The organism is Actinomadura sp. 9N215 (assembly GCF_044326345.1).
Taxonomy (GTDB): Bacteria; Actinomycetota; Actinomycetes; order Streptosporangiales; family Streptosporangiaceae; genus Spirillospora.
On record NZ_JBIRBA010000016.1, the window covers coordinates 169,405 to 227,075 of the forward strand.

Genomic DNA, 57,671 nt, shown 5'->3' on the forward strand with positions numbered 1-57,671 from the left:
CATCTGCGGGGCGACCCGTCCGCCGCGCGGCGGCTCTTCGGCCGGGCGCTGCGCATGGCCGTGGAGCAGGGCCACGTGGGTGCGGTCACGTTCGCCGAGATCGGTCTCGGGCTGGCGGCGTGCGCCGAGGGACGGCTCGACGACGCCGAAGACCGCCTCGAACCTCTGCTCAGGGCCGCGTCGCCGGAGGAGTTCCCGCCGCTGTACCTGCCGCTGGTGCAGAGCGCGCTCGGCCAGGTCGCGGTCGCCCGCGGCGACGCGTCCGCCGCCCTCGTCTACCAGCGCGACGCCCTGACCGTGGCGCTCCGGCTGGAGGCGCCCCGGGACACGGCTGCGGCGCTGGAGGGGCTGGCCTGCGCGCTGGCGCTGTCCGGACGGCCCCGCGACGCGGCCGAGGCGCTCGGCAGGGCGGCGTCCGTAAGGGAGTCGACCGGCGTCCGCGCCGGGCATGGCGAGCAGGCCGAGGCCGACCGTGCCGAGGAGCGCGCCCGGAGCGCGCTCGGCGCCGAGGCGTTCGCGGCGGCGTTCGAGGCGGGGGCGGCGCTGGAGCCCGCGGAGATCCTGCGGCGCGCCGAGGCCGTCCCGCCGGAGGGGCCCTCGATCTGGGTCCGTAATAGGTAATTTGTCCTTATTGCGAGTGCGTTGCGAAACGGCACAGAATCATCACGACCCCTTGTGGCGCCCGCGGCCTTGAATGATCATGAGCGGTCGTGAGGCGACGGGGGCTGGTACTCAGGCGGATGGCGGGCGACAGGACGCTCATCCTGGCCGCGTGCGCGACCGCGCTGTTCGCCACCACCGTCCTCGCCGCGCTCGTCGGCTACACCGGATCCGTCACCCGCGAAGGGCTCCGCCGCACCCTCGCCGACGCGACGTTCGAGTCGGTCGGCATCACCGTCGGCACCCACGTCCCCGCGGGCGGGCTCGACAAGGTGCGAGGCCAGGTCGACCAGGCGCTCAAGCGGATGTACGGGGAGGACGTCCCGCTCGCGGTCTCGGTCGGCGTCCGCAGCGACTCCTACACCCTGCCCGGGCAGGAGAAGAGCGAGCACCCCGAGCTGACCGCGTTCGGCACCTACACCGGGATCGAGAAGCACGCGCGGCTGACGCGCGGACGCTGGCCGGGCGCCGACCCCGCCGCCGCGCGCGAAGGCGAGGTGCAGGCGGCCCTGCCCGGCGCCGCCGCCCGCGCCATGCGCACCGGGGTGGACGACGTCCTCACCGTTCGCGGCCGGGTCGACAAGGAGTCGGTCGTCAGGGTCCGCGTCGTCGGGCTGTTCGACGTCCCCGACCCGGAGAGCTACTTCTGGCAGGGCGACCGGCTCATCACGACCGGCGTCGAGAAGCTCGACTACACGACGTACGGGCCGTTCGTGGTGCCGCCCGCGGTGTTCGCGGCCCGCTTCACCGGGACCGGCGCGGACGCCCGCTTCACGGTCCTGCCCGACCTGCGCGGCGTCGGGTCCGGCGAGCTCGGGCCCCTCGGCGACCGCGTCGCGAAGGCGGAGGAGACGTTCAAGGAGGCCGGCGGCGGGGCGCAGTTCTCCGTGGTGACCGGGCTGCCTGAACTCACCGCGCAACTCGACGACGCCATTCTCGTGGCGCGCTCCACGATGCTGATCCCGGTGATCCAGCTGATCCTGCTGGCCGGGGTCGCGTGGCTGCTCGTCGCCCGGCTGCTGGCCGACCACCGGCGCGGCGAGGTCGCGCTGCTGCGGACCCGGGGCATGGGCATGCGGCAGCTCGCCCGCCTCGGCCTCGCCGAAGGGCTGCTGATCGTCCTCCCGGCCGCGGTGCTCGGCCCGCTGCTGGCGCCGCCCCTGCTGCGGCTCGCCGCGCACGCCCCGACCGTCCGCGACTCCGGGCTGCGGCTGGACGCCGGGCCCGCGGCCCCGCTCTGGATCGTGTCGGTCGCGACCGCGCTGATCTGCGCGGTCGCCCTGACGGTCCCCACGATGCGCGGCGCGAACCGCACCTTCGTCGAGGCGCAGGCCGGGATCGGCCGGACCGGCAGGCTGCGCGGATCAGGCGCCGACCTGGCGCTCCTCCTCGTCGCCGGGCTCGCCGTCTGGCAGCTCACCCGGTACGGGGCGGACGGCACCGGCGGCGGGGGCGGCACGTCCGGGATCGACCCGCTCATCGTGTCCGGACCGGCGCTCGCGCTGCTCGCCGGCGGGGTGCTGCTGCTCCGGCTGGTGCCGGTGACGTCCCGGATCGCCGAACGCGCCGCGACGAAGGGGCGCGGGCTCGTCCCCGCCCTCGGCACCCGGCAGGTCGGACGGCGCCGCCTCCGGTACGCGGGGCCCGTCCTGCTGCTCGTCATGGCGATGGCGGTCGGGGTCCTGTCGGTGACGACGATGGCGACCTGGCGCCGCTCGCAGACCGACCAGGCCGACTTCCAGGCCGCCGCCGACCTGCGCGTCACCCGCGCGACCGGCCCGCAGGCCCCGGCGGTTCTCGGGCAGGGCGGACGCGTCGCGGCGCTGCCCGGCGTCACCGCGGCGACCGCGGTGCTGCGCACCGACGCCGACCTCGGCAACGCCCCCGCGACGCTGCTCGCCGCCGACACCGGGACGCTCGGCCCGATCCTGCGCGTCCAGCCCGGCCTCCGGGACGACCTGCGGCTGGACGAGCTCGCCAAGGCACGTCCCGCCGCTCCGGCCCTGACCGTCCCGGGCAAGCCCGGACGGCTCCTGTTCGACGTCCGGCTCAGCCGCGCCGGGCCGGTGCCCCCCAACCAGCTGAACTACAAGCCGCCTGCGAACCACCCCTACAAGGTGGCGGTGACCATCGGGGACGCGCACGGGCTGGCCCAGCGGGCCACCCTGCCCGGCATCGTCGCGGACGGCCGCGCGCACACCCTCGCGCTGGACGCCGCCGCCTTGGCCGGGCCGGGCGGCGCCCTGACCTACCCGCTGTCGGTCCGGGGCGTCCACTACTCCTACGACGACAACCCCTTCTCCGGGCAGCTCGACCTGGAACTCCTGCACGTGCGGGGCGACGGCACCGGGGACGCGGCGCCGACCGCCGGAGCCCGCTGGGACGCGTTCGTCCAGCCGCAGGAGGCGATGCCGATAGCGACCGCGGACGCCGCGAAGGGCGCGCTGACGAAGCTCGCCATCCCGCCGCCTCCGTCGTGGGCCGGGGACGCGACCTTCTCCGGCGCCATCGGGAGCGTCCACGCCATGCTCATCACGGGGACGGCGCCGCCGTCCAGGGGCAGGGCCGCCGGGACGAACACCGACCTCCAGCCGCTCGTGCCTGGCGTCATCACCGAGGAGACGGCGCGCCGCGCCAACGTCGGCGTCGGCGGCACGGTCACCGTCAGCACGGTCGACGGAGAGCAGCCGGTGAAGGTGCTCGGGATCGCGCCCGCGCTGCCGAGCGTCCCGCCCGGCGAGCCCGGCGTCCTCGTCGACCTGCCGACGCTGACCGGCGCCCGGCTCACCGCGAACGGCACCGCCCCGGCGAGCATCGCGCCCGGCGAATGGTGGACGTCCGTGCGCGACGGCCGCACCGCCCCGGCCGCGCGGGCGCTGACCGGCCACGCCGCCTGGGGGGAGATCGCCGCGGACCGCGCCGAGCTGCGCTCCCGCCTCCGCGACGCCCCGCTCGGCGCGGCGCTCCAGGGCGCGCTGGTGCTCGGCTTCGCCGCCGCGCTCGCGTTCGCCGTCATCGCGTTCGTCGTGAACGCGGCGGTGACGGCGGGCGAGCGGACCCGCGAGTTCGCCGTGCTGCGGGCGCTCGGCGTCCATCCCCGGCAGGTCACCGGGGTCCTCGCGATCGAGCAGGCGTACCTGGTCGTGATCGGCCTGCTCGGCGGGACGCTCCTCGGCCTGGTCGTGGCGCGGCTGGTCGTCCCGCACGTCGTGCTGAGCGTGCAGGCCGCCGAGCCGTACCCGCCCGCCGAACTGGTCGTCCACTGGCCCGTGGTGCTGGGCATGGTCGCGGGGGTGGCGGCGGTGCTCGGCCTGGTCCTGCCGCCGGTGATCCGGATGCTGCGCCGCCGCAACCTCGGCGCCGGGCTGCGCGTAGGGGAGGAACGATGAGGGGGCTTGTGCGTGCGCAGTGGGCGCCGGTCGTCGCCCTCGCCGTGCTGACGGTGGTGTCCGCGCTGCTCGCCGTCGTCCTCCCGGCCCGGATGGCCGCCGGTTACGACCGGAGCGCGGCGGCCGCCGCCGGATCGGGCGCCGACGTCCGGGTCGAGGGCAGGGCGGCGGACCTCGCGGCGACGACGGCCGTGCCGAGCGAGGACGGGCTGATCTCCCACGGCCTCACCTGGCAGCAGCTGATGCCGTCGTCGCTGCGCGCGGTGACCGGGCAGCCGGAGGCGTCCGCCACCGGCGACCGCATGGTCGTCGACGGGCAGTTCATCCGGCCGCGGCTCCTCTACCTCGGCTGGGACGTCGGCGCCTGGGGACGCGTCCGGGTCGTCGCGGGCGCGCCCGCGCACAACTTCGACCTGAAGCCGGGCGAGGACCTGCGCGTCATGGTCTCCAAGAAGTACGCCGACCAGCTCGGCTACAAGGTCGGCGACCGCATCACGGCGGGCGGCGCGCCCGAGGGCACCACGCTGCGCGTCCAGATCACCGGCCTGTACGCGCCGGTGAACGCCGCCGACCCGTACTGGACGCCGCGCGCCAGAATCCTGCACTCGACGAGCGAGTCGGTCGGCGGGGCCGAGGGGCTGAAGGCCGACGCTGGCACGGCGCTGATCGACGGTGCCGGGTACGCCAGGCTCGCGCGGACGCCGGGCTGGTACTTCACCTTCAGCTGGCGGTTCCCGGTCCGCCCGGAAGCGATCAAGGCGGGCGACGCGCGCGCGACGGCCGGCGAGATGGACGCCTTCCGCTCCGCGGTCCGAGGCCGCACCGGCATCTTCCCGTGCTCCGTCGTCGCCGCGCTGGACGACCGGCTGAACGCGTTCGCCGACCGGCTCCGCACCGCCGAGTCCGTCCTCGGGCTGGCGCTCGGCGGGCTCGCCGCCGTCGCCGCCGGGGTGCTGCTGCTGGCCGCCGGGCTCCTCGGCGAACGGCTCAGACCCGTCCTCTGGACGATGCGGGCGCGCGGCGCGTCGCTGCGGCAGCTCGCCGTGCCCGCCGCCGGGCTGACGGCGCTCGCCGTCGTCCCGTCCGCCGCCCTCGGATACGCCGCCGGACGCCTGCTGGACGCCGGGCCGCCGCAACCCAGCTCGATCTACGCGGTCGCGGCGCCGGTCGTCGCCGTCCTCGTCGTGTCGATCGTCATGGTGCTGCGGGAGCGGTACGCGGGCGTGGGGTCGTCGTCGGGCCGCCGGGACGACCTGGTCTCGGCGCGGCCGTCCCGGCGGCGGTTCGTCCTGGACGCGATGCTCGTCGCGCTCGCCGTGATCGGCGCAGTGCTGCTGCGGCAGCGCGGGGAGACCGCGGGCACCGACCCGCTGATCGCCGCCGTCCCGGTGCTGCTCGGCGCCGCGCTCGCCGTGCTGGTCCTGCGCGTCTACCCGTACCTGCTGCGCGGCGCCGGGCCGTTCCTGCGGCGGCGCCGGGGCGCGGTCGCCTTCATCGGCGTCGCCCGCGCCTCCCGGCAGAGCCTCGTCGGCGCGCTGCCGCTCGTCGTCCTGCTGCTCGCCGCCACCGTGGCGGGCTTCACCGCGACCGTGGACACCGCGCTGCGAAACGGGCAGGAACGCGCGTCCTGGGCCGAGGTCGGCGCCGAAGCCCGCATCGAGGCCGGGCCGATGGACGACGCGCGCCTCCACCGGATCCGCGGCGTCCCCGGCGTGACCGGCGCCGTGCGCGCCCGCGTCATCACGGAGGTGACGACCCAGTCGAACACGGCGCCCATGACGGTGGTCGGCGTGGACCTCGCCGCCTACCGCGACCTGGCGCCCGCCGTGCCGGGCGTTCCGAGGTCGTCCGGGGCACTGGCGTCGCCGCTCGCCGTCCGCACCATGGGCCCCGGCGGCGTGACGCTCAGCCGCGCTGGCATGGACCCGATCCGCGTCGAGTCGCCCGGCGTGATCGAGCACTTCCCCGGGCAGCCGCGGGGGAGCGCGTTCGTCATCGTCCCGTACAAGGCCATCGCGGGCTCGACCGGCTTCCCGTCGCAGGTCTTCGTGTCCGGGAGCGGCCTGGACGCCGAACGGCTCAGCGCCGCCGCCCCCGGACGCGGCGTCCAGATCCGCCAGGACGTGCTGCGCTCCATGACCGGCACGCCGCTGGTGTCCGTCGTCCGCGACACGTTCCGGGACGGCTCGATCATCGGCGGCGCCTTCGGGCTCCTCGCCGTCCTGCTCGTCCTCGTCGTCGGGGCCCGCGCCCGCGGCCGCACCGTCGCGCACCTGCGGGCCCTCGGCCTCAGCAGGCGGCAGAGCCGCGGCCTCGCCCTCGTCGAGATCGCGCCCGTGCTGCTGTGCGCGGTCGGCGCGGGCTGGGTGCTGGGCCTGCTGCTGCCCGAGATCACCGGCCCTGCCGTCGACCTCGGGCCCTACACCGGCGGCTACGCCGTCACCGCCCATGTCCCGAGCCTGCCCGCGCTGCTCGGGCTGCTCGGGACGCTGCTGCTGGCGGCGGCCGCCGCGGTCGCCGTGGACCGCGCCTTCGACGCCCGCCCCGGAACCGTCCTGAGAACGGGGGACTCATGAGTACCGACGCACCCGACCTCGCCGAGTTGGAGCGGCGCGCCGCCGAGCGCGGCCCCGTCTACGGCGAGGGCGCGCACATCGTGTGCGACAACCTCGTCCGCATCTACAAGACCGACGGGATCGAGGTCGTCGCGCTCCAGGGGCTCGACCTGCTCGTCGATCCGGGCGAGCTCGTCGCGATCGTCGGGGCGTCGGGCAGCGGGAAGTCCACGCTGCTGAACATCCTGTCCGGGCTCGACGTGCCGACCGCCGGGGTCGCCCGCGTCGCCGGGTCGGACCTGCTGACGATGGCGTCCAAGGAGCGGCTGCGGTTCCGGCGCGAGCAGGTCGGGTTCGTCTGGCAGCAGACGTCCCGCAACCTGCTCCCGTACCTGACGGCCGCGCAGAACGTCGAGCTGCCGATGCGGTTCGCCGGACGGTCCCGCCGCGAGCGCGCCACCCGCGCCGCGGAACTGCTCGGCATGCTCGGCGTCGGCGACTGCGCGAGCCGCCGCCCGCAGGAGTTGTCCGGCGGGCAGCAGCAGCGCATCGCCATCGCCGTGGCCGTCGCGAACGAGCCCCACGTCGTCCTCGCCGACGAGCCGACCGGCGAGCTCGACACCGCAACCGCCGCCGAGGTCTTCGCCGCGCTCCGCCGCGTCAACGAGGAGCTCGGCACCACCGCCGTCGTCGTCACCCACGACCCGCAGGTGTCCGAGCGCGTGGACCGCACGATCGGCATCCGCGACGGCCGCACCAGCAGCGAGGTCCGCCGCCGCTCCGCGGACGACGGCACCCGCACCGCCGAGGAGTACGCCGTGCTCGACCGCGTCGGACGCGTCCAGCTCCCCAAGGGGTTCACCGCGGCCCTGGACATGCGCGACCGCGTCCGGCTGAACCTGGAGACCGACCACGTCGGCGTCTGGCCCGACCGGAGGGAGAGCGATGAGTGAGCCGATGGTGGTCGTGGAGGCGCTCACCCGCACCTTCCGGACCGGGGACGTGGAGGTCCAGGCGCTGCGCGGCGCGTCCTTCACCGTGGCCGCCGGCGAGCTCGTCGCGATCAAGGGCCGGTCCGGCTCGGGGAAGACGACCCTGCTCAACCTCATCGGCGGCCTGGAGACCCCGGACGGCGGCGCCGTCCGCGTGAACGGCGGCGACGTCGGCGCCCTCGGCGAGGACGAGCTCCTCGCCCTGCGCCGCGACCACATCGGGTACATCTTCCAGTCGCACGGGCTGATCCCCGTCCTGTCGGCCGCGGAGAACGTCGAGATCCCGCTGCGCCTCGTCCGCACGCCCCCGGCGGAACGCGACGAGCGCGTCCGCGTCCTGCTGGGCCTCGTCGGCCTGGCCGACCACGCCGCCCAGCGCCCGTACGAGCTGTCCGGCGGCCAGCGTCAGCGCGTCGCCATCGCCCGCGCCCTCGCCAACCGCCCCCGCCTGCTCCTCGCCGACGAGCCCACCGGCCAGCTCGACTCCGAGACCGCCTCGGCGATCATGCCGCTGCTGCGCGCCGTCGTCTCCAGCGAGGGCGTCACCGTCATCGTCGCCACCCACGACGAGGCCCTCCTCGCCGAGGCCGACCGCGTCCTCAACCTGGAAGACGGCATCACCACCGAAACCCCCGTCCCCACCCCCGGCTGACGCCGGTTGCTCCCTCGCCGTCGGGGGAATCGGTATCGGGATGGGAGGGGCGTATGGCGACCGTCGTGCTGGTGGGGACGCTCGATACCAAGGGCGCGGAGTACGCGTGGCTGCGCGACCGGGTGCGGGAGCTGGGCTGCGACGTGGTGCTCGTCGACGCCGGAACCGGGCCGCCGCAGACGGACGCCGACGTCTCCGCCGAAGAGGTCGCGCGGGCCGGCGGGGCGTCGCTGGCGGCGCTGCGCGAGGCGGGCGATCGGGGTGCGGCGGTCACGGTCATGGGGGAGGGCGCGGCGGTCGTGCTCGCCCGGCTGGAGCGGGTGGACGCCGTGCTCGCGGTCGGCGGCAGCGGCGGGTCGTCGATCGCGGCGCGGGCCGTCCGGGATCTGCCGATCGGGCTGCCCAAGCTGATCGTGTCCACCATGGCGTCCGGGGACGTGACGCCCTACGTGGGCGCCAAGGACGTGACGATGATGTACAGCGTCGTCGACATCGCGGGCGTGAACAGGGTGTCGCGGCTGATCCTCGGGAACGCGGCGGCAGCGGCGGCCGGGATGGCGAAGGCGCACGTGCCGCCCGCGGCGGGGGAGCGTCCGCTCGTGGGGGCGTCGATGTTCGGCGTCACGACCCCGGCGGTGGACGCGGCGCGGGAGCGCCTGGACGAGCTCGGCTACGAGGTCCTGGTCTTCCACGCGACCGGCGCCGGAGGCCGGGCCCTTGAGGGCCTTGTGGAGAGCGGGCTGCTCACCGGTGTCCTCGACCTGACCACGACCGAGCTGGCGGACGACCTCGTCGGCGGCGTCCTCTCGGCGGGACCCGACCGCCTCACGGCGGCAGGACGGCATGGCGTGCCGCAGGTCGTCGCGCCCGGAGCGCTCGACATGGTCAACTTCGGGCCGCGCGACACCGTCCCCGAGCGGTTCGCGGGGCGCAACCTCTACGTCCACAACCCGACCGTCACCCTCATGCGGACGACGCCGGACGAGATGGCGGAACTGGGCCGCAGGGTGGCGGCGAAACTCGCGGCCGCGACCGGCCCGACCGTCCTGTTCCTGCCGCTCGGGGGCGTGTCGGCGCTGGACGCGCCCGGGCTGCCCTTCCATGATCCAGAAGCGGACGAGGTGTGCTTCGCGGCCCTGCGGGACGCCGTGGAAACGGAACGTCTCGACCTGAACATCAACGATCCGGAGTTCGGCCGCGCGATGGCCGACCGGCTGCACCGGCTCATCTCGGGGAGGTCCGAATGAACTCGGGGAGGTCCGCATGAACCGTCACGACGTCCTCGTGAGGCTGCGCACGGCCGTCGCGGAGGGCAGGCCCGTCATCGGCGCGGGGGCGGGCACGGGGCTGTCCGCCAAGTGCGCCGAGGGCGGCGGCGTCGACCTGATCATCATCTACAACTCGGGCCGGTACCGGATGGCGGGACGCGGATCGCTCGCCGGCCTCCTGCCCTACGGGGACGCGAACCAGATCGTCGTGGAGATGGCGTCCGAAGTCCTGCCGGTCGTCAGGGACACCCCCGTCCTGGCCGGAGTGTGCGGCACCGACCCCTTCCGCCTGATGCCGGTCTTCCTCGACCAGCTCAAGGCCATGGGTTTCACGGGCGTGCAGAACTTCCCGACGGTCGGCCTCTACGACGGCGTGTTCCGGCAGAACCTCGAAGAGACCGGCATGGGCTACGACCTGGAGATCGAGATGGTGCGGCTCGCGCACGAGCGCGACCTCGTCACCGCCCCGTACGTCTTCGACGAGGACCAGGCGCGGGCGATGGCGGAGGCGGGCGCGGACGTCCTCGTCCCGCACGTCGGGCTCACCACCAAGGGCAGCATCGGCGCGGGCACCGCCCTCACGCTCGACGAGGCCGTCGCCCGGGTGCAGGCCATGCGGGACGCGGCGGCCGCCGTACGTCCCGACGTGCTGGTCCTCTGCCACGGCGGCCCCATCGCCGAGCCGGACGACGCCGCCTACGTCCTGTCCCGCACCGACGGCGTCGTGGGCTTCTTCGGCGCCTCCTCCGTCGAACGGCTGCCGACCGAGCGGGCCATCACACAGCAGGTGGCCGCCTTCAAGAACCTGGAGATCTGATGCTGGTCAATCCCGGTGACGTGACGACGATGGCCTTCGACTGGGGCTCGATCAAGTGGCTCGTCACACCGTCCGGCGTGGCGGGCGCGAGCAGCACCCTGGGCGAGGTGATCGTCAACCCCGGCAGGGGCCACGCGCGGCACAACCACCCCACCGCCGAGGAGGTCATCTACGTGATCTCCGGCGAGGCCATGCAGATGGTGGACGACGGCGACCCGTTCCCCGTCCGCGAGGGCGACGCCGTGCACATCCCGAAGGGCGTCTGGCATTCCACGTACAACACGGCCTGGCGCCCGCTCCGCCTGATCGTCACCTACACCCCCGGCGGCGAGGAAAAGGCCCTGGAAGCCGCCCCCGACCTCCGCCTCCACGACCCAGGCACCGTCCCGGAATGGCACCAGGCCTAACGTTCGACGCGCGGCCGCAAGCCCCGAAGACCCGACCTCCAAGGCGACGGAGATGCTAAGAATGGTCGTTGCCGAATGAGGAGGAAATCGTGAGCACACAGCTCAGGCTGTACAGCGTCAGTCTCGCGACGCTTGACGACTTCGTCCGGCCGACGAATACCTGGCTCGCCGAAGAGGCGCGGGCGCGCGCCTCCGCCATTGACGCGGAGGGGTACGTCAACGCCTCACGGACGGTCGCCGAGGCGGTGGAGGACATCCTCCACGACCGCCCGAAGGACCCGGACGCCGGAAACGCCTACGGCCACGCCTGGGAGATCGTGATCGACCAGCTCGAATCGAAGCGGTTCGATTTCGGGCCGATGAGGCTGGGCGCCCAGTTCCTGGACGAAGCCAGTCAGGAACTGCGGGACCTCGGCGTCCCCGGCGACCTCACCCCGCTCGGCTTCATGTACCAGTCCCCGTTCACCGGCACGCCCTACCCCTCGGACCTCCCGGCCATCGGCCACCTGCCCGGAAAGCAGACCGCCGGCCTCCTCACGTCCTACCAGGCGATCACGGAACGCCTGAGGAACCCCGACCACGCGGCCCTGGCGCGCACCATCATCACCGCGGCCGAAGAAGTCGTGCACTTCAACGAATTCGCCGACGGAATGGAAGACGACATCCCCTACTGCGACCTGGTCACCTTCTACTCCTGAACCCCCGCCCGGAGGCCGCTGGGGGTTTCGGGCCCATGCCTTGCGGGTGGTGGCTTGCTCCTCGACGATTAGCGTCATGTCTCCAGACGAGCCCGCGGATATCGACATCACCCGCCCGCACCCCGCCCGCATGTGGAACTACTGGATCGGCGGGAAGGACCACTACCCGATCGACCGGGAGGTCGGCGAGCAGGTCGCGGAGGCGTTCCCGGGGGTGGGCGACGTCGCCCGGCACTCCCGCGCCTGCCTGAGCCGCATGGTCCGCCATCTGGTCGCGGAGGAGGGGATCCGGCAGTTCGTCGACATCGGCACCGGGCTCCCGACGCACGAGAACACGCACGACGTCGCGCAGCGGATCGCCCCGGAATGCCGGGTCGTGTACGTCGACAACGATCCGCTCGTCCTCGTCCATGCCAGGGCGCTGCTGACCAGCCGTCCTGAAGGGGCGACCGACTACGTCGAGTGCGACGTCCGGGACCCGGACCGGATCCTCGCGGAGGCCGCCCGTACCGTCGACTTCGACCGGCCCATCGGGCTCATCATGTTCGGGATCATGGGCAATGTCGTCGACGACGACGAGGCGTACAAGATCGTCCGGCGGCTCGTCGGGGCCCTGCCCTCGGGCAGCTTCATGGCGCTCAACGACGGCACCGGCGTCATCGACGGGGCGGGCCGCGACGAGGGGAACCGGATCGCCGTGGAGCGGGGCTCCACCCCGTACATCACGCGGACGCCCGAGCAGATCGCCGCCTTCCTCACCGGTCTCGACGTGCTGGAGCCCGGTGTCGTCACCACGTCCCGGTGGCGGGCCGAGCCGACCCCGTTCGGTGAGGCGCCCGAGGTGGACGCCACCTGCGGGCTCGGCCGCAAACCCTGACCGAACCGTGAAGCCTGGCTATTGCACGCGGCGCAGGACCATGCGGACGGTGCCGTCGCGGTCGGTGGTCTCGTCCGCGAGGTGGAAGCCCTGGTCGGCGAGGGTCCGGGTCGTCAGGTGGTAGGCGTGCCTGGCGGTGACCCTGCCCAGCCACGCCTCGTTGTACTTCCGGCGGTCGTACTCGCTGATCGCTGCGATGAAATGGCCGTCGGAGCCGCGCACGAAACCGATGTCGTTGGACGCGCGGCCGACGTGCCTCCGCCGGACGATGACGTGCGCGACGTCCACCCGCCGGTCGCCGCGGTACCCGTACAGCGGCTGCGCCTGGTCGTGGACCTCGACGTCGTCGAAGCCCACGTCGGCGAGCGCGGCGCACAGGGCGTCGGAGTCGGTGATCTTCGTGGCGAGGGTGGTGAAGTGGGACATCTGCTCCTCCGTAACGTGGTCAGCCATCGCGAGGGTCGTAAGGCTCCGGGAGGTCGTAGGGCTCCGGGAGGTCGTCCAGGGATTCCAGGGGTTCCAGCGGGACGACGAAGCGCTGCTCCGCCTCGAACGCCTCCGCGAACGACGCGGACTGGGCGCGGCCCTCCCGCAGCCAGGCCCGCAGCGCGGCGATCGTCTCGCGCTGCGACACCGACAGCGGCACCTGCCGGTCCAGCGCGGCGAGGACGTCGGCGGTGCGGAACTCGCGGTCCTGGTTGAAGCCGACGTACATCGCGTCCACGATGGCCTGTTCGAGCTCGGCGCCGACGTAGCCCTCCGCGCGCCTCGCCAGCTCCGCGACGTCGTAGTCGCCCGGGAGCCGGTTGCGTTTGCGCAGGTGGACGGCCAGGATCTCGGCGCGTTCCTCGGCGGTCGGCAGGTCCAGGAAGAAGATCTCGTCGAACCGGCCCTTGCGCAGCACCTCGGGCGGCAGGCTGCTGACGTCGTTGGCGGTGCCGACGACGAAGCACGGCGTGGTCTTCTCCTGCATCCAGGTCAGGATCGTCCCGAACACGCGGGTGCTGGTGCCGGAGTCGCCGCCGCCGTGCGCGAGCGCCTTCTCCATCTCGTCGATCCACACGACGCACGGCGCGACGGTCTCGGCGAGGCGGAGGGCCTGGCGGGTGCGCTCCTCGGCCTCGCCGACGAGGGAGCCGAACAGGGCGCCGACGTCGAGGCGGAGCAGCGGCAGCCGCCACAGCCCGCCGATCATCTTCGCGGTCAGGCTCTTGCCGGTGCCCGGGATCCCGATCAGCGCGATGCCCTTCGGCGCCGGGAGCCCGTAGTCGCGGGCCTCCTGGGTGAAGGCGCGCTCGCGGAGCCGGAGCCAGTCCTTCAGGACGTCGAGGCCGCCGACGTCGTCCGGCGTCTCGTGCACCGGATGGAACTCCAGCGCCTCGCTGGCCCGGATGACCTCCTTCTTGTCCCGGACGACCGCCTCGATGTGCCGGTCGTCGAGCGCGTTGTCCCGGACGATCGCCTTCGCGTACGCGCGGCGCGCCTGCGCGGCCGTCATGCCGAGCGCGGCCTGGCCGAGCTTCTCCTGCCCGGCGGGGGTGAGGTCGACCTTGATGCCGGGTGTCTTCGTCAGGCCGGTCAGGACCTCGTCCAGCTGGTCGGCGTCCGGGAGCGGCAGCTCCACGATGACGGCCTCGTCCTTCAGCTCGTCGGGGACGACCCGGGTCGGCGCGGTCACGATGACGGACTTGCGGGTGAACTTCAGCCGCTGCACCGCGCTGCGGAGTTTGCGTTTGACCTGCGGGTTCGTCCAGCAGTCGTGGAAGTCCTTGAGGACGAACGCCATGTCGCCGTCCAGCTTCTCCACCTGCTCGATCACCGCCAGCGGGTCCCGCGCCGACGGCTTCGACCCGATCTCGCCGGTGAGGGTCTCGAAGCCGTCCGCCAGGTCCCAGGCCAGGCAGGGGCGGCGGCTTCGCGCGCACACTTCGGCGATCGCGCGGAGCGCCCGCTCCTCCTCCACGGTGACGATCACCACCAGCGTGTACCTGGCCCGCAGGAAGAGGTCGAGTTCGGCGTCAATGCCCATGCGCACGGTCTCCTTCATGGTCGATCTCGATGTCGGTCGGGGCGGCCGGTTCCGCGTCGGCGTCGCCCACCTCCACGTCGTGGCGGTGCCGCCACCGCGCGAGCGCCGCGATCAGCCGCGCCCAGTCCCGCTCTTCGGGCGCCCGGTCCGCGCAGGCGGCCTCCAGGCGTTCCGCGGCGGACGGGTCGAGCCGCGCCGCCGGGACACCGCACGCCGCGGTCAGGTCCGGATGCCACAGCCGCCAGAGCCGCATGCCGCCCCGGCGGTCCCCACCGGCCAGCACCCCGCTGTCGGGCGTCACCGCGAAGGACGTCACCCGGGTGCCGTGTTCGTTGAGGACGCCGAGCGGTTCGCCGGACGGCAGCCGCCAGAGCCGGACCGTCCCGTTTCTGCCGCGTCCGGCCAGCATCGAGCCGTCGGGGGCGACGGCCAGGGACGTCACCCGGGTGCCGTGCTCGTTGAGGACGCCGAGCGGGTCGCCGGACGGCAGGCGCCACAGCCTGACCGTCGCGTCCTTGCCCGCGCTGGCGAGCATGGTTCCGTCCGGGGTCACCGCAAGGTCCTGCACCCGGCCCTGATGACCGGACAGGACGCCCGCGTCCTCAAGGGACGGCAGCCGCCACAGGCGGACGGTCCCGTCCTGGAAGGCGATCGCGGCGAGCGTCCCGTCCGGGGTGGCGACCACGCAGCGCATCCTGCGCGTGTCGCCGCTTCGCGCGGCGGTCTCCGCACCGGTCGCCAGATCGTAGGCCCGGACGATCCTGTCGAAGTCGACGACGTGGCCGGCCACCGCGATGATCTCGGCCGCCATGTACGCCGTCCTCCCGGACAGCCGGATCTGCCGGGCACCGTCCCACGGCGACCGGAACACGTACAGCATTTCGCCGTCCACGCGGACGATCAGTTCGCCGTTCGGTGTCGCGCTCATGCCGTGGTAGGTCTCGTTGGACCCGGTGCCCATGGTGTCCCCTTGGACTGGAATCTCCAGCGAGGCCACTGGCTCGCCGGAGGGCAGCCGCCACAAATGCACCTTGTCCATACCTCTGGCCGCCAGCAGGTTCCCGCTCGGGAAGAGCATGAACTCGGACCCCCAGCTGCCGGACAGGACGCGCGCGTTGTCGCCGGCGGGCAGGTCCCAGACCTGGACGCCCGTCTGGTAGCGGGCGCCGATGAGGGACGCACCGTCCGGTGTCACGGCGAGCCAGTTCAACGGTCCCTTGTATCTGGCGAGCATCGTCGGCGCGTCGGCGAGCCCTTCGCCGGGTTCTCCACGGCAGTCCGTCGCCAAGGCGGCCAGCTCCTCGAACGCGGCGCGCTCCGCGTGGTCGCGCGGCCGCCATTCCCGCTCGGACAGGACGCGGAGCATCCGCGCCGCCCACGGCGCCGGGGCGTCCTGGGCGAGCCGCCACAGCCGCGCCCACTGTTCCCGCACGGTCAGCGTCTCGACCGCGGCCTCCCACTCGCGCCTCGACATGAGCCGTTCCGGGCCCCGTGCGCTGACGATCGCGGCCACCCATTCCATCCGCGCCGACTCGCGGGCCCGGTCGGCCAGCCGCGCGCGCAGCCCCTCGTCGGCCGCCACGTGTGCCGCGGCGAGCATGGAGCCGTCGAAGTCCAGCTCGGCGTACTCCTCGAAGTCGCCGGCCAGGAACAGGAGCAGCGCCTGGTCGGCCGGGGACGAATGCCGGTACCCGGCGGCGCGCACGAGGTCCGCGAGCCGGTCGCCGCCGTCCGCGATCATGACCTCGCAGACGGCGTCGACGCAGGCCGGGTCGTCCAGGCCGGTCAGCGCGCCGGTCGCGATCGCGGCGGTGCGCTCGTCCCGTCCGGCGGCGAGCGCGACGGCGAGCGCGCGCACCGCCTCCGGCGTCCGGATCACGGCCAGACGGCGTGCCGCCCGCCTGCGCCCCCAGCGACGGGCTCCCTCCAGCCTGGCGATCAGGTCGCCGACGTCGCTCACGGCGAGTCCAGCTCAACGTCGGACGGCTCCGGTGCCGTCACCGTGTCCTCCAACTCGACGTCGTGCCGGCGATGTCGGCGGACGAGCGCGCAGATCAGCGCCGCCCATGTCCGGTCGGGGTGGTCGCCGACAAGGTCCGCGAGCCGCTCGGCGGTCGTTTGGTCCAGGTCGGCGACCGGTGTTCGCAGCAGCGCCCGCAGCGCCGGATGGCGCAACCGCCACAGCCGGACGAACCGCTCGCGCCCCGCGCAGGCGAGCAGGGTGCCGTCCGGGCTGAACACGAGCCTGCCGACGCCACCTGGGTGGCCGGACCGGATCCCGGCCGGGTCGCCCGAGGGGAGATGCCACAGCCGTATCGTTCCGTCCCGGTCGCCGGTGGCCAGCAGTGCGCCGTCCGCGCTGACCGCCAGCGTGCACACGCGGGCCTCATGCCCGGTGAGCGTCCCCGCGGGTTCGCCGGACGGCAGCCGCCACAACCGCACCGATCCGTGCCGGTCGCCGCTGACGAGCATCCTGCCGTCCGGCGTGACCGCGAGCTGCTCCACCGGGTTCTCATGGCCGGTGAGGACGCCCGCGGGCTCGATGGACGGCAGCCGCCACAACCGGACGGTCCCGTCGTGACCGGCACTGGCGAGCAGGTCGCCGCGGGGCGTCACCGCCAGGTCGGTGACGTATCTGCCCTGGCGGTTCGGGAGATAGGAATCAGTCACCGAATCCGGTCTCAATATCACCACCCGGCCGGATACCTCGCAGCAGAAGGCGAGACCACCGCCCGCCCCGGTGACGGCGATGGGGGCACGGTAAGAGGGATTGCAGAGGAGTTCGCTGCGGTGATCGTCCCAGGGATGACGCCAGATGATCAGGTAGTGGTGAGCGTTGCTCACCAGGATCCGCCCGTCCGGTGTCATCGCGAGCCTTGACGCGTAGACCGAGACGTTCGGGTTGGACAGCGTCGCCGGGTCCGCCGGCTCGCCGGACGGCAGCTTCCACAGCCGCACCGATACCGAGCCGCAGGTCACCAGCAGGTCCCCGGAAGGGGAGACCATCAGATCGCGGACCCCGTAGGGATGGTCGATCGTGCCGGCGGGCGCCCCCGACGGCAGGTGCCACAGCCGCACATCGCCCTTGCGCCCGCTGCTCACCAGCAGGCGCCCGTCCGGAGTGACGGCCAGGGCGGTGACGGCCCTCGTGTGCGCGGCCAGCTCGACGGAGTCGCCGGTGATGACGCCGGTCGCGGAGGCGTCGGTGCAGACCCGCGCCAGCGCGACCAGGTCGCCGAACGCCGCTCGCTCGTCGTCGGCGGACGGGCGCCACTCCCGGTCGTCCAGCTCGCGGAGGATGCGCGCGCTCCACGGTGGCGGCGCCTGCGTCACCAGCCGCCACAGGTCGTCGTGGCGGCCGGACGCGGTCAGGATCCCGATCGCGGCCTCCCACTCCGGATCGGACATCGCGCCGCCCCGCGCCCCCGCGATCGACGCCACCCACTCCACCCGCGCGGACTCGCGGGCCCGCGCGGCCAGCCGCGCCCGCAGCCCGTCGCCGGCGACGTTCCGCGCGGCGGTCAGCAGCGCGCCGTCGAAGTCGAGCTCGGCGTAGTCGTCGAACCGCCCGGTGAGGAACAGCACCAGCGCGCGCCGCTCCGGGCGGGACGGCAGGAATCCCGCGTCCCTGACCAGCGCGGCCAGCTCCTCGCCACCGGTCTCGATCAGGACGTCGCACACCGCGTCGACGTTCGCCGGATCGTCCAGCCCGGTGAGCGCGTCCCGGACGGTCGCGCGCACGCGCCGGTCCGGGTCAGCGGCGAGACGGGCCAGCGCTTGCGCCTCACCGGGCGAGCCCTCGGACGCCAGCCGCCGCGCCAGCCGCCGCGCCTTCCCACGACGGCCCATGCCGCGCCAGAACGTCGTCACCGGCCCCTCACTCGTCGCGCGGCGGGTCGATGCCGGTGATCGCGAGGGTGCCGTCCGCGCGGATGATGACCTCCGCGTCCGGGACGGCGTCGAGGTCGGCGAGCGTGTAGCGGTCCGTGAACAGGTGCACGGTCTTGTTGGACGACCCGCGCAGCCCATGCCCGAGATGCAGGTCCCGCTCGTAGCGTCCGGCGAGCAGCACGTCCACGCGCTCGCGCAGCGCCGCCGCGCCCGGCATCCGGACGATCTCGTCCCAGCCGTAGCCGGTGAGCACCAGCACCGAAAGGGACGTCTCCGCCCGGATCCGCGCCAGCAGCCGCAGCAGCGGCCTGAACTGCTGCAGCGGCTCGCCGCCGCTGATCGTCACGCCCTCGATCCGCCCGCCGAGCACGGCGATGTGCGCGAACAGCTCGTCCACGCCGACCTCGTGGCCGCCGCGGGCGTGCGTCTCGGGGTTGAAGCAGCCGGGACAGCCCAGCGTGCAGCCCTGCAGCCACACCACCGCGCGGACGCCGGGGCCGTTGGCCTCGCTGTACGGCTCGAAGGCGTGGATCCGCAGCGGCCGCGGCGGGCGCGGCGGCTCCGGCGGGTGCGCCGGCTCGGGCGGGTGCGCCGGCTCGGGCGGGTGCGCCGGCTCCGGCGGGTGCGCCGACTCGGGCGGCTCGGGCGGCTGGGACGGCCGTGGTGCGCGGGTCATGCGCCCGGCTTCCGCCGGACCCGGCTCTCGGTCCGCCGCTCCAGCACCTCCCGCGCCTCGGGGGTCAGCTCCCGCTCGACCACCTCGCCGCCCAGCGCGTCCTCCAGGCCCTCGGTCAGGTCCAGGCAGCCCGCCCCCGGTACGCCGCGGACCTCGACCCGCGTCGTCCCGTCCGGATCGATGGTCACCTCGATTTCGTGGAGTTCCATCCTCGCTCCTCACGTCAGCTTCACGACCGGGTAGTCCCGGTGCGTCACCCGTCCCGTCACCAGGTCGTGCGCGGTCAGCAGCAGCCGCTTGTTGCCGTCGACGCCGAACTCCATCCGGAATCGCGCCTCGCCCGCGGCGGCCGCCGGGTCGGCCGTCAGGAACATCGGGTTGCCCTCGTTGATCCAGAACCGGCTGCGGCCGTCCTCCTCGTCGGGCGACACCGTCCGGACCCGCCAGGCGCCGGACGGGTCGCACACCAGCTCGGTGTCCGCCGCCGCGCCGCGGCGTCCCCCGCCCAGCTCGTAGATCGCGATGCCGAGCTCGCGCTGCCCGTCGTGGGTGGCGCGGACCGTCATCGTGTCGACCGGCTCGGTCGTCGGGTAGGCGGTCCCGGCGCGGACGCAGACCCGGTACTCGTAGCGTCCGGCCGCGCGGTCGTACCAGCGGACCGCGTAGTCGTGCTGGACGTGGTCGTAGAAGTCCGTCCCGGCGGCATACGCGGCGGCGCCCCGCGCGACGGCGTCCAGCGGGCGGTCGCTGAGCACGCGGTCGCGTCCGAAGATGCGCTCCAGGGTCCGGCGCACCGACGGGATCAGGCTGCTCCCGCCGACCATCAGCACGGCGGCCAGGTCGTCCTCGTCGTAGCCGCGGTTCGCTGCCGCCCGCAGCGCGCGGCGCACCACCCGGTCGATGCGGGAGAACAGCTCCCGCTTGTCGAGCAGCTCCTCGAAGCCGACCGTCCGCGAGCCGTCGCCGCCGTCGCCGGAGCGGACGAGGTCGACGCCGAGCACCGCGCCGGTCCCGGGGTCCAGGACGCTGATCTCCGCGTGGTCCCGCGCCGGGTCCGACAGCGCCTCCTTGGCGCGCTCGCACTCGACCAGCAGGGCGCGGCTGATCCGGCGGACCTCGGCGTCGCCGTCGGCGCGGCCGCCGCGGGCCAGCAGCTCCTCGAAGATCCACTGGTCGATGGTGGCGCCGCCGAGCTCGTCGCCCGCCTTGCCGAGCACGCGGCACGCGCGCCCGGACGTGGCGCGGTCGTCCTCGTCCTGCACCCGGACGACCGCCGCCTGCACCGTGCCGCCGCCGAAGTCGAACATCAGGTAGACGTTGCCGGGCTGGATGTGCGCGCCGTACCCGAGCGCCGCCGCGGACGGCTCGTCGATCAGCCGGAACCGGGGCAGCCCGGCCGCCTCGGCCGCCTCCGCCAGCCAGTCCTCGTAGTGCTCGAACGACTCGACCGGCGCGGTCAGCGCGACCTCCTCGCCCTCGGCCGCCGCCTCCAGCGCCGCGAACCCGAGGACGGCCGACAGGTAGTCCCGCCCGGCGGCGAAATGCGTCAGGCGCCGCTCGCCGCCCGCCGCGACCTTCATCGGGCTGCGGTTCGCGATGTAGCGCTTCATCCAGCGGAAGGTGCCTTCGGCGTCGTACAGGTTCGCGGCCAGCACCTGGTCGCCGATGAGGCGGCGGCGCTCGTCCGCCGTGTAGTGGATGACGGACGGCACCACCGGCACCTTGTCGTCGCCGTTGCCGAAGAACCGCCCATAGTCGGGGATGTGCAGCGACGCCGCCTGCCCGGTCGCCTCGTCCCAGGCGGCGACGACCGTGTTGCTGGTCCCGAAGTCGATTCCCAGCCGCCCCGCCATCAGCCCGTCCCCTCCTGTTCTGCTTCTGCCGTTTCGGCTTCGACGCCCGCCTTGCGCACGATCCGGCCCTCGTACAGCAGGCCCGGCACGCGCACCACGACGGGCCGTCCCGCCGCGACCGTCCCCGTCGCCGCGGCGCTCAGCGGGTCGTGCCGGGACGGGTCGAACGGCTCCACCGCGCCGGGCTCGCCGACCGCGTCCACCCCGGCCTCGCGCAGGCCGCGCACCAGGCGGTTCGCGACGTCGAGCACGTCGCCGGCCCGTACCTCCGCAGTGCCGGTGCGGTGGAGGTGGGCCTGCGTCATGAGCTGCGCGAGCGGGGTGCTGATCGCCGCGACAAGCTGCTCCATGTCCGCCCGCGAGCGCTGCCGCGCGTCCCGTCCCGCGGTGTCGCGGGCGCGGGCCAGCTCGGTGCGCGTCCGCTCCGCCGCCCGCTCGCAGGCGGCCAGATCCAGGCGCGCCTCCCGAAGTTCGCGCCGGAGCCGCAGGACGTCCTCGCCGGATTCGCCGCCCGCGCTTTCGCCGGACGCGGTGCGCGACCTGACCCGCCACCAGCGCAGCGGTCCCCGCCGGGGACGTGGGCGTTCGCCCGGCACGCCGTCTTGTCCGCGTTCGTCGGTCACGTCGCGATTACACTGCCGTCTCGCCGGGACCGGTCCCGGAGCACTCTCCGCGACTATCGTGCGACTGATCGGAGACGGGAGGGGGACGGCGGTGCGACCGCTCCAGCGTGCCGACCCCGACCGGGTGGGCCCGTACCGGCTGCTCGGCCGGCTCGGCGCGGGCGGGATGGGCGTCGTGTACCTCGGCAGGTCGCCGAGCGGACGGACCGTCGCGATCAAGGTGATCCAGCGGAGGTTCGCGGGCGAGCCCCGGTTCGCCGCCCGGTTCCGCCGGGAGGCCGCCGCCGCCCGCCGGGTGACCGGCGTGTTCACCGCGCCCGTCCTGGACGCCGACCCGGACGCGCCGACCCCGTGGCTCGCCACCGCCTACCTTCCCGGGCTGTCGCTGCGCGAGGCCGTGTCGCGGTTCGGGCCGCTGCCGCCGTCCGCCGTCCGGCCGCTCGCCGCCGGGCTGGCCGAGGCGCTCGGCGAGATCCACCGCGCGGGCGTGGTCCACCGCGATCTGAAACCGGGCAACGTGATGCTCACCGCCGACGGCCCCCGGGTGATCGACTTCGGCATCTCCCGGCCGGACGACGCCGTGACCATCACCCGCGCGAACGCGCCCGTCGGCACCCCCGGGTTCATGGCGCCCGAGCAGCTCCGCGCCGAGAAGGCCGACCCGGCCGCCGACGTCTTCGTCCTCGGCGCGACGCTCGCGTACGCCGCGACGGGGAAGGAGCCGTTCGGGGACGGGCCGCTGGAGACCCGCGACCTCCGCGTCCTGAACGGGCAGGCCGACCTCGGCGGCATCACCGAGCCCTGGCTGCTCGACCTGATCGGGGCGTGCCTGCGGCTCGAACCCGGGCGCCGTCCGTCGGCCGCGGGCGTCCTCGACCTGCTCGGACCGCCGGACGACGGCGCGCCGTCCCTGCTCGGCACCCGCTGGCTGCCCGCGGCGATCGCGGAGGAGATCGACCGCCGCACCGCCGAGGCCGCCCCGCTGTCGAAGCCTCCGCCGCCCCCGGCCGCCCAGGACCCCGCGCTCAACAGCGTGGCGACCACCGACACCGGCCCAGTCAAAGGCCCAGGCGACGGCCCGGGCGACGGCCCGAAGACGCAGCCGCCGCCCCTAGGGACCGGACGGCGGGCCGTCCTCATCGGCGCCGGCGCCGGCCTGCTGACCATGAGCGGCCTCGGCACGCTCATCTGGCGCCTGACCAGGGCAGACGAGCGCGACCCGAGCCGCGCCCCTGGCGCGGCGCGCAACTCAGGCGCCCCGCCGACGCCCCAGGGCCCGCCGCCCGACGGCATCGCACGATGGAAGCGGCACGTCAGCAAGAAGGACAGGTACCTGGAGGTCGCCGCCGGCGGCGGGATGGTCCTGGCGAACGGCGACGACGGCAACGAGATCCTGCACGCCCTCGACCCCCGCACCGGCAAGATCAAATGGACGCGCGACGGCGGCATGCAGGCCACTCCCCAAGGCGCCGTCACCTACCTGAGCCAGGCCGAGGGCCGGCAGCTCTGCGCGGTCCGCACCGCGACCGGCAGGACGCTGTGGACGTACGACGTCTCCTTCGAGGAGGACGGCCCCACCGACGAGCTGGCGATCACCGACTCGGTCATCGTCTTCGGCCTCGACGAGCTCACCGCGGTGAGCCGGTCCACCGGACGGCGGCGCTGGCGGTCGAAGCTCCCCGGCCGGTACGGGGTCTCCGGGGTGGGCGACCTCCTGATCGTCCTGGCGCGGGACGCCCTGGTCGGCCTGGACGCCGCGTCCGGCAAGACCAGGTGGAGGCACCCGGTCGACTACCCCGACTTCCAGGTCGTCGGCGACGGCATGGTCTACGCCGTCGACCGGTTCGGAACGTTGCACGCGGTTCGCGTCGACACCGGCGCGCCCGCCTGGCGGCGGCCGAACGTCGGCGGCTGGGGCAGCCAGGCGGGCGGCGGACGCTGCTACGTCGAGGCGGGCGACGGCGAGATCCTCGCCCTGGACAGCGCGACCGGCAGGCAGCTGTGGTCGCGCGCGCTGCTCGGCCGGGTGACCGACGACCCGCGCGGCCAGGCGACCGCGCTCGGCCTCGCCGGGCCCACGCTGTACGTCTCCTGCACCGACGGCGTCCTGTACGCGCTGAGCGTCGCCGACGGCCGCGTCCAATGGACGTACGACGGCGACGAACCCAACCGCACCCGGCCCGTGACCGCGGACGGACTCGTCTTCATCGCCACGGCGAACGGCGACGTCCGGGCCGTCGCGCCACCGCCCGCCACACCGCGCACCGACGGAGGACCACGTGCGACCCCTTGAGCCGGACGACCCGCGCTCGGTCGAGACCGATGGACGCCGCTACCGCGTCCTCGCCCGCGTCGGATCGGGCGGGATGGGCGTCGTCTACCTCGGCCGCTCCGCCGCCGGACGCGCCGTCGCGATCAAGATGGTGCACCCAGAGTTCGCCGCGGACGACGAGTTCCGCGACCGGTTCCGGCGCGAGGCCGCCGTCGCGCGGCGGGTCGGCGGCGGGTTCACCGCCGCCGTCATCGACGCCGACCCGGAGGCGGAGCTCCCGTGGCTGGTGACCGAGTACCTGCCGTCGGTGTCGGTGCGCGACGCCGTCCGGTCGTCCGGGCCGCTCGCGGCGGACGCGGTGTGGGAGCTCGCCGCCGGGATCGCGGAGGCGCTCGTCTCGATCCACGAGGCGGGCGTCGTGCACCGGGACCTGAGCCCCGCGAACGTCCTGCTGACCGCGGACGGCCCGCGCGTCATCGACTTCGGCATCGCCCGCGCGATCGAGGCGTCGTCGGTGTCGCGCCCCGGGACGCGGGCCGGGGCCGCCGGGTTCATGTCGCCGGAGCAGGCGGCGGGGGAGCCGATCGGCGCGACCAGCGACGTCTTCTCGCTCGGGTCGACGCTGGTGTTCGCCGCCACCGGCCGGGAGCCGTTCGGCGACGGCGTATGGCATGTGAAGCTGCGCCGCGTCCAGTCCGAGGCGGCGGACCTGGACGGTATCGACGACGCCGGCCTGCGCGCGCTGATCGAGTCCTGCCTGGAGCGCGACCCCGACCGCCGCCCGACCGCCGCGGACCTCGCCGCCCGCCTGGCCGGACGCGCCTCCGGCCTCGCCGCCGGTTCGGGGGAGGACGCTGGTTCGGGGGAGGAGGGCGGGGTCGCGTCGCTGCCGCCGTCCGTGGCCGCCGAGATCGCCAGGCGCCGGTCGGCCGCGGCGAACCCGCCCGTCCCGCGTCCCCTGCTCGAACCGCCCGCGCCCGCCGACCCCACGGTGCCCGCCGATCCCACGGTGCCCGCCGATCCCACGGCGCCCGCCGCGTCACCAGGCTCCGTCGCGCCGTCGGGGCCCGTCATGCCACCAGGGTTCGCCGCCTCGACCGGGCCCGCCATATCGTCCCCGTTCGCGGCACCCGGCACCATGCCCTCGCGCCTGCCGGGGACGCCGACGAACCCGGGCGGGCTGGGACGGTTCAGCGGGCTGCTGGTCGGCGCCGCGGCCGTCGTCGCGCTGCTCGTCAGCATCGCGCTCCCGGCGGTCCTCTGGTCCGTCATGCGAGAGGACGGGGGCGGCGCGAAGGCCGCGCCGTCGACGTCCGGGCCCTCGTCCGCCGCCTCCGCCTCGGCGGCCGCGTCGGCCTCCGCCTCGCCGACCCCGACGGGGACGCGCGGCGAGATCACCTTCAACGTCGAGGGCAGCGGCACCGTCTCCTCGCTGACCTACATGGTCAACGAGAGGACCACGAAGCTGGAGGACGTGAAACTGCCGTGGCGGAAGACCGTCCCGATGCCCCTCTGGCCTCCGCGGATCACCTGGAAGCTGGCGTACCGCGCCCCGTCCGGCGGCAGCAGCTTCACCGTCGAAGTGGACGGCAACAACCTCATGGGCGGCCAGGGGAGCGTGGGCACCAACCTGGGCGCGGAAGGCGTCTACTGAGACCTGCCACGCCGCGCGCGGGACCCCTCCCGCTTTGCCGGGTTACGCTGATCGCGGGTGCGCACGCAGAAGGGAAACGGGTCGCATGTCGACGATGATGCGGAAGCCGCCGGGCAAGGTCGACATCCTTCCGGAGGAGATCGGGAGCCTGGCCACCGGCCTGCCCCCGGCCGAGCCCGGGACGCTGTTCGTCAAGGGCACGAACGGGGGGATGCGGGTGTCCCCCGACGCGAGGTTCAACGTCGTGTTCGGACGGTGCGCGCCGGACGTGCACGTCTGCGTCGGCGGGGACGACACGCGCGTCAGCCGCCAGCACGGCATCATCACCCGCGAGCACTCGCGCTGGGTGCTCTACAACGTCGGCAAGCTGGCCATCCGGTTCCCCGGGGCGCGGCTGGTGCTCGGCGGGCACCGCGCGGAGCTGCCGGTCATGTACACGCCGCTGTTCATCGTCGCGCCGGGGCAGGAGCATCTGCTCGAAGTGCGGATCGCGGCCGGTCAGGCGTCGTCCGGCCCGGTGGACGTGCACGAGCTCGCGACCTACGACCCGAACCATCCGGACGGCGAGCGGCCTCACCCGTGGCAGCTCAGCGACCAGGAGCGGCTCGTACTGGTCTGCCTCGCGCAGCGGTACCTGCGGCAGGAGCCGTGGCCGCAGCCGCTGACCTGGGCGCAGGTCGCCGACGAGATCGCCCTGCTCCGCCCGTCGGAGAACTGGAACTGGCGGAAGGCCGCGCGCATCGTGACCGAGGTGCGCACCCGGCTCAGCCCGTACGTGGGCGGGCTCCGCGAGGAGGAGATCCCGCCGCCGATCGGCAACGCGCTCAACCACAACCTGATCGTCGCGCTCCTGGTCCACACCAGGCTCCGCACCCAGGACCTCGCCCTCATCGACGGCTGACGCCTCGGCGCGGGCGCGCGGCGGGCCGGGGTCAGGCGGCCGGGAGCTGTTTCGCGGCCGCCCCGGCAAGGCTCGTCGCCATCGAGCACAGCTCCTTCGTTGGCGGCTTGCCCTGCACGACCAGGAACAGCATCTCGATCGCGTCGTCACCGTGCTGGTCGGCGTACGTGCGGTGGACGACCCGGACGAGGCACGTCCCGTCGCCCTCCCCGTCCGGCTTGACGAAGGCGCGCTCCCCACCGAGCTGGGTGGGGCTGCCGTCCTCGGCGGTGAGCGGCTGGCCCCGGTCGAACCGCAGCTCGACGTGGATTTTCTGGGTCGTGCTCTGCCACTTGCAGCCCCAGCCGCCGTAGTCGACCTCGGGGTCGCGCGCGTCGATCCCCGGGACGACGTCGAGCGCGTCGTTGTCGAGCATCGTGCAGGTGTCCTTGTGCGCGAGCGACTCCGCCGGGAACGGCGGCGTCCGGCGCGGGATCGGGCCGCGGTTCAGCACCGCGACCGCGGACGCGACGGCCGTGTCGGCGATCGGGCAGAACGGCGCGGGCGCGGCCCCGGCCGGCGGCTCGTCGGGCTGGCGGGCGTCGATCGAGATGGTGGTGCCGCCGTCCGGGGACGGCAGGACGATCATCCGGCCGCATTCGCCTTCCTCTGGCGGTTCCGGGAACACCTGGACGCGTCCCATCGTCCGCGGGGGGCCGCCGCCCGTCTCCGGTTCCGAGCCGCTGGCCATGCCGATCCTGACGTCGACGACGTTGTCCTCGCCGACGGTCACGAGCACGTCGCACCGGTCGAAGTTGCCGTAGTCGTTGTCGAGGTCGGTCTTGCCGAACCTGCCGAGCGCGGCCGGCGCGGCGAGCGCGCAGGGGTCGGCGGTGCGCGGGTCGCCGATGAGCGACACGGGCTTCTTCTGCTCGGCGGGCGCCTCGTCACCGCCGCCGAGGGGGATGAGCGCGGCCGCGATCGCCGCCACCGCGAGCACCGCGCCCGCGGCGACGGGTAGCGGGTGCCGCCGCGCGAACGCCGCCGGACGGCCCCACCCCGTGCGCGACCCCTGCTCGGTGCCCGGTCCGTTGTCGGTCGGGGCGGAGTGGCCCGGCGGTTCGGGTTCCGCCTTCCCCGCGATCTCGGCCAGCATCCGGCGTGCCTCGTCCGCGCCGGGACGCTCCCCGGGCGCGGCCCGCATCAGCGCTTCGAGGACGCCGCCGAGCGGCCCGAGTCCGTCGAGCCGCGGCGCGGCGCCGGGAGGCTCGCCGACGGCCAGCGCGTAGAGCGTGGCGCCCAGGGAGTACACGTCCGACGCCGGTTCCGGATGGCCGCGCAGGACCTCGGGCGCGGCGAACGCCGGAGTGTGGCTGACGGGGCCGTTCGGCGTGATCGTGTCCGTGCCGCCGAGCCGGTAGGCGGCGCCGAAGTCGGCGAGCTTGGCCGTCTTGTCTGCGGTGACGACGATGTTGCCCGGCTTGACGTCGCAGTGCACGAGGCCCTGGCTGTGCAGGGCGTCCAGCGCGGACGCGATCTGCGCGCCGATGCCGGCCGCGGCCTCCGGGGACATCACCGGCCAGGCGTCCAGGCTGCCGCCCGGCACATGCTCCAGGACGAGCCAGGACGTCACCTGCCCGTCCGCCTCCTCCTCGACGATGTCGTGCAGCGTGACCACGTGCGGGTGACCGAACCTCGCCTGCGCCCGCGCCTCTGACCACAACCGGTCGAAGGCGCCGGTGCCGTCGTCGCGGGACTGGACGCGCTTCAGCACGACCGTGCGGGGCAGGCGGGTGTCCTCGGCGTGCCACACCTCGCCGGTGCCGCCGCGGATGGGCCCCTTGACCAACCGGTACCGTCCGGCGATCAGCGCTCCCAGACGCACCGTGACTCCTCTCGGCCGGCGCCGCCACAAACGGCCCATGTACGACATACCCGGCAATGCCCAGCGTTGCGCGACCAACCTACTGGGTGACCGGCCGGACACACACGGTTTCGCGGTCAAGCCATTCGGCCGCCGGGGTTGTCGCGGCCGTCCGGAAGGCTTAGCTTCGACGGCACCGCGGTGACAGCCCGGTGCCGCTCCGTCACGCTGCCGGTGTCGTCCCGTCACGCTGGCCGCCGCGGCCGCACCCGCCGGAGTCGCCTGTGAATCCCCCGCTCATTCGCACCCCGGCAGCGCCCGTTCTGATCGGCCGTTCGGGAGAGCTGCACTCCTTGCTGGAGGCCGTGACGCGACCGCCGGCCATCGCCCTGGTGGAGGGCGAGGCCGGGATCGGCAAGACCCGGCTGATCCACGAGGCGCTCCGGCACCCGCTGGCCCGCGGCCGGAAGGTGCTGACCGGGAACTGCCATCCGCTCCGCGAGCCGTTCCCGTACGGGCCCGTCTTCGAGCTGCTGCGCCATCTGGACGGCGGCCGGATCGCCGGGCTCAGCCCCGTCTGCGGCGCGCTGCGCCCCTACCTGCCCGAGCTCGCGGACCGGCTGCCGCCCGCGCCGGAGCCGCTGCAGGACGTCCGCGCCCGCGAGCACCGCCTGTTCCGCGCCGTCCGCGCCCTGCTGGACGCGCTCGGCGAGACCGTGATGGTCGTGGAGGACCTGCACTGGGCCGACGACGGCACCCGTGACCTGCTCCGGTTCCTCGTGGACGATCCGCCCGCCGGCCTGACGACGGTGCTCAGCTACCGCCGCGAGGACCTGCCAGGCGCGCGGCTCCCGCTCGGCCGCGCCTACCGGCACCCGCCCGGGACCACCGCCGTGCTCATCCCGCTGGAGCCGCTCGACGTCCACGGAGTGCGCGGCATGTTCACCGCCCTCACCGGCGGGTCGGAGATCACGACGCGTCTCGCGGGCGAGCTGCACCGGCGGACGGCGGGCATCCCGTTCGTCGTGGAGGAGGTCGTCCGGGCCCTGCCCGGCGCGGTCGCGGACGGGACGGCCGTCGACGGCGAGGCGCTCGACGGCCTGCGGGTCCCGACGCTCCTCCAGGAGGCCATCGCCGACCGGATGAGCCTGCTGTCGCCGGCGGCGGCCGACGCCGTCCGCGCGGCCTCGGTGCTGCGCGTGCCCGCGGGGGAGGCGCTGATCGGCGCCGTCATGGATCCGGGGGGCGGGGACGGCTCGTCCGCCGTCCGGGAGGCGCTGGTCGCCGGGGTGCTGCACGAGTGGGGCCAGGACAGGTACGGCTTCCGGCACACGCTCGCCCAGCAGGCCGTCTACTCGGCGCTGCCCGGCCCGGACCGCCGCCGCCTGCACCGGCGGGCGATGCGGGCGCTGGCGGACGAGGAGCCGCAGCCGCTCGTCCAGCTCGCCTACCACGCGCGCGAGGCCGGCCTGCTGGACGAGTGGCAGCGCCACGCCGAGGCCGCCGCCGTCGCCGCCCGCGAGATGGGCGACCTGGCCGTCGCCGTGGAACTCCTGGAGGAACTGCTGTCCGACGCCCGCCTCGGCGGCGCGGAGCGCGCGCGGATCGCGGTCGAGCTCAGCCGGGACGCGGTGCTCGGGCTGACCCACCGCCGGGCCGTCGAGCTGCTGAGCACCGTCGTCCGGGACGAGCACGTCCCCGACGCCGTGCGCGGCGAGATCAGGCTGAACGTGGGGCTGCTCCTCCGCAACCAGATGGGCGACTACGAGGCGGGCCGGATCTGCATCGAGGCCGCCGTCGAGGAGCTGCGGGAGCGTCCCGCGCTCGCGGCCCGGGGCATGGCGGCGCTCGCGATGCCGATCTGGGACGACCGGCCGTACCCCGTCTACCAGCGGTGGATCGAGCGGGCCGAGAAGCTCGTGGCGGGCGAGACCGACCCGGCCGTCCGCACGGCGGTGCGCGGGAACCATCTGGCGCTGCTGATGTCGGCGGGCGACTCCGCCGTCTGGGAGCGGGCCGAGGCGCTCATCGGCGGCGCCGGGGCCGACACCGACCGGCAGCAGACCGCGCGCGCCTGCGGGAACTTCGCCGACGCCGCCAGCTGGCTCGGTCACTACGCGGAGGCGCAGCGGTTCCGCGCCGAGGGCGGACGCCTCGCCGCCGAGTGCGGCGCCGCCTTCTTCGAGGGCATCGTGGAGGGCACGGCGCTGCGCCTCGACTGGTACGCGGGCCGCTGGGACGGGCTCGCCGAACGTGCTCGGCGGACGCTGGAGGCGGTCCACGGCGTGTCCGGGATCGCGTCGGACGCGCATCTCGTCCTCGGGCTGCTGGCGTCCGCGCTCGGCGACTGGGACACGGCCGCCGCGGAGCTGAACGCCGCCGGCCTCGCCGATCCCGGCAACACGCCCGGCCCGGTCCTCGCCACCGCCTCGGGCGCCATGGCGCGGCTGCGCGTCGCGCGCGGCGAGCTGGACGAGGGCCGCGCCGAGGCGGAGCGCGGCATCGCCCGGATCCGCCGGAAGGGCATCTGGGTGTGGGCGGGGGACCTGGCCCCGATGGCCGTCGCCGCCCTGGTCCGCGCCGGGGCCCGGACGGAGGCCGAGCAGGTGACCGAGGAGTTCGCCGAAGGCATCGCCGGACGGGACGCGCCGCTCGCCGCCGCCGCGCTGCCCGCCTGCCGGGCCGTCCTCGCCGTCGCCGCCGGACGCGCCGCCGAGGCGATCGAGGCGTTCGGCGCAGCCCGCGCGGCCTACACCGCGCTGCCGCAACCGTACGAGGCGGCCCGCGCCGCCGAGGCCGCCGCCCGGTGCCGGATCACCGCGCGCGGGGACGGCGCCGTCCCGGAAGACCGGGAGGCCAGGGAACTCGCCCTGCTCGCGGAGGAGTTCACCGCGCTCGGCGCGCTGCGGGACGCCGCGCGCTGCCGCCGGGTGCTGCGCGGCCACGGCGTCGTCCTGCCGTCGCGGCGTGGCCGCCGCGGCTACGGCGACCAGCTCTCGCCGCGCGAGAGCGAGGTGGCCCGGCTGGTGGCGCTCGGCCACACCAACCGGCAGATCGCCGACGCGCTGTTCCTGTCCACGCGCACCGTCGAGCAGCACGTCGCCAAGGTGCTGCGCAAGCTCAACGTGAGCTCGCGAGCCGAGGTCAGCCCCAGGTGACGCCGCCCCGGAGATGATTGCGTACCGCTACCTACCGCAGCACGGATTGTAAGCCGCCGCCCGGCGGACGAAGGTGAACCTCGCCCCCGGCCTGAGCCCGCTCCCCGGCTCAGGCGACCCCCACGGAGGAGCAGAGGGATGCACTTGACCAGGACACGACTCAGCACGCTCGGCCTCGGCACCGCGCTCGCAGCGGCACTCGCGCTGTCCGGCGGCCCCGCCAACGCCGCCCAGACCGGCTGGGCCGGGCAGACGGGCCAGACCAGCCAGATCGGGCAGACGGGCCGGTCGCAGCCCGCCACCGCCCAGACCCAGATCCGCAACGAGACCGCGCCCGGCGCGATCCCCGGCAGCTACATCGTGGCGCTGAAGGGCGCGCCGTCCGCCCGCCCGGGCGGTGCGGCGGCCGTCCGCGCCGAGGCGCAGGGCCTGGTCACCGCCTACGGCGGCCAGATCGACCAGGTGTACTCGACGGTCTTCCGCGGCTTCGCCGTGAAGGCCACCAAGGCGCAGGCCCGCCGGATGGCCGCCGCCTCCGAGGTCCGCTACGTCGAAGCGGACGTACTCGCACACGCCGCAGGCGAACAGCAGAACCCGCCGTCCTGGGGCCTCGACCGGATCGACGGCTCGATGAACAGGATCTACGCCTACCCGAACGAGGGATCGGGCGTGACCGTCTACGTCGCCGACACCGGCACGGACCTCTCGCACCCGAACTTCGAGGGACGCGCCAAGAGCGGCCGCGACTTCATCGACAACGACGACAACGCCGGTGACTGCCACGGCCACGGCACCCACGTCGCCGGCACCGTCGGCAGCAAGGACTACGGCGTCGCCAAGAAGGCGGCCATCGTCGCCGTCCGGGTCCTGGACTGCCAGGGCAGCGGCCCGTACTCCGGCGTCATCTCCGGGATCGAATGGGCGGCGCAGAACGCCCCCGGCCCCGCGATCGGCAACATGAGCCTCAGCGGCCCCGCCTCCGCCAGCGTGGACGAGGCCGTGCGCGGCGCGGCGCAGGACGGGGTGGCGTTCGCGGTCGCCGCGGGCAACGAGTCCACCAACGCCTGCAACTCCAGCCCGGCGCGGGAGCCCGCGGCCATCACGCTGGGCTCCACCACCCAGACGGACGCCCGGTCGAGCTTCTCCAACTACGGCCGCTGCCTCGACCTGTTCGCGCCGGGCAGCGGCATCGTCTCCACCAGGATGGGCGGCGGAACGGCCACGATGAACGGCACGTCCATGGCGTCGCCGCACGCGGCGGGCGCCGCCGCGCTGTACCTGGCCGCGCACCCGGGCGCCACCGCGCAGCAGATCCATGACGCGCTGGTGAACGCCGCCGAATCCGGCAAGGTCGGCGACCCGGGCAGCGGTTCCCCGAACAGGCTGCTCAACGTGACCGCCCTCGGCTGACGGTCCAGACGTCCCGTGGTCGCATCTTCCGCAGGGCATCCGGCTCCCGGCCCTCGGCTCCCTGGGATGCGACCACGGGATCCCGCCGCGCACCGGTCCTGACCGATCTCTCCTGAGGGGGCCGGGCCCAGAACCCTCCCTACTGGGCCCGGCCCGGTCAATGCCGGCCGTTCGCACTTCTCTCGCGGCTGTCACATTGTGGTCGGCGTCCCGCGCCTTTCTGATCCGGCCGTTGGCACTACCTGACAGCGTCAATAATTTGTGGGTCTCGTGACCTTGCCCGGCGTGCGCGGCCGCCGTAACAATACGTGTGCCCTCCACAGGGCGGCACGGATTCTTTCATCATTCGATGATCACAACAAGGCAAATCACGGGGAATGGTAAGGCGGGCCGGGCCGCACATCCGGGGGTCTCCCGCCGGCGCGCCTTCGTGCTTCACGGAAAGCAGTCGTGCTTCACGGAAAGCAACGGAGATTCCCGATGAGAAAACGCCCCCTCGCGCTGGCCGCGGCCGCCCTGCTGGCCGGCGCCTCGCTCGCGCTCCCCTCCGCGTTCGCCGGCACGAACGGCCCGAACGGCTCCTACGGGTCGTACGGGTCGTACGGCAAGGCGCCCGAACAGAGCGAGCCCATCCCGCATCGCTACAAGGTGACCGGCCCCGACACCCGCGAAGAGCGGACGGTCATCGCCGGCACCGGGGTCTCCATCGACGAGGTCAAGAGCGACCACGTGGTGATCACCGGGCAGCCCGCCCAGGCCGAGCGGATCAGGAAACTGGGCCACCGGGTCGAGGAACTCGCCCTGAAACTCGGATATCCGCCGGAGGACGCGCTCTATCACGATTACCAGGAGATCGTGGCCGAGCTCGACAAGATCGTCCGGGAGCATCCCGCGATCGCGAAGCGCGCGACCGTCGGCAGGACCCATGAGGGCCGCGACATCCCGGCCATCAAGATCAGCGACAATGTCGCGACGGACGAGGACGAACCCGAAGTCCTGTTCACCGCCAACCAGCACGCCCGCGAACACCTCACCCCGGAGATGGCGCTCTACGCCGCCAATCTCTTCACCGACGGCCACGGCTCCGACAGCAAGATCACCGAGCTGGTCGACGGCCGGGAGATCTGGATCGTCGCCTCGGTGAACCCGGACGGCCTGGAGTACGACATCGCGACCGGCCGGTACCGCATGTGGCGCCACAACCGCCAGCCCGTCACGGGAGCGATCGGCATCGACCTCAACCGCAACTGGGCCTACAAGTGGGGCTGCTGCGGCGGCTCGTCCGGCACCCCGGGCGCCGAGACGTACCGCGGGCCCGCGCCGGAGGCGGGCGTCGAGACCAAGGCGGTCGCCAACTTCGTGCGCGGCCGCGTGGTGGGCGGCAAGCAGCAGATCAAGGCGCACATCGACTTCCACACCTACAGCGAGCTGGTGCTGTGGCCCATGGGCCACACCTACGACGACACCGGGCCCGACATGAGCGCGGACGCCAACCGGACGTTCGCCACGATCGGCCGGGAGATGGCGGGGACGAACCGCTACACCCCGCAGCAGTCCAGCGACCTGTACATCACCGACGGCTCGGTCAACGACTGGATGTGGGCCGAGCACGACATCTTCTCGTACACGTTCGAGATGTATCCGCGGAACGCCGACTTCTACCCGCCGGACGAGGTCATCGTCCGCGAGACCACGCGCAACCGCGCGGCGGTGCTCGCCCTCACCGGCTACGCGGACTGCCCCTACCGCGCGATCGGCAAGCAGGACCAGTACTGCTGACAGTCCCCAGAAGGCGGCCCCACCCAAAAGGGAGGGGCCGCCATGCTGCGGGCTGTGCGTGGGTGGGGGCGCGGTGGCAATACGTAGGTCTACCTAGGGTTTCCCGGATTGTTAGCTCATTCGTCGCGCCTCATCGTGGTGGCGCCACTGCCGAGCCGGTCGTGGCGACGTACCAGCACAGGAGGTAGCGAGGATGAATTCCCCCCGCACGAATCGTCCCCTCTGCAAGAGACGGCCTGGGCCGGCGGCCCGATGCGCAGGGCTCGCGGCCGCTGCCGCATTGGCGGGCGCCGTGATGTTCAGCGGGCCCGCGCATGCCACCGCCACGCCCGCGCATGCCACCGCCACGGGTGCGCATGCCACCGCCACGGGTGCGCATGCCACCGCCACGGGTGGGCATGCCACCGCCAGGGGGGCGGTCCTCAACGCCGGAGCCGCCGGCGCGATCGAGGGTCACTACATCGTGGCCCTGCACGGCGCCACCTCTCTCGCCGCGGGCGCCGAGGCCGCGGTGTCCGCGCAGGCCGAGGAGCTGACGGACCGCTACGGCGGCTCCGTCGAGACCGTCTACAGCGCGGCGCTGCGCGGCTACGCCGCCGAGATGAGCGCCGGCCAGGCCGCACGGCTCGCCGCCGATCCGAGGGTGCGGTACGTCCAGCAGTCCCTGATGGTGCGCGCCGCCGATGCCGGAACCCAGCCGAACCCGCCGTCGTGGGGCCTCGACCGCGTCGACGGCAGGAGCGACGACTCCTACACCTATCCGGCCACCGGCAACGGCGTCACCGTGTACGTCGTGGACACCGGCATCCGCCTCAGCCACCGGACGTTCGAGGGCAGGGCCTCCTACGGACACGACTTCGTGGACGAGGACGCCGAGGCGCAAGACTGCAACGGGCACGGCACGCACGTCGCCGGGACCGTCGGAGGCAAGGAGTACGGCGTCGCCAAGGGCGTCAAGCTCGTCGCCGTCCGGGTGCTGGACTGCACCGGCAACGCACCCGACAGGGACACGGTCGAGGGCCTGGACTGGGTCCTGAAGAACGCCAAGGGGCCGTCCGTCGGCAACATGAGCCTCGCCTCAGGCGGCGACGACGCCGAGCCGCAGGCGATCCGCGACGCGACGAAGGCCGCCGTCGCCGCCGGCGTCCAGTTCGGGGTCGCCGCGGGCAACGAGAGCTCCGACGCGTGCGGCAGCACTCCGGCGGACGTGCCGGACGTGGTGACGGTCGCGTCCAGCACCAGCGGCGACTCCAGGTCGAGCTTCTCCAACTACGGCCGGTGCGTGGACGTGTTCGCACCCGGAAGCGGCATCGTCTCCGCGAGCCACTCGTCCGACACGGGCAGGGCCACGATGAGCGGCACGTCGATGGCGTCCCCGCACGTGGCGGGCGCGCTGGCGATCTACCTGGAGGGGCACCCGGGCGCCACTCCGGCGCAGGCCCATGACGGGCTCGTCGCGGCCGCCGACACCGGGGTCATCAGCAATCCCGGCAGCGGCTCGCCGAACCGCCTGCTCAACGTGACCGGCCTCGCCGGGACCTCGACCGTCCCGGCGGGCCGATAGCGCGCCCGCCGCGAGGTGAACGACCGTGACCGGGCTCGCCGGGACCTCGACCGTCCCGGCGGGCCGATAGCGCGCCCGCCGCGAGGTGAACGACCGTGACCGGCTCGCCGGGGACTCCGACGTCCCGGCCGGACGATAGCGCGCCGGCCACGCGGCGAACGACGTCGACGACGACCCGCCCGGGAAATCCCGGTGGCCGGGCGAGTCATCGGGGGCATCGGCTTCCCGAATGGTCCGAGCGACGAAATTGGTGTGCGATTAGTGGCCCTGTGAATCCGGTGACAATAGATGGGTAGGGTCGCGTACCCTTTCCCGGATTGTTCTGGTCCGCTTTCCATTCGATCGTGTGGTGAACATCGATCACGATGCGGAAGAGAGGATCGGATGCCCCGCCTAAAAAGAACGTCCGGGCGAATCGCCGTGCTTTCCGGAGGTGCCGTCCTGGTCATGTCCGCGGTTCTCGCGGCGCCGTCGCCGGCGGCGGTGGCCGGCGGACCGGGCTGGCCCACCGGTGAGAACCCCCACCCCAACGCTGTTCACGCCCCCGCCCTCCCACCGCGGGCGAGCGCCCCGGGGACGGCGCGGAACAGCGGAAAGCTGCCGATCGTCGGGGGCCACAAGGCCACCGAGGCTCCCCCGTACATCGCCGCGCTGTACAAGGGAGGCAGTTTCGCGTGCACGGCGTCGCTGGTGGCGGCGCACTGGGTCCTGACGGCCGACCACTGCATCGGCGGCTCGCTCTCCGTCCGGGTCGGCTCCCTGCAACGCGAGAGCGGAGGCCAGACGGCGAACGTCACCCAGCAGCTGAGCGAGCCGTCCGGGTCCGACATCGCGCTGCTGCGGATCGACAAGGACGTCCAGGCCCAGTACCCGGCGCTCGGCGGCTCCGGCGACGCGACCACGGGCACGCGGGAACGGGTCTACGGGTACGGCTACACGCGGTCCGACTGGTCCCAGCTCTCGGACGTGCTCAAGTACTCCGAAGGGACGATCTACGACTCCCGCTGCAACGTGCTCGGCGCCTCTCTGTGCATCGAGAACGACGGCGACACCGCGGGAGGCGACTCGGGCGGACCGATGCTGAACGACGCGGGCAAGCTCATCGGCACCTGCACCGCGGGAAACAAGCCGACCGACGGGTCCGGCTTCGGCGCGTACAGCGATATCACCAGGTACCGGAGCTGGATCGACCGGACCATCGGCCAGTGACCCGCTAGCCGTCCGGTTCCGGGCGCGGCGGCCCACCTCCATCCACAGGGCGGGCCGCCGCGCCCGCTTCGCGGCGGCGGGGGCTTTCAACGGCGCCGCTTCGGCGGGGAATCATATTGGCCGCATCGCGCCACGAATGAGCCGTATCCGTCGCAATGCGCGAAGAGAAATATACGAAGAGAGACAGTCATGCGTTCTACTGGAAAGACAGCGGACGCGGCCGTCAAAGCCGAACTGGAACGTGACTTTCCGCAGTGGAGATTCCTGGTCACCGACCGGCGTCGCTGGTGGGCGCTGCGTGGTCCGCTGCCGTATGACCAGATCAACGAGGTCGACGCGGTGGACGCGGACACCCCCGAAGACCTCCGAGCGCGGCTCGCGCGACTCGCATGGACGGCTGTGGACGCGCCGCCATGACTCCGGAGCGTGTCCGCACACGGCCGCGTCCGGCACGTTTATCGATGCCGCGCGCCTTAATGGAACGGTCCTTGTCAAAAGGTTGTCGTTGACATTCGATAATCGATGATCAAGCTTGAAGGTGCGTTCTTGTCAACCAATTGAATCCAGGTCAAGAAAAGTTAAAAACCGGTGATTGACAGCCCATGGCGCGATAGTTACGCTCCATTCAGATCCTGGATCAACGTCCATTGACGAGTGCCGGTTAATCCGGATTTGCCGGCACTCGCCTCTTCGGTCGCCGAAGAAAAATGCGTCCACTCCCAGCGAAGAGGAATCACATGCGTAAAGGGATCGCCATTACCGCCGCGGCCGCCGCGGCGCTTGGGCTGACCGCGGCGTCCGTCTCACCGGCCGCCGCGTCTTCACCCCTGCTCACCCGCGGGCCCGATGGCGTCACCATCGAGATCGCGACCGTGAACGGCTCGGGCTGCCCGCTCGGCACTACCGCGGTCGCCATCTCCGATGACAAGGAGGCCTTCACGGTCACCTACAGCGACTACCTGGCGAAGGCGGGCGGCGACTCGACGTCCACCGACGGCAGGAAGAACTGCCAGATCAGCATGAAGGTGCACGTCCCACAGGGCTTCACCTACGCGATCGCGCAGACGGACTACCGCGGATACGCCTTCCTGGAGAAGGGCGCCAAGGCCATCCAGAAGGCCAGCTACTACTTCCAGGGCAACTCGCCGACCGGGACGGTCACCAACAACATCCCCGGCGCCTACGACAACAACTGGCAGTTCACCGACAAGATTCCGGTGGGTGCGATGGTGTGGAAGAAGTGCGGCGAAGAGCGGAACTTCAACATCAACACCGAGCTGCGCGCGACCGTCGGCACCGACAAGGCGAAGACCAGCTTCATCGCCATGGACTCGACGGACGGCAGCATCAAGACGACGTACCACTTCTCCTGGAAGAAGTGCTAGCAACCCCGCATGACCCCGCGCAAAACCCCCAAGGAGAAATCCATGCGCAAAGGACTGACTGCTTCGGCAGCCTGCCTCGCCGCAGTGACGCTGTCGGCGGGCATGACCTCGACGGCCTCGGCGAACGCACTGTCCGCTCCTGACCGGATCACCATCGACGTCAAGACGGTGAACGGCTCCGGCTGCCCCGCCGGGACCGCCGCCGTGGCCCCGTCGAGTGACGCCACGTCGTTCACGGTCACCTACAGCGACTACCTGGCGCAGGCCGGCGGGAACTCCAACCCGACGGACTTCCGCAAGAACTGCCAGCTCAGCCTGCAGGTCCACATCCCGCAGGGCTTCACCTACGCGATCGCCAGCGCCGACTACCGCGGCTTCGCGTCCCTGGAGAAGGGCGCCTCCGGCATGGAGCGCGCGAACTACTACTTCCAGGGCCTGTCGCAGACGACGCCCATCAGCCACAACGTCAAGGGCCCGTACTCCAACAACTGGCAGTTCACGGACCGTACGGACGTGGCCGAGCTGGTGTGGAAGCCATGCGGTGAGGAGCGGAACCTCAACGTCAACACCGAGCTGCGCGTGGACAAGGGCAGCTCCAAGGGGACGAGCTTCATGTCGTTCGACTCCACGGACGGCAGCGTGAAGACGATCTACCACTTCGCTTGGAAGAAGTGCCCCGGAGCCTGATCCGGACCGATCGGGCCGCGCCTTCACCCAGAAGGACGCGGCCCGGTCTGCTGTGAGCCGGCCACCCCGCCGGCCGGCTCACAGCAGCACCAAGGCCACCGCCACGGCGGACACGACCCGGTCACAACGCGAACGGCCACCATTTCACGCGCGCCCTTCTCAGGCGCGCCTTTTTCACGCCCGGAGCGCCTGATGGGCGCCTTTACGCGCCTGGGGCCTTGGGCGCGCGCCCTTTACGCGCTTGGAGCGCCGGGCGCGGGCCCTTTACGCGCCCGCTCTTTTCGCGCCTTTCTTTCGCGCCCGGACCTTTCGCGCTCGCCCTTTTACGCCTTCGCCCTTTACGCCTTCACCCTCCCGCGCCAGATTTCACGCTTTCGGGGCCCGCTCTCAGAGGACGGCGTCGGCCAGCAGGTGCACCTGCCGCAGGTCGGGACTGCACGGAAAGAGGATGAGCTCGTCGCATCCGGCCTGCTCGTAGGCGGCGACGGCGTCCCGGACCGCCGCGGCGTCCGTGAGCGCCAGGGACGCGACCTTCTCGGCGTCCCATCCCTCGACGGCGTAGTGGTCCAGGAGGAAGGCCTCGGCGTCCTCCCGCGCCCGTGGACCGAGAGAGAAGTACGGCTGCGCCATGAGCCGCGGCTCGCCGTCGCGTCCGCGCTCGGCCCACGCCCGCCGCACCGCCTCAGCGCCTCGCCGGAACGCCTCGACGCCGCGGCTGCCCGCGATCCAGCCGCCGCCGCGGGCGGCGACCCTGGCGAAGGGCCGCTCGCCGTGACCCCCGAACACGAGCCGGTCGGACGGCACACCGGGCCGGGGACCGATCGCTCCGGCCGCCCCGCGCGCCTCACCTGCCCAGATCCGCGTCATCTCGTCCAGCATCGCGTCGAAGCGGCGGCCCCGTCCGGCGAAGGGGACACCCGAGGCGAGGTAGTCGTCCTCGTAGCCACCGACGGCCATGCCGAGCACGAGCCGTCCGCCCGACAGGTGGTTCACGGTCGCGGCCTGCTTGGCGAGCAGCGCGGCGTTGCCGCGGAACGGCACGAGCAGGATCGAGGTCATCAGCCGGATCCGCTCCGTCACCGCGGCCGCCGCGCCGAGCGTCACGAGCGGCTCGCAGTTGCCGTACACCAGCCGGTCGATCACACCGAGCGTTGCGAACCCGCGATCCTCGGCGGCCCTGGCCCATTGGACGATCTGCGAGCCCGGGGTACCGGGGATGGTCGCGGGCAATCCGATTCCGATGTCCATGTCCGTCCTCCCATTCGCAAGGTCCGCAACAACCAAGGACGCCGCCTGCCGTCGCCCGGCCGCCTGCCGATGTCTGGCCGTCTGCCGTTGTCTGGCTGTCTGGCTGTCTGGCGTTGTCTGGCTGTCTGGCGTTGCCCGGCTGTCCGCCAATGGCAGGCCGTCCGCTGGTGGCAAGTCGCCCGCTGGTGGCAAGCCGTCCGCTGACGGCGAGCCGTCGGCTGGTGGCGGGCGTTTCGCCGATGCCCGGGCGTCCGATGTTGGCGGCCGTCCGGTGATGATCGCCAGGATGGCGGGTGGACGTCCAGCCGTGGTTCCAGGACAGGATGCCCGCGGCTCGCGCCGTGTCACCGCGCTCAGCTATTCGTACGTCCTCGATGCGGAACCTGGCATTCGCGACGCGAGGCGCATCCCCCCATGAGGACGCGCACCGCGCGTGGGCCACGAGGCCGATCGTGCTCGCTGGGAGAGCGTCGGCGGCACGATCACCGGACACGTCGCTCGCCGCCGTCGGTCTGGCCAGATATACAGGACGAAATCTGGCCTTAACGGCGTCCAACGTCGTCGGGGACGCTGGCACGGGACGGCCCCGAGTGCACGGACGCGCGGGCGGGAGCCGGTGATGCGAACGAACGAGGCCGGACCAGCCCGGCGACGACACCGAGCGAAAGGACCCGGCGACGAAAACGAGGGGCGAGTCCGCTGGTGACAGCGAGTGGGAGGAAGTGGTGACGACAACGTGGGCGAGGCCGGGGGTGACGGCGAGTGGGAGGAAGTGGTGACGACAACGTGGGCGAGGCCGGGGGTGACGGCGAGTGGGAGGAAGTGGTGACGACAACGTGGGCGAGGCCGGGGGTGACGGCGAGTGGGAGGAAGCGGTGACGACAACGTGGGCGGGGCTGGTCGTGACGGCGAGTGGGAGGGGCCGGTGGTGACGGCGAGTGCGGAGGAGCCCGTGGCGACGGTGCGGATGTCGTGGGAGGACGTGTGTGCGCGGCGGCTGGGGCGGCATGCGCTGTCGGTCCCGTCGACGGAGGGGTGCGTGCAGGTGGCGGCGGGGATGGGCGGCGTCCACGCGCAGGTCATGACGGCGGCCGAGCTCGGCATCGGGCTGCGCGTGGACGGCGCCACCCGCGCCGACGTGCGGCGGGCGCTGTGGGAGGAGCGGAGTCTCGTCAAGGCCCACGGGCCGCGCGGGACGGTCCACGTCCTGCCGGCGCGGGACCTGCCGATGTGGGTCGGGGCGCTGTCGGCGCTGGCCCCGGCGCCGAGCCCGTTCCAGGACGGCGTGCGGATGACGGCGGAGCAGACCGAGGAGGTCGTCGCCGCCATCGCCGCCGCCGTGGACGAGGCGGACCTGACCGTCGACGAGCTCACTGAGGCCGTGGTGGAGCGCACCGGTCCGTGGGCGGGCGACCTGGTCATGCCGGCGTTCCAGACGCTGTGGCCGCGCTGGCGGCAGGCGATGGCGCAGGCGGGGCAGCGCGGCGCGATGTGCTTCGGGCCCGTGCGGGGGCGGAAGGTCACCTATTCCAGCCCGCGGCGCCTGCACCCCGGGTTCCAGCCCGCTCCGGCGGACGCGGCGCTCGCCTGGCTCGTCCGCTCCTACCTGCACGCCTACGGACCGTCGACGCCCGCCCGGTTCGCGCACTGGCTGAACGCCCCCGCCGGATGGGCGGCGGACCTGTTCGAGACCCTCGACCTGGAACGCGTGGAGGTGGAGGGCACGCGGGCGTGGGTCGCGGCGGGCGACACCGAGGCGCCTCTGGACGCGCCGCGCGGCGTCCGCCTCCTGCCCTATTTCGACGTCTACGCCTACCGGGTCGGCAACCAGCCCCCCGAACTGCTCTATCCGGGACGCGCCGCCGAACGGGCGCTGCGCGGCAACTTCCAGCTCCTGCTGGTGGACGGCGTCGTCGCGGGCCTGTGGCATCAGCGCCGCTCGGGCCGTCGCGTCGACGTCACCGCGGAGCCGCTCGTCCCCCTCACCAAGGCGCAGCACACGGACCTGGAGGAGCAGGTCGAACGCGTGGCGCACGTCCTGGAGGCCACCAAGATCACCTTCACGCTCGGCCCGGTGACCGTCGGCGGCCACGCCTGAGCGCCCTCACCGCGCTTCACCGTCCACGGGTCAGCGCCTGCCGTCCGCGGGGCGGCGCCTGCCGTCCGCGGGGCGGCGCCTGCCGTTCGCGGGGCGGCGCCTGCCGTTCGCGGGGCGGCGCCTGCCGTTCGCGGGGCGGCGCCTGCCGTTCGCGGGTCAGAGCTTTGTGCCGACGCCGGCGGCGACCTTCAGCCCGGTCTGCGGGATCGCCGGTTCGTCGGGCCACCAGTCCTGGACGTCGACCACGCCGGGTTCCATCAGCTGGAAGCCGTCGAAGAACCTGACGATCTCCTCGCGGCGCCGGAAGCACATGGGGGACGGCGAGTCCGCGGAGATCTCTTCGAGCTTGGCCCTCGCGGCGGGATCGCTGCCGTCCGCGCAGAACTGGGACAGCATCATGTGGCTGCCCGGAACCATGCGATCACGGAACCGGGCGATCAGCCCCGCGGGGTCATGCTCGTCGGCGACCAGATGGAACAGCCCGACGAACAGGACCAGCAGCGGACGATCGAAGTCGATCAACGCGCTGACCCGCGGGTCGCCCATGAGCGCGTCCGGGTCGCGCACGTCGGCTTCGACGGAGGCCACGCCGTCGCCGTCCGCCAGCAGGGCGGAGTTGTGCACCGTCACGAGCGGGTCGTAGTCGACATAGACCACGCGGGAATGGGGGTTGACGGCCTTGGCGGTCTCATGCACGTTCGGCGCCGTAGGAATGCCCGCGCCGATGTCGAGGAATTGGTCGATTCCCTGCTCGGCGCACATCCGGGTGACCCGGAGAAGGAGTCTGCGCTGCGCCTTGCCGAGCACGGGAAGGTCCGGGGCGAGGGCGATGACCTGCGCGGCGGCCTCGCGGTCGACCGCGTAATTGTTCTTGCCGCCGAGGACGTAATCGTAGGCCCGGGCGTGGCTCATCTGGGTGGGATCCACGCCCGGAGGGACGAATTCCTGCTCACTCATAATCGCGGCCGTCCTGCACTCGATCGACGCACGCACTCGACACCCGAGCACTCCAGCCTAACCCCGCTCGGACGTCCGCAACCGTCGGTCGTTCGGCGGCCTTGGTTCGGGTCAGAACTGGTCGTCGTCGACCTCGTAGCGGCGCGAAGGCGACTTGAGGGTCTGCTCCTCGCGTTCGGGCGATATGCGGTCGACCACGTGGATACCGGGCCGTCCGGCCTCGACCTCGAACCGCGCGGCGGTGGCGATCGTCGTGTCGCCCGGCGTCCACACCGTGTTGACGATGCGGAGCGAGGCCAGTAGCCGGGACGGGCTGACGTCGCAGACGACGTATCCGCGCCGGTTCCCGATGTACTTCCAGTGCGGGCTCTCGGCCATGATCGGGTCGTACGTCCGGTGGAACGCGACGGGGTCGGAGTCGCCGCCCGAACTGATCGACGTCCCGGTGATCTCGGCGCCCGTGACCGGGGACTTCTCGTCGTCGAAGTCGGGCTTCAGGTCGCACACCCACGTGGCGTGCCGGTCCCCGGTGAGCACGACCGGGTTGGCCGTCCGGCCGGAGCCGAAGAACTCCAGCATGCGGCGGCGCTGCACCCGGTAGCCGTCCCAGTTGTCGAAGTCGAAGACCTGGTCGGGGCCCGCCTTGCGGTCGTTGGACGCCCACATCACCTGGTTGGCCAGCAGGTTCCAGCGGCTGCCGGAGCGGGACATGCCGTCCACCAGCCACTTCTCCTGCTCCGCGCCGGTCAGGGTGCGGGCCGGGTCGTTGGCCTCGGCGAGGGTGGCCGGCTGGTCACTGCGGTACTGCCGGGTGTCGAGCACGTGCACGGTGGCGAGCCGGCCGAATCCGAGCCTGCGGTGCAGCCGCATGTCGATCCCGCGCGGACGGGCGGACCGGCGCAGCGGCATGTGCTCGAAGTACGCCTGGAACGCGGCGGCGCGGCGGGCGAGGAACTTGTCGTGCGGCTGCTGGTCCGGGTCCTGGGGGATCTCGTCGGCCCAGTTGTTGTCGACCTCGTGGTCGTCCCACGTCGCGATCCAGGGGAACGCGGCGTGCGCGGCCTGCAGATCGGCGTCCGTCTTGTACTGCGCGTGCCGGTTGCGGTATTCGACCAGCGTGTACGGCTCGTCCTTGCCCTCGTGGGTGCGGACGGTCGTGGTCCGCGGAACGGACTCGTACATGTAGTCCCCGAGGAACGCGACGAACGCGAGATCCTCCTGGGCCAGGTGGTGGTAGGCGGTGTAGTACCCGTCCTGCCAGTTGTGACAGCTCGCGAAGGCGAACCGCAGCTGCCGGTTGACCGCCCGGTGCGACGGCGCCGTCCGGCTGCGTCCGACGGGCGAGACCTCCTGCTCCACCCGGAATCGGTAGAAGTACTCGCGGTCCGGCCGCAGCCCGCCGACCTCGACATGCACCGCGTGCCCGCGCTCGGGCCGCGCCACTTCCACTCCTTGCGCGCGGACGTGCCGGAAGCGCTCGTCCTCGGCGACCTGCCAGGCCACGGGCACCCGCCGGTCGGGCATGCCGCCGCCGTCGACCGGGCGCGGGGCCAGGCGCGTCCACAACACGAACCCGTCGGGCAGCGGATCACCGGACGCCACACCGAGGGTGAACAGCCCAGGCGGCAATGGGGCGCCACCGTGCGAATGCACGGCGGCGATCGCGCCGTCCTGGCCGAGCAGCGCCGGTCCGACCAGAATCTGGCCCGTGGCCAGCGCCGACGCGGCACCGCCCGTGGCCAGGAACCGGCGGCGGGGATACATTTCCGACATACGTCCTCCTTATGATCAATACAGGAGGATGATCGCATATCGGTTAACGTCGGCAGGCGCGAACGCTGACACTGAAGCGACAGGCACACGAACAACGACCTCTGACCTCCGCATTGGCCTGTCCAAACACCGTCCCGGGTCTCGCCCGGAAGCAGCCAATGCCGAAGCCGGTCCCTTCTTGAGGCGAGTTCTCTATCAGCCGGCCAAGCCCCCAAAATGGTGGCCAGCGAAATCAAATTTGACGCTGAATCCATACGGTGGTCGCGCCCTCGCGCTACGCAAGTAGCTATTCCGCTCGCTCAAGGACCATCGGCTTGAGCAGGCGCGAATCGTTGCAGGCGGCGGAGGAGTTCCTGCTGGGCCTGCGACCTGCTGGCGGCGCGCGGTGCCCAAGACGCTCACCACCACTCGCCCCCTCGTCTTCCACCACTTGCCTTCCGACCAAGCAGGCGCGCCGACCCCTGATTGCGATGAGCGGCCAGCCCCACCCAAGCCGACTTCATCCCGGCCGCCCGCTGATCGCCGCGTGCCTCGTCGCCCTCGCCTCACCGCTTTCGCCCTGCTCGCGGCCACGAACCCCTCGGCATCGGACGACCTGCGGCCGGTAGTCACCGCACCGGCTTCGCCATGAGGCGGACCTCCTGCCCGAGCCTGCTCAGCAGGAATCAACGCACGCACCGGACGGGGAAGTCGACGCCCACTCCCGCGCCACTTCGCCTCGGCCCTGAACTACTCGACCCCGGTTCTCGTCCCCACGCAAGACCGCCTCCCGCCCTCCCGCCCTCCCGCCCTCCCGGCCCTGCGGCGCACGACTTCCCTGCGGCACTCAAACCAGGAGGCCCGATCAGGTCGCCGCCGTCGACCGACGACGCTCTCAGCATCAACGCAGCACCGGCCACCGGGTCGCGGCCCGCAGATACAGAGTCGCCGTTGGGAATCCTGTTTCGACCGGATCTATGTCACATCGGGTGTAACGGCTTGGGTTTTGGCAGGCGAAGAACTCTCTATGGATTTTACCAATAGCGGTTAGAGAAGCGCCGAGTTCTCCGACCCATAGATACTGTGACTTGCAGCGTTGCCCACGCAACGGCCACCGGGCCCCGGGCTCGATCGAAGCAAGGGTTCAGCGTCAACGCTTGCACCTGAAGGTGTGACGAACGAGGCGAATAGCGGACATCAGCCGTTGTGGGCGACGGAGTAATATCGGGGGCTAATAATGTTCGGTATAGACGTAGCGCTACGCGACCGCGTAAAAGCGGCCGCTCTACGTGATCGAGCGACGGCACTAGAAAAAGGGACAAACCGTGTGCCCTGGTGGCCGGTGCTGCTGGTGGCCGGCTGGTTGGCGCAGGTGCTGTTCCGGGTGGCGCTCGCGAGCGACCGCCATGTCCCGCTCTATGTGCCGGACGAAGTCGGCTATCTACTGGCAGGCCGATTGTTCGCCGGCGGATCCGTAGGCGACCTGACCGGGCGGCCGCTGTACTACGGCGGCTATTCGCTGCTCCTGACACCGGCGAACTGGATCAGCGACGATCCAGCCACGGTGTACCGGACCGTCCTCGTCACCAATGCCCTCCTCGCCGCGACGGTACTTCCCTTGGCATATCTCGCGCTCAGGCGGCTGGGGATGGCCCAAATTCCGGCGTACATCGCGGCCACGCTGACCGCGCTCATACCGTCGAACGTCCACTACAGCCAGTTTGCGCTGACCGACGCGGTCCTGCCGGTCGTCGTCCTCGGCTGGCTGCTGCTGGTGCATTCCTGGCTCACGTCCGGGCGGCAGATATCCGGTGCGCTGGCCAGCGTGCTCGCGGCCTACACTTCCTGGGTCCACATACGCGGCTTCGTCATCGTCATCGTGTTCGCGGGAACGCTGGGCGTGGCGTGGTGGCGGCGTTGGGCGGACCGGCGCGGCATAACGGTCACGGCCTGGCTCCTCATCATGACCACCATCGCGGGAATCCAGCTCAACGACTGGCTGCGCTCGCAGCTGTATCCCCGCGGCACCTACGGGTTGGAAGGCCTCCTGGTCGACCGGCTCACCAGCATCTCCGGACTCGGCTGGACGCTCTCGCTCACCGCCGGAAAACTGTGGTACCTGATCGTCTCGACCTGGGGGATAGCCGGGATAGGGCTGGTCGCCCTGGTCATCGCCGTAATCCGCGATCGCACCTCACGCGGCACGCGCGTCACCGCCGCCCTGACCCTCATCTGCACGTTCGGCCTCGCACTCGCCACTTCGGCCGCGACTCCGGACGAGAACACGGTCGCCAATTTCGTCTATGGCCGCTACCTGACCTGCATCGCCCCGATCCTCTTCATGGCCGCCACCATCCTGGTCGTCCGTTCCCCGCTGGTGACCGCATTCCGAGCTGCGCCCATCGCATCGGGCATCACGCTGTTCACCGCCGCCTTCGTATGGCTGCACGCAGGCAACCGCCTGTCCAAGGACTTCTTCCTCTCCACTGATTTCGCCGAGATCAGTTTCCTCACGTGGAACTGGGATGAATTCCGCCTGTGGCCCGCCACCGTCACCGCACTCCTGCTCCTGGCAGGAGCCGCCGCACTGATCGCTTACGGCGGCGAACGCGCGATTCTTGGCGTCGCCGGGATGATCGCCATCCTCAACATCACCGCCGTGCTGGCCGGCAGCGGTCACATCGTCGGCCACTGGGACCAGCGGTATTCCTCGGTCGCCAGCCTGAATAGCGAGTTGCGGGCCGACGACAAGGTAGGGGTGAACTTTCCTGGCCTCGGCTGGCGAGTATGGGTGCTGCACGCATTCGAGTCCCGTCACGGGCTCGTCCCGATCGACCGGTCCGGTCGCTTTCCGCTCCCGGCTGACTTGACGCTTGTCGTCGTCCCTTGGCACCCGGGCACCGCACTGCCGCAAAGCTGGCCGGCTGCGCCGCCGAACTGGCACATCACCTCCGCCCGGAAGCCCGGCTTCGGCGGTTGGGTCGCATGGCGCCGCTCCCACTAATGGCGTCCATGAATTAGCTCGGAAGTCGACCATGGACGCCGACCAGCCAGCTCACACCTTCCGTCCAGCCATCGAGCCGCGCTTACGTCAGCATCGTTTCCTAACACCCCATGCCCCGAACGCCGATAACGAGCCTCACCGCACCAGCTGGAACCAGGCCCCATCTCCTCGCCGAACAAAGAGTCCCGTTGCTCAAATGGTGGTCCAGTACCCCAAACCGCCTCATCGCAAGAATCATCCCGGGAGCGCCCTGAACTATCTAGCTTTTGGGTGATCGCAAAAATAGGAAGGTTTGTCGCCGAAAGCGCAGATAGCGACGGCTTCGCCTATCTCGCTCGTCGGCAACATTGCGGCGTTGGTGCGGAACGAACCAGGCAAATATCCGCCAAACGGTGGCTTGCTCGCACTAACTCGGCAACACCCTAGTGGGACGTCACCCGGCCAGCCGAATTCGGCCAACATCATCGGGACTTCTTCAACGCGCGCTAAGGAAACTTGCAAAAAGCTACAAGATACACGCTCCGCAGTCATGTTTGATCGCGATCAGGGGACCGTCAGAAGCAGTTCGCTCTCTGCTGCCCGCGTTGCAGGCGGGCTCTTGCAGAGAGCGCACATGAGAACGGGGCCGCGCATAGGACTTCATTGAGCGCACCCACGTCCACCGGGGGGAGTGACCGCGTGTTCTACTGGATCTTGCTGCGAAGACACATCGTCAGGGTTTCGGTGATCGTGGCTACGCTGCTTTTGATTACGTTGATCCAGCCGCTGGTCTCCCAGAGGTCTTCTGCTTCCTCGGCAACCAATCAGAGGAAGCACGTCACTGACAAACCAACGCAAAGCCGTCAAGCGTCCGAACATGGCGGCGGCGGCTGCGGCAAGAAGAACTGCTGTAACAAGCATAAATGCTGCAAGCAGTCGAAGTGCTGCAAGAAACCTAAGTGCTGCAAGAAGCACAAGTGCTGCCCCTGCAAACCTGGCCCTCAGGGTGCCACCGGCCCCACTGGCCCAACCGGCCCCATGGGCGAGGACGGCGAGGACGGCGCCACTGGCCCGACTGGCCCCACAGGAGCCGATGGCGAAGACGGCCCGACCGGTCCAACAGGCGCCGACGGCGCGACAGGCCCCACTGGAGCGGACGGTGCGACGGGCCCGACCGGAGTCGGTGTGACTGGCCCGACGGGTCCAACCGGCCCGACAGGTTCCGGTGGTGTGGACGGCGCGACAGGCCCGACGGGCCCCCCAGGCGCGGACGGTGCGACGGGTCCGACCGGGGTTGGTGTGACTGGCCCGACGGGTCCGATTGGCCCCACGGGAGCCGATGGTGTGGACGGCGCGACGGGCCCAACTGGTCCCACAGGCGCCGACGGCGCGACTGGCCCTGCAGGTACAGACGGCATGGATGGCGCGACGGGCCCGACTGGTCCTGCGGGGGTCGATGGCGAGGACGGCGCGACTGGTCCGACCGGCCCGATCGGCCCAACGGGCGCTGATGGCGTTGACGGCATGGACGGCGCTACCGGCCCCACTGGTCCAACGGGCGCCGACGGCGCCACGGGCCCAACCGGTGCGGACGGACCGACCGGTCCGATGGGAGCGGATGGCGCGACCGGTCCTACCGGTCCGATCGGCCCAACCGGGGCCGATGGCGTGGACGGTGAGGATGGCGCCACTGGTCCAACCGGCCCGACAGGCGCAGACGGCATCGACGGTGCGACTGGTCCGGCGGGCCCCACTGGTCCCGCAGGAGTCGATGGCGAGGACGGTACGACGGGCCCGACCGGTCCCACCGGAGCCGTCGGCGCGACAGGCCCAGCCGGTATGGACGGCGCGACCGGCCCCACTGGCCCGACGGGTGCCGAGGGCCTGGACGGAGCAACCGGCCCCACTGGTCCCACGGGTGCCGACGGCGCCACGGGCCCGGCCGGGACCGACGGCGCCACTGGCCCAACCGGTCCGACCGGGGCTGATGGCGTGGACGGTGAGGATGGCGCGACGGGCCCAACCGGCCCGACGGGCGCCGATGGTGTGGATGGCGCGACGGGCCCGACTGGTCCAACGGGCGCCGACGGCCTGGACGGGGAGCCTGGCGCGACCGGTCCGACCGGAGCCGAGGGTCCGACCGGCCCGATTGGTCCGACGGGTATGGACGGTGCAACCGGCCCAACCGGAGCCGATGGCCCTACCGGCCCGAGCGGCACAGACGGCGTGGACGGTGCCACTGGCCCAACCGGCCCGACTGGTGCTGATGGCGCAACTGGTCCGACCGGCTCGACTGGTGCTGATGGCGTGGACGGCGCGACCGGCCCGACGGGTCCCACCGGAGTAGGTGCGACTGGTCCGACGGGAGCCGACGGTGCTACAGGTCCGACCGGCCCGACAGGTGCAGACGGTGCGGACGGAGCGACCGGCCCGGCGGGTCCGATTGGACCGACTGGAGCAGATGGCGCGACTGGCCCGACCGGAGCCGATGGTGCGACCGGCCCGACAGGCGCTGACGGCGCGACCGGCCCGGCTGGAGCGGACGGCGCTACCGGCCCGACTGGTCCGACGGGTGCGGATGGTGTGGACGGCGCGACTGGCCCAACCGGCCCAATCGGAATTGGTGTGACAGGTCCGACGGGTCCTGCAGGTGCCGACGGCGCGACCGGTCCGACCGGAGCCGATGGTGCGACCGGCCCAACAGGCGCTGACGGTGCAACCGGCCCGGCGGGAGCTGACGGTGCGACGGGTCCGACTGGCCCGACCGGTGCGGACGGTGCGACTGGCCCAACCGGGGTTGGTATGACGGGTCCGACGGGTCCCGCCGGTACTGACGGCGCCGATGGTGCAACCGGTCCGGCTGGTCCGACCGGTCCGACTGGCGCAGACGGCCTCGACGGCGCGACGGGCCCGACCGGCGCGGATGGCCCGACTGGCCCGACTGGTGCCGATGGCGCGACTGGCCCGGCGGGAGCCGACGGTGCGACTGGCCCGACTGGCCCGACTGGCCCGACTGGCGCTGACGGCGCGACCGGCCCGACCGGCCCGACTGGCCCGACTGGCGCAGACGGCGCGGACGGCGCGACGGGTCCGACAGGCCCGACCGGAGTTGGTACGACGGGTCCGACGGGCCCTGCAGGTGCTGACGGTGCCGATGGCGCGACTGGCCCGGCGGGAGCGGACGGCGCTACTGGTCCGACAGGTGCCGACGGCGCGACCGGCCCGACCGGTCCGACTGGCGCAGACGGCGTGGACGGCGCGACGGGCCCGACGGGTCCGATCGGCCCGACCGGTGCGGATGGCGCGACGGGTCCGTCCGGAGCCGATGGCGCGACGGGTCCGACGGGCCCGACCGGAGTCGGTGCCACTGGGCCTACGGGTCCGGCGGGAGCTGCCGGTGCTACTGGCCCGGCCGGTCCGGACGGTGCGACGGGCCCGGCGGGTCCCGCCGGTGCTGATGGCGCGGATGGTGCCACTGGTCCGACGGGAGCGGCCGGACCGGCCGGTGCCGACGGTCCGACCGGTCCGACTGGTCCCCAGGGAGTCGGTGCGACGGGTCCGACCGGCCCGACCGGTGTGAGCGGTCCAGCAGGGGCAGTCGGTGCGACCGGTCCGACGGGCCCGACCGGAGTCGGCGCGACGGGTCCCACAGGTCCGGCGGGTGCCAATGGCACTACTGGTCCGACGGGTCCGACCGGAGCCGGAGCCACTGGACCGACGGGAGCCGCCGGTGCGACCGGGCCCACAGGACCCACCGGCCCCGCGGGCCAGGGCGTGACCCAGACCATACGCACGTCGACCCTGGTCAATATTCCGGCGGGAAACTTGGCCATTCAAGGCACCGCCTACTGCCCCTTCGGCTACACCGTTACCGGGGGCGGAGCAACCATGGGCAACACGAATGACGGAACCATCTCGTCAACCGAGCCCTTCCCCAACGTGCAGGCCTGGAATGCGTGGGGCCGGTCGTCGTCTGCCACAACAATGACGGTCTACGCGATTTGCATGAGGCAGACCTAGGACTCGTCTACGGCCTCGCCTTCGAGCCGGGTACGGCCTGAGGTCCAGGGCCGTCAGCGCTTAGAGTAAGGGCCGGTTCGAGTAGTCGATCACCCTTCGGTTTCGCCGGTGAACACAGCCGGTGAAACCGAAGGGTGACTGCTCTCAATGGCCATAATCCGAGGCATTGGACGAACGACCAGGCGCGCGCAGCCGCTAACAGCCCAAGACCTGCTTGCGTCCGGGAGAAGCGGATCTGGCTCAAATTCCGTGGAGCGATCACGGAGTGTGGTTCGTGGTTGGTGAGACGGTCCGAATCGCGGTTGAGCAACTCTGCGCGCATGGGTGCGGCTGCATCGTCAGGATCTTGTTCATCCCGGAACTGATCCCTACGAGCGGCCGCGAGGTCATTGTGCTGCATGCCCGCACGGGCGAGAACTCCTGCTGCGTCGATCTGCTCTTCCCACACCTCAAGGATGTGCAGGTCGACGGCGTTACCGAATCCGAGGACGGCGACGTGGTCACCGCGCTCGTTATCTGGGGTAGTTGGTTGACCTAGCAGGTCAGCGGCGTAAGGGCCGGTCCGCCACGTAAGGCAAGTAGATGATTCGCGTTTGAGGATGTGACGGGTCGCAAGGACGCGATTGTGCGGGTGATCGGCCTGCAGTGGGTTCGACGAGGCGGGTTGCGGCCGGGGTCTTCCCCGCCTGTCGTCAAACGACCTTGGGTTCAAGGGGTCAATGCACCACCGAAAATGATCTTGACCTTTCGGGAGGTGGGAGTGCGGGACTACGGGTTCTCGACGGCTCACCAGGAGGAGCTGTGGAGTCGTTGGCGTAGCGGAGAGTCGCTGGGCTGCATCGCCAGGGGCATGGGAGCGCAACTGCAGCATGTGTGGCGGTTCCTGCTGCAGACCGGTGGGGCTTGTCCGGGATTGGTGATTGGCGTGGCGCGGTTCCTGTAGTGGGGGCATTCTGCTGGCTTATGGATGAACGTGGGCGGGCTCGTGTTTGGGTTGCGGTGAGCGCGGTGAGCGCGGTCCTGGTTGTCGGGATGGCCTTGCTGGCCGAGAGGCCGCTGAAGATCGGTGATGTCGATCCTCTGGGTGCGGTCATCGGGTCGATGTCGCTGGTGGCGGGGGTCTTGTCGGCGGTGGTGGCCTACCGGGCGTTACGTTCGGGCGACACCGACACGACGGCCAGGGCCGCCGAACTCGCTGGGTGGGTAGCGCAGGCGGAGACCAATCAGCGGAAACAGTTGCTGGGTCAGTATGCCTGGACGATCGATGTGGGTTTCGTTCTGGCCAGTCACGAGGTGGACGGCGCTGCGGGTGCCGGGACGCTGACGAATGTGGACGGCTACTTCCGGGATCTTCATCCGACGCGGCGGCTGGTCATCACCGGCGCGCCGGGGGCGGGGAAGACCGTTTTGGCGATCGATTTGATCTTGGGCCTGTTGGAGAAGCGCAAGCCCGATGATCCGGTGCCGGTCCGGGTCTCGGCCGCCGCGTGGGAGCCGGGCATGGGTGTGGAGGACCTGCTGGTCGGCCATCTGATGCAGACGTTCAGGCTGCGTGAGGTCACGGCACGGGCGCTGGTGGACGCCCACCTGGTGCTTCCGGTCATCGACGGGCTCGATGAGATGGACCGCACCGATGAGCCCGGCTACGACTCCGCCGCCGGCCGCGCGCTGGACGAGCTCAACCGCTACCAGGACGGCCGGCAAAAGGCCAGCGTGATCCTGACCTGCCGCACCGGCCAGTACCAGGCCCTGACCCGCGGCCATGCCCAGGCCCGCGATGCCGTCCGCGTCGACCTGGTCCCCGTCGCCCCCGCCCAAGCCTCAAAGTTCATCACCGATGTCGCCGGCCTCGGCCAGGTCTCGCGCTGGCAACCCGTCCTGCACGCCCTCAACCAGCCCGGCCACCCCCTGGTCCAGGCCCTGACCACCCCCTGGCAGTTGACTCTCGCGGTCACCGTCTACCAGGAGCACTCCACCACCGGCGATTACGTCCGCGACCCCGCCGACCTCGCCGCATACGACGACCCCGACGACATCCACCGCCACCTGCTGGAAAAGTTCATCCCCGCGTCCGTCGCCAACGCCCCCCGCAACCCCCACCGCTACCGGCCCGACCAAGTCCACAAATGGCTGACCGTCCTGGCCAGTTACCTCGACACCAACACCGACCGCCCCACCTTCGCCGGTCGCGCCCTGTCCAGCACCGACATCGTCCTGCACGAACTCTGGCCCATCGCCCGGCATCGGTCCCGCGCCCTCACCGCCCTCCTCGCCACCCTCCTCACCGCGCTTCCGATCAACCTGGTTTTTGCAGCAACGAGTGGCGGTGGATCGGCAGCTGGATCGGGAGTTGGACCGGCAGCTGTCTTGTTCGGTGCGATCCTCGTTCTGCTCCCCGGGGTCATGGCATGGAGACACCCCTGGCCCGTGCCCGCGTACCTGGACCTCTCTCGCCTCAGAGCACCCTCCGGCCGCCGAAGAACCCTCAAATGGATCGCGATCGGAATCACAGCCGGACCCGCGATCGGGCTCGCGACCGGGCTCCCGGCCTGGTTGGACGGCTATCCCGAAGACGCGCTTGCGGACGGGTTAAGATTCGGGCTCCTGCTCGGCCTCGCAGGCGCCTTCGCGGGCGGGCTCATGGGCGGGCTCACCTACGAGCTCGACCCCTCCGACGCCAGCACCAGAACAGACCCCCGCAGCCTCATCCGCAAAGACCTCACCAGATGGCTCATGGCCGGGCTCATAGGCGGGCTCGTGGTCGGGCTCGTGGTCGGGCTCATAGGCGGGCTCGCGGTCGAGCCCGCGGTCGAGCTCGCGGTCGGGCTCGTGGTCGGGCTCGCTCTCGGGCTCGCGGGCGGGCTCGCGGGCGGGCTCGCGGTTGCGCCCGCTGTCGCGATCACGTTTGCGCTCGCGGTCGGGCTCGCGGTCGGGCTAACGGACGGGCTCTCGCCCGGGCTCATGTCCGGGCTCGGGGTCGGGCTATGGGCTTGGGCTGCCAGTGGGGTGACGGTCAGGCCCGCCGGGCTGGCGGCGGTGCGCTACTTCGTGACGTTGGTCTGCATGAAGCGGCGTCTCCCGCTACGCCTCGGCCGTTTCCTGGACTGGTGCTACACCGACGCCGGACTGGTCAGGACTGCGGGCATCGCCTACCAGTTCCGCCACCGCGAACTCCAAAACCACCTGGCAGCACCCGAACGACAGAACAGCACGACCTGACACCGATAACGATCGGTGACGGACTCGCCAGGACCTGGCTGCGCGGCCGGGGCCTGGTCCTGCTCCTGGACGGACTGGACGAGGTCGCCGAAGGCGGGCCGGAGCTGAAGCGGCTGGTGGCGGGCTGGCTGCTGGCCTACGCCCGGCGCACCCGCGATGCCTACGCCCGCGACCTGGCCAAGTGGCTGGCGTGCCTGGCCGCGCCCGGCGGTACGAGCGGCAGTGCGGACGGCGGCGGCGCGGGCCGCGACCCGCTGGCGGTGCGCCGCGGCGACGCCGACGACGCCTACACCCGCCCGCTGGAGCAGGGCGGCGCCTCCCCGGCCACGGTGCGCCGCAAACTGGCGGCGGTGTCCTCCTTCTACACCTACGCCGAGGAAGGGGACGCGCCCGCGCGGTCGCCCCGGCGCCATCGGGCGTGGAACGCGCCGCCCGGACTCGTCCTGACGATCACTGAACTCGCCGACGAGCGCGAGGTGTGAACCGCCGCAACCCCTACGTTCCGAGGCCCCGTCCACCCCCGTGCTGACAGCCATCCGAGGCTGGTGGAGGGCGGTCTGTTTTGGGGGCGTTGAGGCGCCCCCGTACGCTTCCATCGTTTGTTCAGGTGAGGGAGTGCCCCCGATTCGAGTTGGGCGCATGTCGACTACGTGGCTGACGTGACGAACAACCCCCTAGATATTTGTACGGCACGGCCCACAGGACCTACATGCCGTACATGGATGACAGCAGAAAGCCACCCCAGATAACGCGGACCCAGACCACAAGCGCGGTCTGCCACCAGTGCGAGACACAGGCCGCCCAGCGCCACAGCCGCTACCGCCGTCGGCTGCACGCCCTGGCGGCCGGTGGCAGACCGGTCCTGATCGTCCTCGAAGTGAGCCGGTTCTTCTGCGATAACACCGCATGCGGGCGGCGGACGTTCGCCGAGCGGGTGCCGGTGGTGACCAGACGGCACGGCCGCCGCACGGCACTGCTGCACCGGGTCCTGGTACGGCTCGGCCTGGCCTTGGCGGGCCGGGCGGGCGCACGGCTGGACCGCCACCCGCCCCGACCGGCTCGACGAACAACAGCGCCTCCAATTCAAGACGCTCCAGGCGCGGTGCCCGGACCTGGACGCGCTCGCCCGCCACGTCCGCGACTTCGCCGTCATCCTCACCCAAGCGCCAAGGCCAGGACCTTCCGGACTGGATCACCGCCGTCCGAGCCGACGACCTGCCCAGCCTCCACGGCTTCGCCACCGGTTTAGTGCGCGACCTGGACGCCGTCACCACCGGGCTGACCCTCGCCCGGAACTCCGGCCCGGTCGAAGGCCACGTCAACCACATCAAGATGCTCAAACGCCAGATGTTCGGTCGAGCCGGATTCCCGCTACTGCGCAAGCGAGTCCTCAACGCCCACTGAAAAGGAGCGGCATGCCCCTTTCGCCAAATCCGATCCGCCGACAGATCTCCGCCGATCTCCGCCGATCTGCGTCGCATCACCCAAGCACACCGCGACTGGTTCTACGGATGAGCGGTGGCCCGGCCTTGTGATCGGCGAAATACGTTCCGATTAGTTTTGGTCCCATGTGTGGGGTGATGGGACGCTAGCTGTGCTTCGGGTTCGACGGAGCGCTGATGGCGCAGATGATCGAGGTGGAGATGTTCGCCGCGGTCGCGGACATGACCCTCGACGGTGACCATGGAAGGCGTGAGACCGCCATGATCATCGTCGCCGGGGTCATGTCCGCGCCGCTGCCTCACCCGGGCGCCTGGGGACCGGCTCCATCACTCACTGCCGGCCACTTCGCCGCGCACTCCAGCCGAGTTACAGGTCGCCGCAAATGACGTAGCGTGCCTGGTAAGGGGTTTCCTTGCCGTCATTGTCGCCGATGCTCAGGCTCACGCGGTACTCCCTGCCGCCGAGGCATCTGAAGGTGTATTCCGCGGTCCGGGTCTCATTCCAGAAACTCAATACCGGGTTGAAGAACGTGAGGTTGACGTCGAATTTCGGAGTGAACGGGTCCTTGCCCCCGACCCACTCTGCCTTACAGAAGATCTTTGGCTTGCCCTCCTGGACTTTCGACGAACACGCGAAGGACTTGATGTCGAAGCCGGCGGCGGCCGCGGCCTGGTTTGTCGTGTCGAGCGTCGTGGTGGTCTG

At 72.0% G+C, this 57,671-nt stretch carries 42 protein-coding genes (2 of these 42 only partly in view); 29 read left to right on the forward strand and 13 right to left on the reverse strand.

Going from position 1 to position 57,671, the window contains the following annotated elements; genetic code table 11:
- The 10 genes from ACH34T_RS25665 to ACH34T_RS25710 all read left to right on the forward strand — a co-directional run.
- Window positions 1-621, forward strand: the end of a protein-coding gene (locus ACH34T_RS25665) for a BTAD domain-containing putative transcriptional regulator (RefSeq protein ID WP_396023470.1). It extends 2,745 nt beyond the left edge of the window; the window shows 621 of its 3,366 coding nt (coding positions 2,746-3,366); its start codon lies beyond the left edge, outside the window; its stop codon occupies window positions 619-621.
- 89 nt (window positions 622-710) lie between these two features.
- The gene (locus ACH34T_RS25670) at window positions 711-4,049 is read left to right on the forward strand and encodes an FtsX-like permease family protein (protein WP_396023471.1); all 3,339 of its coding nucleotides are present in this window, start codon (window positions 711-713) and stop codon (window positions 4,047-4,049) included.
- Window positions 4,046-6,625, forward strand: a complete 2,580-nt coding sequence (locus ACH34T_RS25675; protein WP_396023472.1) for an FtsX-like permease family protein — start codon at window positions 4,046-4,048, stop codon at window positions 6,623-6,625. The genes ACH34T_RS25670 and ACH34T_RS25675 overlap by 4 nt, the downstream gene beginning before the upstream one ends.
- Window positions 6,622-7,557, forward strand: a complete 936-nt coding sequence (locus ACH34T_RS25680; protein ID WP_396023473.1) for an ABC transporter ATP-binding protein — start codon at window positions 6,622-6,624, stop codon at window positions 7,555-7,557. Before ACH34T_RS25675 ends, ACH34T_RS25680 begins: the two co-directional genes overlap by 4 nt.
- Window positions 7,550-8,248: an ABC transporter ATP-binding protein gene (locus tag ACH34T_RS25685; RefSeq protein WP_396023474.1), complete on the forward strand. Its 699-nt coding sequence runs from the start codon at window positions 7,550-7,552 to the stop codon at window positions 8,246-8,248. The genes ACH34T_RS25680 and ACH34T_RS25685 overlap by 8 nt, the downstream gene beginning before the upstream one ends.
- 53 nt (window positions 8,249-8,301) lie before the next feature.
- Entirely contained in the window at window positions 8,302-9,495 is a 1,194-nt protein-coding gene (locus ACH34T_RS25690) for a Tm-1-like ATP-binding domain-containing protein (RefSeq protein WP_396023475.1), read from the forward strand.
- A gap of 16 nt (window positions 9,496-9,511) precedes the next feature.
- The gene (locus tag ACH34T_RS25695) at window positions 9,512-10,333 is read left to right on the forward strand and encodes a phosphoenolpyruvate hydrolase family protein (RefSeq protein WP_396023476.1); all 822 of its coding nucleotides are present in this window, start codon (window positions 9,512-9,514) and stop codon (window positions 10,331-10,333) included.
- Window positions 10,333-10,740 carry a cupin domain-containing protein gene (locus ACH34T_RS25700; protein ID WP_396023477.1) on the forward strand — a complete coding sequence of 136 codons (408 nt, stop codon included), beginning with the start codon at window positions 10,333-10,335 and terminating at the stop codon, window positions 10,738-10,740. The genes ACH34T_RS25695 and ACH34T_RS25700 overlap by 1 nt, the downstream gene beginning before the upstream one ends.
- 89 nt (window positions 10,741-10,829) lie before the next feature.
- Entirely contained in the window at window positions 10,830-11,438 is a 609-nt protein-coding gene (locus ACH34T_RS25705; protein WP_396023478.1) for a hypothetical protein, read from the forward strand.
- A 76-nt stretch (window positions 11,439-11,514) separates the two neighbouring features.
- Window positions 11,515-12,315 carry an SAM-dependent methyltransferase gene (locus ACH34T_RS25710; RefSeq protein ID WP_396023479.1) on the forward strand — a complete coding sequence of 267 codons (801 nt, stop codon included), beginning with the start codon at window positions 11,515-11,517 and terminating at the stop codon, window positions 12,313-12,315.
- 18 nt (window positions 12,316-12,333) lie between these two features.
- Here ACH34T_RS25710 and ACH34T_RS25715 read toward each other — a convergent pair whose 3' ends face one another.
- Genes ACH34T_RS25715 through ACH34T_RS25750 form a run of 8 tightly spaced genes read right to left on the reverse strand, consistent with a single transcriptional unit; the run spans window position 12,334 to window position 21,387 of the window.
- Window positions 12,334-12,768: a DUF1257 domain-containing protein gene (locus ACH34T_RS25715; RefSeq protein ID WP_396023480.1), complete on the reverse strand. Its 435-nt coding sequence runs from the start codon at window positions 12,766-12,768 to the stop codon at window positions 12,334-12,336.
- Window positions 12,761-14,344 (reverse strand): AAA family ATPase, encoded by a 1,584-nt coding sequence (locus ACH34T_RS25720; protein ID WP_396023481.1) that lies wholly within the window; start codon window positions 14,342-14,344, stop codon window positions 12,761-12,763. Before ACH34T_RS25720 ends, ACH34T_RS25715 begins: the two co-directional genes overlap by 8 nt.
- Window positions 14,334-16,304: a WD40 repeat domain-containing protein gene (locus ACH34T_RS25725; protein ID WP_396023482.1), complete on the reverse strand. Its 1,971-nt coding sequence runs from the start codon at window positions 16,302-16,304 to the stop codon at window positions 14,334-14,336. Before ACH34T_RS25725 ends, ACH34T_RS25720 begins: the two co-directional genes overlap by 11 nt.
- The gene (locus tag ACH34T_RS25730) at window positions 16,301-18,214 is read right to left on the reverse strand and encodes a hypothetical protein (RefSeq protein WP_396023483.1); all 1,914 of its coding nucleotides are present in this window, start codon (window positions 18,212-18,214) and stop codon (window positions 16,301-16,303) included. Before ACH34T_RS25730 ends, ACH34T_RS25725 begins: the two co-directional genes overlap by 4 nt.
- Window positions 18,215-18,221: 7 nt before the next feature.
- Window positions 18,222-18,911 (reverse strand): 4Fe-4S single cluster domain-containing protein, encoded by a 690-nt coding sequence (locus ACH34T_RS25735; RefSeq protein WP_396023484.1) that lies wholly within the window; start codon window positions 18,909-18,911, stop codon window positions 18,222-18,224.
- On the reverse strand, window positions 18,908-19,120 hold the full coding sequence (locus ACH34T_RS25740; protein WP_396023485.1) for a DUF2997 domain-containing protein: 213 nt from the start codon (window positions 19,118-19,120) through the stop codon (window positions 18,908-18,910). The genes ACH34T_RS25735 and ACH34T_RS25740 overlap by 4 nt, the downstream gene beginning before the upstream one ends.
- Window positions 19,121-19,129: 9 nt before the next feature.
- Complete coding sequence (locus ACH34T_RS25745) at window positions 19,130-20,764, reverse strand: Hsp70 family protein (RefSeq protein ID WP_396023486.1); 1,635 nt, start codon at window positions 20,762-20,764, stop codon at window positions 19,130-19,132.
- Window positions 20,764-21,387 carry a hypothetical protein gene (locus ACH34T_RS25750; protein WP_396023487.1) on the reverse strand — a complete coding sequence of 208 codons (624 nt, stop codon included), beginning with the start codon at window positions 21,385-21,387 and terminating at the stop codon, window positions 20,764-20,766. The genes ACH34T_RS25745 and ACH34T_RS25750 overlap by 1 nt, the downstream gene beginning before the upstream one ends.
- A 91-nt stretch (window positions 21,388-21,478) precedes the next feature.
- Between ACH34T_RS25750 and ACH34T_RS25755 the strand changes: the two genes are divergently transcribed.
- From ACH34T_RS25755 to ACH34T_RS25765, 3 genes are all read left to right on the forward strand, one after another.
- A complete protein-coding gene (locus ACH34T_RS25755; protein ID WP_396023488.1) occupies window positions 21,479-23,680 on the forward strand; it encodes a PQQ-binding-like beta-propeller repeat protein in 2,202 nt (733 codons plus the stop codon).
- The gene (locus tag ACH34T_RS25760) at window positions 23,667-25,313 is read left to right on the forward strand and encodes a protein kinase (RefSeq protein WP_396023489.1); all 1,647 of its coding nucleotides are present in this window, start codon (window positions 23,667-23,669) and stop codon (window positions 25,311-25,313) included. The genes ACH34T_RS25755 and ACH34T_RS25760 overlap by 14 nt, the downstream gene beginning before the upstream one ends.
- An 85-nt stretch (window positions 25,314-25,398) precedes the next feature.
- A complete protein-coding gene (locus ACH34T_RS25765) occupies window positions 25,399-26,214 on the forward strand; it encodes a hypothetical protein (protein WP_396023490.1) in 816 nt (271 codons plus the stop codon).
- Window positions 26,215-26,245: 31 nt separating this feature from the next.
- Here the strand turns inward: ACH34T_RS25765 and ACH34T_RS25770 are convergent, their stop codons facing one another.
- Complete coding sequence (locus tag ACH34T_RS25770; RefSeq protein ID WP_396023491.1) at window positions 26,246-28,078, reverse strand: serine/threonine-protein kinase; 1,833 nt, start codon at window positions 28,076-28,078, stop codon at window positions 26,246-26,248.
- A 263-nt stretch (window positions 28,079-28,341) separates the two neighbouring features.
- Here ACH34T_RS25770 and ACH34T_RS25775 point away from each other — a divergent pair, with 263 nt between their 5' ends.
- From ACH34T_RS25775 to ACH34T_RS25810, 8 genes are all read left to right on the forward strand, one after another.
- Window positions 28,342-31,215 carry an ATP-binding protein gene (locus tag ACH34T_RS25775; RefSeq protein WP_396023492.1) on the forward strand — a complete coding sequence of 958 codons (2,874 nt, stop codon included), beginning with the start codon at window positions 28,342-28,344 and terminating at the stop codon, window positions 31,213-31,215.
- A 138-nt stretch (window positions 31,216-31,353) separates the two neighbouring features.
- Window positions 31,354-32,625, forward strand: coding sequence for a S8 family serine peptidase (locus ACH34T_RS25780; protein ID WP_396023493.1), 1,272 nt, complete (start codon window positions 31,354-31,356; stop codon window positions 32,623-32,625).
- Window positions 32,626-33,105: 480 nt separating this feature from the next.
- Window positions 33,106-34,404, forward strand: coding sequence for a M14 family metallopeptidase (locus tag ACH34T_RS25785; RefSeq protein WP_396023494.1), 1,299 nt, complete (start codon window positions 33,106-33,108; stop codon window positions 34,402-34,404).
- Between the two features lie 295 nt (window positions 34,405-34,699).
- Window positions 34,700-35,968 (forward strand): S8 family serine peptidase, encoded by a 1,269-nt coding sequence (locus ACH34T_RS25790; RefSeq protein ID WP_396023495.1) that lies wholly within the window; start codon window positions 34,700-34,702, stop codon window positions 35,966-35,968.
- Between the two features lie 447 nt (window positions 35,969-36,415).
- Window positions 36,416-37,177, forward strand: a complete 762-nt coding sequence (locus ACH34T_RS25795) for a S1 family peptidase (protein ID WP_396023496.1) — start codon at window positions 36,416-36,418, stop codon at window positions 37,175-37,177.
- Window positions 37,178-37,366: 189 nt separating this feature from the next.
- Window positions 37,367-37,594, forward strand: coding sequence for a hypothetical protein (locus ACH34T_RS25800; protein WP_396023497.1), 228 nt, complete (start codon window positions 37,367-37,369; stop codon window positions 37,592-37,594).
- Window positions 37,595-37,914: 320 nt separating this feature from the next.
- Window positions 37,915-38,562: a DUF4360 domain-containing protein gene (locus tag ACH34T_RS25805; RefSeq protein ID WP_396023498.1), complete on the forward strand. Its 648-nt coding sequence runs from the start codon at window positions 37,915-37,917 to the stop codon at window positions 38,560-38,562.
- Between the two features lie 42 nt (window positions 38,563-38,604).
- Window positions 38,605-39,249, forward strand: coding sequence for a DUF4360 domain-containing protein (locus ACH34T_RS25810; RefSeq protein WP_396023499.1), 645 nt, complete (start codon window positions 38,605-38,607; stop codon window positions 39,247-39,249).
- 387 nt (window positions 39,250-39,636) lie between these two features.
- Here ACH34T_RS25810 and ACH34T_RS25815 read toward each other — a convergent pair whose 3' ends face one another.
- On the reverse strand, window positions 39,637-40,497 hold the full coding sequence (locus tag ACH34T_RS25815) for an LLM class flavin-dependent oxidoreductase (RefSeq protein WP_396023500.1): 861 nt from the start codon (window positions 40,495-40,497) through the stop codon (window positions 39,637-39,639).
- Between the two features lie 928 nt (window positions 40,498-41,425).
- Between ACH34T_RS25815 and ACH34T_RS25820 the strand changes: the two genes are divergently transcribed.
- Window positions 41,426-42,595: a winged helix DNA-binding domain-containing protein gene (locus ACH34T_RS25820; RefSeq protein WP_396023501.1), complete on the forward strand. Its 1,170-nt coding sequence runs from the start codon at window positions 41,426-41,428 to the stop codon at window positions 42,593-42,595.
- Between the two features lie 156 nt (window positions 42,596-42,751).
- Here the strand turns inward: ACH34T_RS25820 and ACH34T_RS25825 are convergent, their stop codons facing one another.
- Together ACH34T_RS25825 and ACH34T_RS25830 are read right to left on the reverse strand one after the other, a co-directional pair.
- Entirely contained in the window at window positions 42,752-43,552 is an 801-nt protein-coding gene (locus ACH34T_RS25825) for an SAM-dependent methyltransferase (RefSeq protein ID WP_396023502.1), read from the reverse strand.
- A 111-nt stretch (window positions 43,553-43,663) separates the two neighbouring features.
- A complete protein-coding gene (locus tag ACH34T_RS25830; RefSeq protein ID WP_396023503.1) occupies window positions 43,664-45,325 on the reverse strand; it encodes an alkaline phosphatase D family protein in 1,662 nt (553 codons plus the stop codon).
- Between the two features lie 1,321 nt (window positions 45,326-46,646).
- Between ACH34T_RS25830 and ACH34T_RS25835 the strand changes: the two genes are divergently transcribed.
- The 7 genes from ACH34T_RS25835 (at window position 46,647) to ACH34T_RS25865 (ending at window position 57,355) form a co-directional block, all read left to right on the forward strand.
- Complete coding sequence (locus ACH34T_RS25835; RefSeq protein WP_396023504.1) at window positions 46,647-48,308, forward strand: phospholipid carrier-dependent glycosyltransferase; 1,662 nt, start codon at window positions 46,647-46,649, stop codon at window positions 48,306-48,308.
- A gap of 4,273 nt (window positions 48,309-52,581) precedes the next feature.
- Window positions 52,582-52,845: a hypothetical protein gene (locus tag ACH34T_RS25840; protein WP_396023505.1), complete on the forward strand. Its 264-nt coding sequence runs from the start codon at window positions 52,582-52,584 to the stop codon at window positions 52,843-52,845.
- A 425-nt stretch (window positions 52,846-53,270) separates the two neighbouring features.
- The gene (locus ACH34T_RS25845) at window positions 53,271-55,526 is read left to right on the forward strand and encodes an NACHT domain-containing protein (protein WP_396023506.1); all 2,256 of its coding nucleotides are present in this window, start codon (window positions 53,271-53,273) and stop codon (window positions 55,524-55,526) included.
- 116 nt (window positions 55,527-55,642) lie between these two features.
- Window positions 55,643-56,008 (forward strand): hypothetical protein, encoded by a 366-nt coding sequence (locus ACH34T_RS25850; protein WP_396023507.1) that lies wholly within the window; start codon window positions 55,643-55,645, stop codon window positions 56,006-56,008.
- Window positions 56,009-56,244: 236 nt separating this feature from the next.
- On the forward strand, window positions 56,245-56,775 hold the full coding sequence (locus ACH34T_RS25855) for a transposase family protein (RefSeq protein WP_396023508.1): 531 nt from the start codon (window positions 56,245-56,247) through the stop codon (window positions 56,773-56,775).
- Window positions 56,775-56,930: a hypothetical protein gene (locus ACH34T_RS25860; protein ID WP_396023520.1), complete on the forward strand. Its 156-nt coding sequence runs from the start codon at window positions 56,775-56,777 to the stop codon at window positions 56,928-56,930. Before ACH34T_RS25855 ends, ACH34T_RS25860 begins: the two co-directional genes overlap by 1 nt.
- 215 nt (window positions 56,931-57,145) lie before the next feature.
- Complete coding sequence (locus ACH34T_RS25865; RefSeq protein WP_396023509.1) at window positions 57,146-57,355, forward strand: hypothetical protein; 210 nt, start codon at window positions 57,146-57,148, stop codon at window positions 57,353-57,355.
- Here ACH34T_RS25865 and ACH34T_RS25870 read toward each other — a convergent pair.
- Window positions 57,336-57,671: the 3' portion of a hypothetical protein gene (locus ACH34T_RS25870; protein ID WP_396023510.1), read on the reverse strand. The gene runs 78 nt beyond the window's last position; 336 of the gene's 414 nt are visible here — the last part of the coding sequence; the start codon falls outside the window, past its right edge; it ends in the stop codon at window positions 57,336-57,338. The genes ACH34T_RS25865 and ACH34T_RS25870 overlap by 20 nt on opposite strands.

Coding starts and splice junctions, on each gene's coding strand:
- ACH34T_RS25675 (WP_396023472.1), top strand. CDS start 4,046: ATGAGGGGGCTTGTGCGTGCGCAGTGGGCGCCGGTCGTCGCCCTCGCC.
- ACH34T_RS25680 (WP_396023473.1), top strand. CDS start 6,622: ATGAGTACCGACGCACCCGACCTCGCCGAGTTGGAGCGGCGCGCCGCC.
- ACH34T_RS25685 (WP_396023474.1), top strand. CDS start 7,550: ATGAGTGAGCCGATGGTGGTCGTGGAGGCGCTCACCCGCACCTTCCGG.
- ACH34T_RS25690 (WP_396023475.1), top strand. CDS start 8,302: ATGGCGACCGTCGTGCTGGTGGGGACGCTCGATACCAAGGGCGCGGAG.
- ACH34T_RS25695 (WP_396023476.1), top strand. CDS start 9,512: ATGAACCGTCACGACGTCCTCGTGAGGCTGCGCACGGCCGTCGCGGAG.
- ACH34T_RS25700 (WP_396023477.1), top strand. CDS start 10,333: ATGCTGGTCAATCCCGGTGACGTGACGACGATGGCCTTCGACTGGGGC.
- ACH34T_RS25710 (WP_396023479.1), top strand. CDS start 11,515: ATGTCTCCAGACGAGCCCGCGGATATCGACATCACCCGCCCGCACCCC.
- ACH34T_RS25715 (WP_396023480.1), bottom strand. CDS start 12,768: ATGGCTGACCACGTTACGGAGGAGCAGATGTCCCACTTCACCACCCTC.
- ACH34T_RS25720 (WP_396023481.1), bottom strand. CDS start 14,344: ATGGGCATTGACGCCGAACTCGACCTCTTCCTGCGGGCCAGGTACACG.
- ACH34T_RS25735 (WP_396023484.1), bottom strand. CDS start 18,911: ATGACCCGCGCACCACGGCCGTCCCAGCCGCCCGAGCCGCCCGAGTCG.
- ACH34T_RS25740 (WP_396023485.1), bottom strand. CDS start 19,120: ATGGAACTCCACGAAATCGAGGTGACCATCGATCCGGACGGGACGACG.
- ACH34T_RS25745 (WP_396023486.1), bottom strand. CDS start 20,764: ATGGCGGGGCGGCTGGGAATCGACTTCGGGACCAGCAACACGGTCGTC.
- ACH34T_RS25765 (WP_396023490.1), top strand. CDS start 25,399: ATGTCGACGATGATGCGGAAGCCGCCGGGCAAGGTCGACATCCTTCCG.
- ACH34T_RS25780 (WP_396023493.1), top strand. CDS start 31,354: ATGCACTTGACCAGGACACGACTCAGCACGCTCGGCCTCGGCACCGCG.
- ACH34T_RS25785 (WP_396023494.1), top strand. CDS start 33,106: ATGAGAAAACGCCCCCTCGCGCTGGCCGCGGCCGCCCTGCTGGCCGGC.
- ACH34T_RS25790 (WP_396023495.1), top strand. CDS start 34,700: ATGTTCAGCGGGCCCGCGCATGCCACCGCCACGCCCGCGCATGCCACC.
- ACH34T_RS25795 (WP_396023496.1), top strand. CDS start 36,416: ATGTCCGCGGTTCTCGCGGCGCCGTCGCCGGCGGCGGTGGCCGGCGGA.
- ACH34T_RS25800 (WP_396023497.1), top strand. CDS start 37,367: ATGCGTTCTACTGGAAAGACAGCGGACGCGGCCGTCAAAGCCGAACTG.
- ACH34T_RS25805 (WP_396023498.1), top strand. CDS start 37,915: ATGCGTAAAGGGATCGCCATTACCGCCGCGGCCGCCGCGGCGCTTGGG.
- ACH34T_RS25810 (WP_396023499.1), top strand. CDS start 38,605: ATGCGCAAAGGACTGACTGCTTCGGCAGCCTGCCTCGCCGCAGTGACG.
- ACH34T_RS25815 (WP_396023500.1), bottom strand. CDS start 40,497: ATGGACATCGGAATCGGATTGCCCGCGACCATCCCCGGTACCCCGGGC.
- ACH34T_RS25825 (WP_396023502.1), bottom strand. CDS start 43,552: ATGAGTGAGCAGGAATTCGTCCCTCCGGGCGTGGATCCCACCCAGATG.
- ACH34T_RS25830 (WP_396023503.1), bottom strand. CDS start 45,325: ATGTCGGAAATGTATCCCCGCCGCCGGTTCCTGGCCACGGGCGGTGCC.
- ACH34T_RS25845 (WP_396023506.1), top strand. CDS start 53,271: ATGGATGAACGTGGGCGGGCTCGTGTTTGGGTTGCGGTGAGCGCGGTG.
- ACH34T_RS25855 (WP_396023508.1), top strand. CDS start 56,245: ATGGATGACAGCAGAAAGCCACCCCAGATAACGCGGACCCAGACCACA.
- ACH34T_RS25865 (WP_396023509.1), top strand. CDS start 57,146: ATGGCGCAGATGATCGAGGTGGAGATGTTCGCCGCGGTCGCGGACATG.